General features: G+C 38.3%; 49 protein-coding genes, 1 tRNA gene and 1 pseudogene (1 of these 51 cut by a window edge). 36 read left to right on the top strand and 15 right to left on the bottom strand.

All coding sequences use genetic code 11. The features are described from left to right. The first annotated feature begins 55 nt into the window (after positions 1-55). The 9 genes from truD (at position 56) to mutS (ending at position 9,684) form a co-directional block, all read left to right on the top strand. Complete coding sequence (gene truD, locus ACPT8O_RS01165) at positions 56-1,075, top strand: tRNA pseudouridine(13) synthase TruD (protein WP_021034644.1); 1,020 nt, start codon at positions 56-58, stop codon at positions 1,073-1,075. 9 nt (positions 1,076-1,084) lie between these two features. Further along, positions 1,085-1,834 carry a 5'/3'-nucleotidase SurE gene (surE, locus tag ACPT8O_RS01170; protein ID WP_021034643.1) on the top strand — a complete coding sequence of 250 codons (750 nt, stop codon included), beginning with the start codon at positions 1,085-1,087 and terminating at the stop codon, positions 1,832-1,834. Positions 1,835-1,842: 8 nt separating this feature from the next. Then, positions 1,843-2,421 (top strand): YqaA family protein, encoded by a 579-nt coding sequence (locus ACPT8O_RS01175; RefSeq protein WP_041175269.1) that lies wholly within the window; start codon positions 1,843-1,845, stop codon positions 2,419-2,421. Positions 2,422-2,429: 8 nt separating this feature from the next. After that, positions 2,430-2,615 carry a hypothetical protein gene (locus tag ACPT8O_RS01180; protein ID WP_005654318.1) on the top strand — a complete coding sequence of 62 codons (186 nt, stop codon included), beginning with the start codon at positions 2,430-2,432 and terminating at the stop codon, positions 2,613-2,615. Positions 2,616-2,638: 23 nt separating this feature from the next. Then, entirely contained in the window at positions 2,639-3,856 is a 1,218-nt protein-coding gene (gene nlpD / locus ACPT8O_RS01185) for a murein hydrolase activator NlpD (protein ID WP_021034641.1), read from the top strand. A gap of 199 nt (positions 3,857-4,055) precedes the next feature. Further along, the gene (tnaC, locus tag ACPT8O_RS01190; protein ID WP_074031114.1) at positions 4,056-4,136 is read left to right on the top strand and encodes a tryptophanase leader peptide; all 81 of its coding nucleotides are present in this window, start codon (positions 4,056-4,058) and stop codon (positions 4,134-4,136) included. Between the two features lie 87 nt (positions 4,137-4,223). Further along, positions 4,224-5,642 (top strand): tryptophanase, encoded by a 1,419-nt coding sequence (tnaA, locus tag ACPT8O_RS01195; protein ID WP_021034640.1) that lies wholly within the window; start codon positions 4,224-4,226, stop codon positions 5,640-5,642. A gap of 83 nt (positions 5,643-5,725) precedes the next feature. After that, positions 5,726-6,958: an aromatic amino acid transporter gene (locus tag ACPT8O_RS01200; protein WP_005671879.1), complete on the top strand. Its 1,233-nt coding sequence runs from the start codon at positions 5,726-5,728 to the stop codon at positions 6,956-6,958. 140 nt (positions 6,959-7,098) lie between these two features. Continuing rightward, complete coding sequence (gene mutS, locus ACPT8O_RS01205; protein WP_021034639.1) at positions 7,099-9,684, top strand: DNA mismatch repair protein MutS; 2,586 nt, start codon at positions 7,099-7,101, stop codon at positions 9,682-9,684. Positions 9,685-10,073: 389 nt separating this feature from the next. Here mutS and ACPT8O_RS01210 read toward each other — a convergent pair whose 3' ends face one another. After that, positions 10,074-11,162, bottom strand: coding sequence for an ATP-binding protein (locus tag ACPT8O_RS01210; protein ID WP_021034638.1), 1,089 nt, complete (start codon positions 11,160-11,162; stop codon positions 10,074-10,076). Between the two features lie 245 nt (positions 11,163-11,407). Beyond that, a tRNA-Sec gene (locus ACPT8O_RS01215) sits at positions 11,408-11,502 on the bottom strand. A gap of 70 nt (positions 11,503-11,572) precedes the next feature. Between ACPT8O_RS01215 and selA the strand changes: the two genes are divergently transcribed. The 5 genes from selA (at position 11,573) to ACPT8O_RS01240 (ending at position 16,411) form a co-directional block, all read left to right on the top strand. Next, entirely contained in the window at positions 11,573-12,958 is a 1,386-nt protein-coding gene (gene selA / locus ACPT8O_RS01220; protein ID WP_021034637.1) for an L-seryl-tRNA(Sec) selenium transferase, read from the top strand. Beyond that, entirely contained in the window at positions 12,955-14,814 is a 1,860-nt protein-coding gene (gene selB / locus ACPT8O_RS01225; RefSeq protein ID WP_021034636.1) for a selenocysteine-specific translation elongation factor, read from the top strand. Before selA ends, selB begins: the two co-directional genes overlap by 4 nt. 18 nt (positions 14,815-14,832) lie before the next feature. Further along, positions 14,833-15,687 (top strand): DUF3298 domain-containing protein, encoded by an 855-nt coding sequence (locus ACPT8O_RS01230; protein ID WP_054249344.1) that lies wholly within the window; start codon positions 14,833-14,835, stop codon positions 15,685-15,687. Between the two features lie 119 nt (positions 15,688-15,806). After that, entirely contained in the window at positions 15,807-16,103 is a 297-nt protein-coding gene (locus ACPT8O_RS01235; protein ID WP_005692346.1) for a type II toxin-antitoxin system RelB/DinJ family antitoxin, read from the top strand. Beyond that, positions 16,103-16,411: a YafQ family addiction module toxin gene (locus tag ACPT8O_RS01240; RefSeq protein WP_094037805.1), complete on the top strand. Its 309-nt coding sequence runs from the start codon at positions 16,103-16,105 to the stop codon at positions 16,409-16,411. The genes ACPT8O_RS01235 and ACPT8O_RS01240 overlap by 1 nt, the downstream gene beginning before the upstream one ends. A gap of 56 nt (positions 16,412-16,467) precedes the next feature. Here the strand turns inward: ACPT8O_RS01240 and ACPT8O_RS01245 are convergent, their stop codons facing one another. After that, positions 16,468-19,680, bottom strand: a complete 3,213-nt coding sequence (locus ACPT8O_RS01245; protein ID WP_425613321.1) for a TonB-dependent hemoglobin/transferrin/lactoferrin family receptor — start codon at positions 19,678-19,680, stop codon at positions 16,468-16,470. Positions 19,681-19,980: 300 nt separating this feature from the next. Here ACPT8O_RS01245 and tig point away from each other — a divergent pair, with 300 nt between their 5' ends. From tig to htpX, 8 genes are all read left to right on the top strand, one after another. Further along, on the top strand, positions 19,981-21,279 hold the full coding sequence (tig, locus tag ACPT8O_RS01250; RefSeq protein WP_005661950.1) for a trigger factor: 1,299 nt from the start codon (positions 19,981-19,983) through the stop codon (positions 21,277-21,279). 92 nt (positions 21,280-21,371) lie between these two features. Continuing rightward, positions 21,372-21,983 (top strand): ATP-dependent Clp endopeptidase proteolytic subunit ClpP, encoded by a 612-nt coding sequence (gene clpP, locus ACPT8O_RS01255; RefSeq protein ID WP_257005503.1) that lies wholly within the window; start codon positions 21,372-21,374, stop codon positions 21,981-21,983. Between the two features lie 9 nt (positions 21,984-21,992). After that, positions 21,993-23,228, top strand: coding sequence for an ATP-dependent protease ATP-binding subunit ClpX (gene clpX / locus ACPT8O_RS01260; protein WP_032823723.1), 1,236 nt, complete (start codon positions 21,993-21,995; stop codon positions 23,226-23,228). Positions 23,229-23,371: 143 nt separating this feature from the next. Beyond that, on the top strand, positions 23,372-23,788 hold the full coding sequence (gene secE, locus ACPT8O_RS01265; RefSeq protein WP_005648602.1) for a preprotein translocase subunit SecE: 417 nt from the start codon (positions 23,372-23,374) through the stop codon (positions 23,786-23,788). Between the two features lies 1 nt (position 23,789). Then, complete coding sequence (nusG, locus tag ACPT8O_RS01270) at positions 23,790-24,347, top strand: transcription termination/antitermination protein NusG (protein ID WP_005648601.1); 558 nt, start codon at positions 23,790-23,792, stop codon at positions 24,345-24,347. A 150-nt stretch (positions 24,348-24,497) separates the two neighbouring features. Continuing rightward, on the top strand, positions 24,498-25,250 hold the full coding sequence (locus ACPT8O_RS01275; RefSeq protein ID WP_021034630.1) for an MlaA family lipoprotein: 753 nt from the start codon (positions 24,498-24,500) through the stop codon (positions 25,248-25,250). Between the two features lie 56 nt (positions 25,251-25,306). Further along, positions 25,307-25,696: a RidA family protein gene (locus tag ACPT8O_RS01280; RefSeq protein ID WP_005630808.1), complete on the top strand. Its 390-nt coding sequence runs from the start codon at positions 25,307-25,309 to the stop codon at positions 25,694-25,696. Between the two features lie 166 nt (positions 25,697-25,862). Further along, entirely contained in the window at positions 25,863-26,717 is an 855-nt protein-coding gene (gene htpX / locus ACPT8O_RS01285; protein ID WP_172454848.1) for a protease HtpX, read from the top strand. A gap of 123 nt (positions 26,718-26,840) precedes the next feature. Here the strand turns inward: htpX and ACPT8O_RS01290 are convergent, their stop codons facing one another. Both ACPT8O_RS01290 and ansB read right to left on the bottom strand, forming a co-directional pair. Further along, positions 26,841-28,163: an anaerobic C4-dicarboxylate transporter gene (locus tag ACPT8O_RS01290; protein ID WP_021034629.1), complete on the bottom strand. Its 1,323-nt coding sequence runs from the start codon at positions 28,161-28,163 to the stop codon at positions 26,841-26,843. Positions 28,164-28,315: 152 nt separating this feature from the next. Continuing rightward, complete coding sequence (gene ansB, locus ACPT8O_RS01295) at positions 28,316-29,365, bottom strand: L-asparaginase 2 (RefSeq protein WP_021034628.1); 1,050 nt, start codon at positions 29,363-29,365, stop codon at positions 28,316-28,318. A gap of 228 nt (positions 29,366-29,593) precedes the next feature. Between ansB and ACPT8O_RS01300 the strand changes: the two genes are divergently transcribed. Together ACPT8O_RS01300 and secB are read left to right on the top strand one after the other, a co-directional pair. Further along, on the top strand, positions 29,594-30,040 hold the full coding sequence (locus ACPT8O_RS01300) for a rhodanese-like domain-containing protein (protein WP_021034627.1): 447 nt from the start codon (positions 29,594-29,596) through the stop codon (positions 30,038-30,040). Positions 30,041-30,053: 13 nt separating this feature from the next. After that, positions 30,054-30,563: a protein-export chaperone SecB gene (secB, locus tag ACPT8O_RS01305; RefSeq protein WP_021034626.1), complete on the top strand. Its 510-nt coding sequence runs from the start codon at positions 30,054-30,056 to the stop codon at positions 30,561-30,563. 44 nt (positions 30,564-30,607) lie between these two features. Here secB and ACPT8O_RS01310 read toward each other — a convergent pair. Then, positions 30,608-30,862, bottom strand: a pseudogene (locus ACPT8O_RS01310) (acid phosphatase AphA); the annotation flags it as partial. Between the two features lie 220 nt (positions 30,863-31,082). On the opposite strand from ACPT8O_RS01310, the gene hslV reads away from it, so the two are divergent. Beyond that, positions 31,083-31,610 carry an ATP-dependent protease subunit HslV gene (gene hslV / locus ACPT8O_RS01315; protein ID WP_021034624.1) on the top strand — a complete coding sequence of 176 codons (528 nt, stop codon included), beginning with the start codon at positions 31,083-31,085 and terminating at the stop codon, positions 31,608-31,610. A gap of 10 nt (positions 31,611-31,620) precedes the next feature. Next, entirely contained in the window at positions 31,621-32,952 is a 1,332-nt protein-coding gene (gene hslU, locus ACPT8O_RS01320) for an HslU--HslV peptidase ATPase subunit (RefSeq protein WP_021034623.1), read from the top strand. 70 nt (positions 32,953-33,022) lie between these two features. Here the strand turns inward: hslU and ACPT8O_RS01325 are convergent, their stop codons facing one another. Continuing rightward, a complete protein-coding gene (locus ACPT8O_RS01325) occupies positions 33,023-34,075 on the bottom strand; it encodes an extracellular solute-binding protein (protein ID WP_041175267.1) in 1,053 nt (350 codons plus the stop codon). A 140-nt stretch (positions 34,076-34,215) separates the two neighbouring features. Here ACPT8O_RS01325 and ACPT8O_RS01330 point away from each other — a divergent pair, with 140 nt between their 5' ends. From ACPT8O_RS01330 to ACPT8O_RS01370, 9 genes are all read left to right on the top strand, one after another. Further along, positions 34,216-35,511 (top strand): NAD(P)/FAD-dependent oxidoreductase, encoded by a 1,296-nt coding sequence (locus ACPT8O_RS01330; RefSeq protein ID WP_021034621.1) that lies wholly within the window; start codon positions 34,216-34,218, stop codon positions 35,509-35,511. A 163-nt stretch (positions 35,512-35,674) separates the two neighbouring features. Further along, positions 35,675-37,117, top strand: a complete 1,443-nt coding sequence (gene rmuC / locus ACPT8O_RS01335) for a DNA recombination protein RmuC (protein WP_021034620.1) — start codon at positions 35,675-35,677, stop codon at positions 37,115-37,117. A gap of 162 nt (positions 37,118-37,279) precedes the next feature. After that, on the top strand, positions 37,280-37,699 hold the full coding sequence (gene rbsD, locus ACPT8O_RS01340; protein ID WP_021034619.1) for a D-ribose pyranase: 420 nt from the start codon (positions 37,280-37,282) through the stop codon (positions 37,697-37,699). Between the two features lie 13 nt (positions 37,700-37,712). After that, a complete protein-coding gene (gene rbsA, locus ACPT8O_RS01345; RefSeq protein WP_021034618.1) occupies positions 37,713-39,194 on the top strand; it encodes a ribose ABC transporter ATP-binding protein RbsA in 1,482 nt (493 codons plus the stop codon). Positions 39,195-39,209: 15 nt separating this feature from the next. Beyond that, positions 39,210-40,178, top strand: a complete 969-nt coding sequence (rbsC, locus tag ACPT8O_RS01350) for a ribose ABC transporter permease (protein WP_041175266.1) — start codon at positions 39,210-39,212, stop codon at positions 40,176-40,178. A gap of 19 nt (positions 40,179-40,197) precedes the next feature. Then, complete coding sequence (gene rbsB, locus ACPT8O_RS01355; protein ID WP_021034616.1) at positions 40,198-41,076, top strand: ribose ABC transporter substrate-binding protein RbsB; 879 nt, start codon at positions 40,198-40,200, stop codon at positions 41,074-41,076. A 97-nt stretch (positions 41,077-41,173) separates the two neighbouring features. Continuing rightward, positions 41,174-42,094, top strand: coding sequence for a ribokinase (gene rbsK, locus ACPT8O_RS01360; protein ID WP_021034615.1), 921 nt, complete (start codon positions 41,174-41,176; stop codon positions 42,092-42,094). A gap of 27 nt (positions 42,095-42,121) precedes the next feature. After that, positions 42,122-43,126: a substrate-binding domain-containing protein gene (locus ACPT8O_RS01365; RefSeq protein WP_005688661.1), complete on the top strand. Its 1,005-nt coding sequence runs from the start codon at positions 42,122-42,124 to the stop codon at positions 43,124-43,126. A gap of 109 nt (positions 43,127-43,235) precedes the next feature. After that, positions 43,236-43,787, top strand: a complete 552-nt coding sequence (locus ACPT8O_RS01370) for a TIGR00645 family protein (RefSeq protein ID WP_005632696.1) — start codon at positions 43,236-43,238, stop codon at positions 43,785-43,787. A 131-nt stretch (positions 43,788-43,918) separates the two neighbouring features. Here the strand turns inward: ACPT8O_RS01370 and rraA are convergent, their stop codons facing one another. Together rraA and menA are read right to left on the bottom strand one after the other, a co-directional pair. Beyond that, entirely contained in the window at positions 43,919-44,407 is a 489-nt protein-coding gene (gene rraA / locus ACPT8O_RS01375; protein WP_021034614.1) for a ribonuclease E activity regulator RraA, read from the bottom strand. 51 nt (positions 44,408-44,458) lie between these two features. Further along, positions 44,459-45,370 carry a 1,4-dihydroxy-2-naphthoate octaprenyltransferase gene (gene menA, locus ACPT8O_RS01380; protein ID WP_021034613.1) on the bottom strand — a complete coding sequence of 304 codons (912 nt, stop codon included), beginning with the start codon at positions 45,368-45,370 and terminating at the stop codon, positions 44,459-44,461. A 61-nt stretch (positions 45,371-45,431) separates the two neighbouring features. On the opposite strand from menA, the gene tsaA reads away from it, so the two are divergent. Continuing rightward, positions 45,432-46,151, top strand: coding sequence for a tRNA (N6-threonylcarbamoyladenosine(37)-N6)-methyltransferase TrmO (gene tsaA / locus ACPT8O_RS01385; protein ID WP_021034612.1), 720 nt, complete (start codon positions 45,432-45,434; stop codon positions 46,149-46,151). Positions 46,152-46,203: 52 nt separating this feature from the next. Here the strand turns inward: tsaA and tehA are convergent, their stop codons facing one another. The 6 genes from tehA to deoD form a co-directional block, all read right to left on the bottom strand. Beyond that, a complete protein-coding gene (gene tehA / locus ACPT8O_RS01390; protein ID WP_041175265.1) occupies positions 46,204-47,148 on the bottom strand; it encodes a dicarboxylate transporter/tellurite-resistance protein TehA in 945 nt (314 codons plus the stop codon). Between the two features lie 194 nt (positions 47,149-47,342). Next, on the bottom strand, positions 47,343-51,593 hold the full coding sequence (rpoC, locus tag ACPT8O_RS01395) for a DNA-directed RNA polymerase subunit beta' (RefSeq protein ID WP_021034610.1): 4,251 nt from the start codon (positions 51,591-51,593) through the stop codon (positions 47,343-47,345). A 207-nt stretch (positions 51,594-51,800) separates the two neighbouring features. Beyond that, entirely contained in the window at positions 51,801-55,832 is a 4,032-nt protein-coding gene (gene rpoB, locus ACPT8O_RS01400; RefSeq protein WP_005658026.1) for a DNA-directed RNA polymerase subunit beta, read from the bottom strand. A gap of 383 nt (positions 55,833-56,215) precedes the next feature. Continuing rightward, a complete protein-coding gene (gene rplA, locus ACPT8O_RS01405; protein ID WP_005649467.1) occupies positions 56,216-56,905 on the bottom strand; it encodes a 50S ribosomal protein L1 in 690 nt (229 codons plus the stop codon). A 4-nt stretch (positions 56,906-56,909) separates the two neighbouring features. Next, a complete protein-coding gene (gene rplK / locus ACPT8O_RS01410) occupies positions 56,910-57,338 on the bottom strand; it encodes a 50S ribosomal protein L11 (RefSeq protein WP_005627653.1) in 429 nt (142 codons plus the stop codon). Positions 57,339-57,510: 172 nt separating this feature from the next. Next, on the bottom strand, positions 57,511-57,671 hold the final stretch of the coding sequence (gene deoD, locus ACPT8O_RS01415; RefSeq protein ID WP_005651974.1) for a purine-nucleoside phosphorylase. Its footprint extends 556 nt past the window's final position; only the last 161 of its 717 coding nucleotides appear in the window; its start codon lies off the right edge, out of view — the gene reads right to left on this strand; it ends in the stop codon at positions 57,511-57,513.

Genomic DNA, 57,671 nt, shown 5'->3' on the forward strand with positions numbered 1-57,671 from the left:
GAAAAGTCGCATAAAATTTCGCACAATTATTTTCTATAAAAAAGACCCCTTAACTATGCTCGAACAACTCCCTTATTTGGCATTAAAAACACTGCCAAAAACCACCGCACTTTTAAAGGCTGAATGCGCGGATTTTATTGTAAAAGAGCATTTGGGCTATGAAATGTCAGGCGATGGAGAGTTTGTTGCGTTGTATGTACGCAAAACAGATTGCAACACCTTATTTGTTGGCGAAAAATTAGCTAAATTTGCCGGTGTTTCTGAACGCAATATGGGATATGCGGGGTTGAAAGATCGTCGAGCAGTAACAGAACAATGGTTTTGTTTACAAATGCCTGGAATGGAAACGCCCGATTTCAGTCAATTTGAATTAGAGGGCGTAGAGATTTTAACGGTTACTCGACATAACCGAAAAATTCGCACGGGTAGCCTTGAGGGAAATTATTTCGATATTTTATTACGCGGTGCGAAAGAATCTGATGAGCTTAAGGTGCGGTTAGATTTTGTGGCAAATTTTGGTTTCCCCAATTATTTTACGGAACAACGTTTTGGTCGAGATGGTCATAACCTCACGCAAGCATTGCGTTGGGCGCAAGGGGAAATCAAGGTAAAAGATCGCAAAAAACGCAGTTTTTATCTTTCCGCCGCGCGTAGTGAAATTTTTAATTTGGTTGTGGCTGCACGTATTGCAAAGGATGCAACAAATCAAGTTTTGCCAAACGATATTGTGCAATTAGCAGGTTCGCACAGTTGGTTCAAAGCGGATGAAAAAGAAGACTTAACTGCTTTGCAAGTGCGGTTAGAAAATCAAGATATTTTGCTTACTGCTCCTTTAATTGGCGAAGATGTGTTGGCGGCAAGTGATATTGAAAATGAAATTGTGAGCCAACATTCAGCTTTCGATCCTTTAATGAAACAAGAAAGAATGAAGGCAGCACGTCGCCCATTGTTAATGAAAGCAAAAGCGTTTTCTTGGGCATTTGAGCCAGAAGGCTTGCGTTTAAAATTTTATTTGCCTGCAGGCAGTTATGCCACGGCATTAGTTCGTGAGTTAGTAAATTATACAGAAGCATAAGGAAGTACAATGCGAATTTTAGTCAGTAATGATGACGGTTTTCACGCGGAAGGCATTCAAGTTTTAGCAACAGAATTAAGAAAAATTGCAAAAGTCATTGTTGTTGCCCCTGATCGTAATCGAAGTGCAGCATCAAGCTCGCTCACATTAGTGGAGCCACTTCGCCCACGCCATTTAGACAATGGCGATTATTGTGTGAACGGCACACCAGCAGATTGCGTACATTTAGCGTTAAACGGATTTTTATCTGGTCAAGTAGATCTAGTGGTGTCAGGCATTAATGCAGGTTGTAATATGGGCGATGATACGATTTATTCTGGCACTTTGGCTGCTGCCCTTGAGGGGCGTCATTTAGGTTTGCCCGCTATTGCGGTTTCGTTAGATGGTCGTCAGCATTATGAAACAGCAGCGCGAGTGGTATGTGATCTTATTCCTAAATTACAGCATCAATTATTAAACCCTCGTGAAGTGATTAACATCAATGTACCAGACTTACCTTTTGAAGAATTAAAAGGGTATAAAGTATGTCGATTAGGTTATCGTTCATCTTCCGTTGAAGTGATTAAACAAAGAGATCCGCGTGATGAAACCATTTATTGGATTGGTCCTTCAGCATTACCCGAAGATGAAAGCGAGGGAACAGATTTTTATGCCGTGAAGAATGGCTATGTGTCTATTACGCCAATTCAAGCGGATCTTACCGCGCATCATTCATTGCTTTCTTTACAAAATTGGTTAGATCAGGAATTTACCAAATAGAGAAAAATATGAAAATTTTCAGCACGATGTACGATAAAACGATGGAATGGTCAAAACATCGTTTTGCTGTTTTTTGGCTCTCTTTTGTCAGTTTTATCGAGGCTATATTTTTTCCTATTCCGCCCGATGTGATGTTGATCCCAATGTCTATGTCAAAGCCTAAAAGTGCAGTTAAATTTGCATTTTATACGGCAATTGCTTCTGTCATCGGTGGAGTTATTGGTTATGCAATTGGTTTTTATGCAACGGACTGGGTGGAAAACATTGTACAACAATGGGGATATGCTGCGCATTGGGCAAAAGCCGTCAGTTGGTTTAAGCAATGGGGCGTATTAGTTGTGTTTGTGGCAGGTTTTAGCCCAATTCCTTACAAGGTGTTTACGCTCTGCTCTGGCGTGATGCAAATGGCATTTTTCCCTTTTGTCATCACCGCATTTATTTCACGTTTAGCGCGTTTCTTGCTGGTGGCAAAATTAGCCGCGTGGGGCGGGGAGAAATTCGCAGCAAAATTGCGAAAATCTATTGAGATTATTGGCTGGTCAGTGGTTGTACTGGCTATAATCGCTTACTTTATACTGAAAAACTAGGATAGAAAATGAACAAATTAAGTCTTGTTTTAGTAGCTGGATTTCTTTTGGTTGGATGTGCATCAGAACCAGTTAAAGATCCAGATGCATTACCAAATGGCATTATGCAACCAGTAGAAGGCACAGGTGCTGTTGCTGGCGGTAGTTTTATGCCAGAAATTCAAAAAAATACGATACCAACACAAATGAAATAATAACGGAACAATAAGGAATAACTATGAACAAATCGTTTCTCTTACTCCCTTTAAGTCTTGTTGTATTATCGGCTTGTACCTCTAATTCTCCTGCACCTATTTCTGATGCAGATGGAAATCTTTCCCCTAGTGTAGTGCAATCTGTAAATGGCAGTAATGTAGGTGGTGCTTGGCAACCTGAAATTCAAAAAAATTCATTACCTACAATGGGAAATATGGCCACGCCACAACCAAATTTTCAACCGATTAATCAACAACCAGCAATGCCAACAGCACCTGCGCAACCTGCATTTCAACCCTCTCCGAAAACGGTAGTTAGCGCGCCGACAGTACAAACAAAAACAGTTACCAAAACAATTGCTGATTGTGTAGATGGACAGCATATTAATATCCCACGTAATCCAAATACCAATGCGCCAGATTACAGCAAAATTTCAAAAGGCTCTTACAAAGGCAATACCTATAAAGTAAACAAAGGCGATACAATGTTCTTGATTGCTTACTTAGCAGGAATTGATGTAAAAGAATTGGCAGCGTTGAATAACCTATCCGAACCTTATAATTTAAGTTTAGGGCAAGTTTTAAAGATTTCTAATTGTGGCACAAAAACGGTTACTACAACGGTTTCTGTAAAACAACCTGCAGTCACGGCATCAACAGCAATGCCAGCTAAACCAGCCGTCACTTATACTCCAGGCGCAAACGGTACTCAAATAGGATCTGACGGTACTATTATTGGCCCCATTAAATCAGAGGCTGGCATATCGTCTAGTGTATCTGTGGCAACTTCATCAACACAGGTTACATCATCTGTAAATAATGCGAATAGCACACCGATTAATGCAAATGTCGTTGCACCAATCGCCTCAAATGTTGCGTGGCAATGGCCGACTTCAGGTAATATTATTCAAGGTTTCTCAAGCACAGATGGCGGTAACAAAGGGATTGATATTAGCGGTTCACGAGGACAAGCTGTAAAAGCGGCTGCAGCAGGGCGAATAGTGTATGCTGGCAATGCTTTACGTGGTTACGGTAATTTAATCATCATCAAACATAATGATGATTTCTTAAGTGCTTATGCGCATAACGATAAAATTCTTGTCGCCGATCAACAAGAAGTCAAAGCAGGTCAAGACATCGCAAAAATGGGTAGCTCTGGTACAAATACCGTGAAACTCCACTTTGAAATTCGCTACAAAGGCAAATCAGTAGATCCAGTGCGTTATCTACCAAAACGTTAAGATCTCTGTAAAAAATGCGGTAAAAAATCTCAACAAATTTTTACCGCACTTTTTTATTAAAAATATTCTGTGAGGAGTATCACAAAATAAAAAAATAATAGATGACAATATTAAATTTTATATTATTCTGATAATGCTTCGTAGTTAGAAGTCAGTGTTAAGTTTTATTAAGTTTCTCTTCTCTTAAAAGGAGTTTAATATGCTCAACTTGCTCTCTCCTAACCAAACTTGGGTTCTTGTTGATCCAAGATTATCTTTTTATTTTCCCATAATTTATTAATCCTTTCTTATTAACCATCAAAGTGTTTTCATTTTAGAAAATCATTTTTTATTTAAGCTAAGCAAATTAATTTTTGGGGATTTTGCTATGGAAAATTTTAAACATTTACCTGAACCTTTCCGCATTCGTGTTATTGAACCAGTAAAAAGAACTACTCGTGAGTATCGTGAGCAAGCGATCTTAAAATCAGGCATGAATCCATTTTTATTGGATAGTGAAGATATTTTCATTGACTTACTCACAGATAGCGGTACTGGCGCTGTTACACAAGATATGCAAGCTGCAATGTTACGTGGCGATGAAGCCTATAGTGGCAGTCGCAGTTATTATGCGTTAGCTAAAGCAGTGAAAGATATTTTTGGTTATGAATATACAATTCCTACTCATCAAGGCCGCGGTGCTGAACAAATTTATATTCCAGTATTGATTGCTAAACGTGAACGTGAGAAAGGTTTAGATCGCAGCAAAATGGTGGTTTTCTCTAACTATTTCTTTGATACCACACAAGGACATAGCCAAATTAATGGAGCAACGGTTCGCAATGTTTATATAAAAGAGGCATTTGATACAACAGCAAAACATCCATTTAAGGGTAATTTCGATTTAGAAAAATTAGAAAAAGGCATTCAAGAAGTGGGAGCACATAATGTACCTTACATTGTATGTACCATTACTTGTAACTCTGCGGGTGGTCAGCCAGTTTCTATTGCAAACTTAAAAGGCATGTATGAAATTGCGCGTAAATACGATATTCCAGTCATCATGGATTCAGCTCGTTTTGCAGAAAACGCCTATTTTGTTCAACAACGTGAAGAAGCTTATAAAGACTGGACTATTGGACAAATTACTTACGAAAGCTATCGCTATGCTGATGGTTTAGCGATGTCCGCCAAAAAAGATGCTATGGTGCCAATGGGAGGTATTTTAGCGTTTAAAGATAAATCAATGGAGGAAGTCTATCACGAATGTAGAACGCTTTGTGTTGTGCAAGAAGGGTTCCCTACTTATGGGGGGTTAGAAGGGGGGGCAATGGAACGCTTGGCTGTTGGCTTGCATGATGGTATGCGCCAAGAATGGCTGGCTTATCGTATCGCGCAAATTGAATATTTGGTTGCAGGCTTAGAAAAAATTGGTGTGCCTTGCCAACAACCAGGTGGCCACGCAGCGTTCGTAGATGCAGGTAAATTATTACCACATATTCCAGCCGACCAATTCCCAGCACAAGCACTTTCTTGCGAACTTTATAAAGTTGCAGGTATAAGAGCGGTAGAAATTGGCTCATTTTTATTAGGACGAGATCCGAAGACGGGTAAACAACTACCATGTCCAGCGGAGCTTTTACGCTTAACTATACCACGTGCAACTTATACGCAAACGCATATGGATTTCATTATTGAGGCATTCCAAAAAGTGAAAGAAAATGCAGAGAATATTAAGGGCTTAACCTTTACTTATGAACCAAAAGTTCTCCGCCACTTTACGGCACGTTTAAAAGAAGTTGAATAATATCACGAAAAATGCAGTTCATTTTGAACTGCATTTTTTTATCAACAGCTAACTCAATAATTTGTTATTGATAAGGATGTTCTATGAAAAAACAACCTTCCATCTTTGGTGGTGCGTGTATTATTGCTAGTGTTTGTGTTGGGGCAGGAATGCTTGGTTTGCCGACATCTGGCGCGGGTGCTTGGACAATATGGTCAGTATTAGTAATTTGCTTAACAATGATAGTCATGACATTGTCAGGCTGGTTATTACTTGAGGCCTACTCTACTTATGATTTAAGAGCTTCATTTAGTACTGTAACTAAAGATATGCTCGGTTCAACTGTCAATTCTATTAATAATCTTGCGGTATATTTTGTCGGGGGTATTTTACTTTATGCTTATACCACTGCATCTGGCGGTATACTAGAAAACCTTATTAAACCGTGGATTGATTTTGGTTCATCTACATTGGCAATTTGTTCCACTGTATTTGTATTAGTCTTTTCCTTCTTTGTTTGGCACTCCACTCGCATTGTAGACAGAATATCTGTTTTATTGATTGTATGCATGGGTTTTACTTTTATTTTTAGTACTTATGGATTAGCAACTAATATTAGTTTAGACACTTTATTAGATATTGGTGGAAAGGAGACAAATTATGCAAAATATGCGGTAGGAATGTTTCCCGTTGCATTAACATCTTTTGGTTATCATCATTCTGTTTGTACGATGCGAGCTTACTATGGGGAAGAAAAAAAAGCAAAATACGCTATCTTAGGTGGAACAGCAATTGCTCTTACGCTTTATTTACTTTGGATTTTCTCTATTTTTGGCAACTTACCGCGAGATCAATTTGCTCCAGTAATTGCCAGTGATGGTAATTTAGATATTTTACTTAACACATTAGGTGGAGTAATCGAATCTAACACGGTTAAACAAATGATTAATGCCTTTTCTATCGCCGCAATTTTATCATCTTTTATTGGCGTAGGATTAGGCGTATTTGATTATTTGGCTGATTTCTTTAAATTTGATAATTGTAAAATTGGACGAACAAAGTCATGGGCTGTGACTTTCCTACCTCCACTAATTATGTCAATTTTATTTCCATTGGGTTTCTTAAAAGCTATTGGGTATGCTGGTGCGGTAGCTACGATTTGGACAAGTATAATTCCTGCTCTTCTTGCCTATAAATCCCGCAAAATAAATACAGCTGCAACATTCCGAGTGTGTGGTGGAAATGGCTTAATAATCTTTATTGCATTATTTGGTGTTTTTGTAGCTATTTTCCATTTTCTTGCAATGTTTGGCTGCTTACCTTTCTTTAAGTTCTAAGGGGAAAATATCAATTTTAAGTGCGGTAAAAAATCTCAACAAATTTTTACCGCACTTTTTTATCTGGCTTTTTCCCCTTTCGGCACCTAAAATAGCCGCCACAAAACCTATCTTTATTCAGTTTCAAAGCAGGTAATTAGATGATTTCCGAAGAAAATTTCCAACAGCACACGCCAATGATGCAACAATATCTAAAACTCAAAGCAGAGAATCCAGATATTTTGTTGTTTTATCGCATGGGGGATTTTTACGAGTTGTTTTATGACGATGCGAAAAAAGCGGCGGCATTGTTGGATATTTCTTTGACGAAACGAGGGCAATCTGCAGGACAGCCCATTCCAATGGCAGGAATGCCTTATCACGCGGTGGAAGGTTATTTAGCAAAATTAGTGCAGTTAGGCGAATCTGTGGCGATTTGTGAACAGATTGGTGATCCATCTACAAGCAAAGGACCTGTAGAACGTCAAATTGTGCGAATTGTTACGCCCGGTACGGTCAGTGATGAAGCACTGTTGCCTGAACGCCAAGACAATCTGATTGCTGCGGTATATCAAGAAAAAGAAAAATTTGGATTAGCCACTTTAGATATGACTTCTGGGCGTTTTCAGCTTTGTGAACCTGCAGATAAAGAAACATTGCGTGCGGAATTGCAACGTATTGTGCCTGTAGAATTGCTGTATTGTGAAGAATTTAATGAAATGGCAGCCATAGAACATTGTAAAGGATTACGCCGTCGCCCGATTTGGGAATTTGAACTTAGCACTGCCATTACGTTATTAAATCGTCAATTTGGCACAAAAGATTTACGCGCCTTTGGTGTAGAAAAATCCCCTCTCGGCTTAAGTGCGGCAGGTTGTTTATTGCAATATGCAAAAGAAACCCAACGTACCGCATTACCTCATATTCAAAGCATTAGCTTAATTCAAAACCAAGACTGCATTCAGTTAGATGCTGCCACTCGCAGAAATCTTGAATTGACGCAAAATCTTGCGGGTGGCACAGAAAATACGCTAGCGTCTGTCTTGGATAAATGCGTTACGCCAATGGGCAGTCGTTTGCTGAAACGTTGGATTCATCAGCCTATTCGTGATGTGGAAAAATTAAAACAACGCCAACAAGCGATTGCGGAAATTCTGAATTTTGATTTAGTCGATGAACTCCAACCTTATTTGCAATTAGTCGGCGATATGGAACGTATTTTAGCGCGTGTTGCTCTGCGTTCTGCTCGCCCTCGTGATCTTACTCGCTTACGCACAGCCTTAGAACAAATTCCTGCATTACGTACGATTGTGCAACAAAAAACACCGCTATTTTTAACCGCACTTTTCAGCCAAATTGCCGATTTCAGCGAGCAATGTGATTTATTGCAACGTGCATTGATTGAAACGCCTCCGCTTTTAATTCGCGATGGCGGTGTGATTGCTGAAGGTTACAATACTGAGTTAGATGAATGGCGTATGCTGTCTGATGGTGCAACGCAATATTTGGAAAATCTTGAAAAAAGAGAACGTGAAAACACTGGCATTGACACCTTAAAAATCGGTTTTAATGCAGTGCATGGTTATTACATTCAAATTAGCCAAGGCCAAGCACATAAAGCACCCATTCATTATGTACGTCGCCAAACCTTGAAAAATGCAGAGCGTTACATTATTCCTGAGCTCAAAGAATATGAAGACAAAGTACTGAAATCGAAAGGTGCAGCGTTAGCATTAGAAAAGCAGCTTTACGATGAATTATTTGATTTATTATTACCGCACTTAGGTGCGTTACAGCTGGCTAGCCTTGCACTTTCTGAATTGGATGTATTGGTCAATCTTGCGGAGCGGGCAGACACCCTCAATTACGTTATGCCAACATTCTGTGATGAAGTGAGTGTGAAAATTGAAAATGGTCGCCATCCTGTCGTGGAACAAGTATTGAAAGATCCTTTCATCGCCAACCCTGTGGAGTTAAATCACAATCGTCATTTGTTAGTTATTACCGGGCCAAATATGGGTGGTAAAAGTACTTATATGCGTCAAACCGCATTAATTACATTGCTTGCGTATATCGGCAGCTTTGTGCCAGCAGACAACGCACGAATTGGGCCGATTGATCGTATTTTTACTCGAATTGGTGCGTCTGATGATTTAGCCTCGGGGCGTTCAACCTTTATGGTGGAAATGACCGAAATGGCAAATATTCTTCATCAAGCTACAGCGCAAAGTCTCGTGCTTATTGATGAAATTGGTCGTGGCACATCCACTTATGATGGCTTATCCTTAGCTTGGGCTTGTGCAGAATGGTTAGCCAAAAAAATCCGCTCGCTTACATTATTTGCCACCCATTATTTTGAATTAACCGCATTGCCAGAACAGCTCGAAGGCATAGTCAATATTCATTTAGATGCCCTTGAGCATAACAACAGCATCGCCTTTATGCACGCTGTACAAGATGGCGCAGCAAGTAAAAGTTATGGTTTGGCGGTGGCAGCTTTGGCAGGCGTGCCACAATCTGTTATTAAACTAGCAAAACAGAAATTGACGCAATTAGAAAAAACATCAGGCCATTCAGCTGATCAGCAAATTCAGGCGTTGCGTGAAGCCAATCACAATCAGGGCGAATTATTGTTTGAACAAGAAACGGATGCACTAAGAGAGGCAATCGAAAAACTTGATCCTGATGATTTAAGCCCTAAACAAGCATTGGCATATTTGTATCAGTTAAAGAAAATGGTGGGGTAAATATTATATCCCAGCGATAAGTTCAAAGGCTTGCGGTGCTTTATCCACCATACGCAATGATAAAGAGGTGTGTACACTGGATTTTGCTGGTGGATTGTTTACGTGGATTTATGCAGGCTTATATGGATTGGCGTAGGGAATGGGAGTTGAATTTGAGCTGTAACTTTATGAAAAATAAGGATATTATTTTTTAGCATTAAAATTATGGTACAAAATATAGTACTAAAAATTTTTTTTCGTTGATTTTTGATTGTTTTTTAATCAAATTTAAAAGCAACCCTAAATGATGATTTGCCAGTGTCTAAAATCAAACTTTAAACATCTTAAAGCTACCAGCAAAAAATAAAAATGCGATCTATTTGACCGCACTTTATTGTTTGATATTTGCCTTAGCTATTTTCCTTAATCCACGTTTGAAAATATGGGCTGTTTATTTTTATTGTGCCGTTTGCGTTACGTGTAATAAGCTCTTTTCTTTCTAGCTTTCTCACTTTCCCTTGTATTGTGCTTGAGCTAATATCTTCTATCCCTAACGCTTTAGCAAAATAGGCGCGTTTTTCTTTGCTATATAGTGCATTTTCGCCATTTACAACGCTCTTTAATATTTCCCGTTCTATTGAGCTTAATTCTTGCCATATCTTCACGCTGTCGCCTAATTCACTCATTTGAGTAATCCTATATTCTGATGCTTGTTTAAGTGATAGATTAGGGTTGATAATCATATCTTGAGCAATTGAACGCATATAAAGAGGGGTAAAATTAAATCGTGCAAAGAGTTCATAAAATTGATGCTTGTCGATTTCTTGCCCTGTTCTGCTGTGATAAATATCGGCTAGAAAATCCGTAAAATCTTTGCCTAAATTTGGGAAGTCTAAAGGGTGCGCAAAATGAAAAAACGGTGCTTTGTTGTCATTAAACATTGCCCGCAATCCATTTGTGCTACTCCCTGTGAAAATCACTTTTATCTTTTGTTGATTTATATCTAAACCAGTACGCAATGAACGGATTAGCCCTATAGTATGGCTCACTCTTGCCAGTTCTTGAACTTCATCAAGTAACATTAAAACGGGTTTATCGCTAGATTCTGTAATGGCATTAATAATCTGAACAAGGCTTAATTCATCAAGTTTAGTTTGATTTTTATCTTGTAATTCAACGCTTACGCCCATTAAGTCAATGGCTTTTAGTTTATCAAACAAGTTATTGGTTTTGCCGTCCACCACATCAAGAAAGTGTATTAGCTCACGTGTAAAAACATTGCTCAACTCGTTACTAGTCCTATCCATAAAACTAAAATAGAACACATTAAACCCTAATTTCTCTGCTTTCGGCTTTACGTCATTAAGTAAAAATTGGGTTTTCCCCATTCTGCGTGGTGCAAAAAGGGTTATGGCGTGTAATATTCCATCTTTTAGGCTTGATAGTAATCGTTCTGCTAATTCAGAACGGGGGAAATAAAGGGGATCTACCTGTGTCATTTTTAGCCTCTTTATATTGTTTTATACTCTCTATGTATAATTATACGTTTAATGTATAAAAATGTATAAGCTTTTATTCTGTTTCTGTTGGCTGTCGTATGATCATGATGAAAGATGATTATCGCTAGTAGTTAGAAATTAAAAGGCTTGCGGTGCTTTATCCACCATACGCAATGATAAAGAGGTGTGTACACTAGGTTTTACTGGTGGATTGTTTACGTGGATTTATGTGGGTTTATATGGATTGGCGGAGGGGAATGGGAGTTGAACCCACCCAAGAACGCTGGCGTCCTCAACAGGATTTGAAATCCTGCCACCTCACCGGAGATGACGCCCCTCCGTGGTTGAAATTGCAGTTACTTTAGCGTAAATTAATCGGCAATTCAACGTTATTTTAAACGGATTCAAAAATGACCGCACTTTTTCAACAACTACCTTCCGTTGATAAAATTCTCAAAACATCTCAAGGCTCACAACTCATTACCGAATTTGGTCACACTGCAGTCGTGGCAACGTCTCGAGAATTATTAACGCAAGCTCGTCAATTTATTCAAAAAAATAATCAACTTCCTGAATATTTTTCTAATTTTGACCGCACTTTTGTAGAAATTCATTCTCGCCTACAAAAACAAAACCAAGTACAAATCAAAGCGGTGCATAATCTGACAGGTACGGTATTGCACACAAATCTTGGGCGGGCACTTTGGTCTGAAGCAGCACAACAAGCAGCGCTTTCTGTGATGCAAAAAAATGTTTCGCTTGAATATGATTTAGATGAAGGTAAGCGTAGTCATCGCGATAATTACATCAGTGAATTATTATGCAAACTCACAGGTGCTGAAGCAGCCTGTATTGTGAATAACAACGCCGCCGCAGTATTATTAATGTTAGCGACCTTTGCTCAAGGTAAAGAAGTAATTATTTCTCGTGGCGAATTAATTGAAATCGGCGGTGCATTTCGTATTCCAGATATTATGGAACAAGCTGGATGTCATTTAGTGGAAGTGGGCACCACTAATCGTACTCACCTTAAAGATTATCGTAATGCTATCACTGAAAATACGGCTTTTTTAATGAAAGTGCATAGTAGCAATTATCAAATTTGTGGTTTTACCTCTTCAGTTTCAGAAAAAGAGCTTGCGGAACTAGGGCGAGAAATGAATGTACCCGTAGTAACTGATTTAGGCAGCGGTGCATTAGTTGATTTAAGCCAATATGGCTTGCCAAAAGAACCAACCGTGCAAGAAAAAGTCGCCCAAGGTGTAGATTTGGTCTCTTTCTCTGGCGATAAATTGCTTGGAGGCGTGCAAGCAGGCATTATCGTGGGTAAAAAAGAATGGATCGAACAATTACAAGCACATCCTCTCAAGCGTGCATTACGTTGCGATAAAGTTATTTTATCAGGCTTAGAAGCCACATTACGTTTATATTTAAATCCTGAAAAATTAACTGAAAAATTACCAACTTTGCGATTACTCACGCAACCATTAGAACAACTCAAAATAAATGCTATGCGTCTCAAAGAGCGGTTAGAATCTCGCTTAAATTCACAATTTGAGATTCAAATTGAAGTTAGCCAAGCACAAATCGGTAGCGGCTCACAACCAATGGAAAGAATCCCTTCTGTGGCTGTCACTATTGCAGAAAAAACAAACGTAAAACTTTCCGCACTTTCAGCTCGCTTTAAACAACTTTCTCAACCTATTATTGGGCGAATGGAAAACGGAAAAATTTGGCTAGATTTACGTAGCCTTGCGGATATTGAAACATTATTAAATACATTGGATGAACTATGATTATTGTTACTTCAGGTCACGTTGATCACGGCAAAACAGCATTATTAAAAGCATTAACTGGCAAAAGCACCGCCCATTTACCAGAAGAAAAAAAACGCGGCATGACCATTGATTTAGGGTATGCCTATCTGCCGTTAGAAAACAAAGTGCTTGGCTTTATTGATGTACCGGGACACGAAAAATTCTTGTCAAATATGCAGGCAGGCTTAGGTGGTGTGCATTATGCAATGTTAATTGTCGCTGCCGATGAAGGCGTTGCAACGCAAACAAAAGAACATTTAGCAATCTTACGCCAACTTCAATTCCACGAAATTATTGTTGTCATCACAAAAGCAGATCGTACAAATCTAGAGCAAATAGAATCGTTAATCCAAGAAATTAAACAAAATTATAGTTTTTTACGTGGTGCTAATTACTTCGTTACCTCAGCAGAAACGGGACAAGGTATCAATGAATTACGTCATTACTTAGCTAATCTACCTGAATTAGCTGATACCCAGAAACCTTTCCGTTACGCAATAGACCGAGTATTCAACGTAAAAGGGGCGGGTACCGTCGTGACAGGCACAGCCTTTTCAGGAACAGTGAAAGTAAACGATGAAATTTACCTTTCCACTGGACAGAAAGTTCGTATAAAAGCGATTCACGCACAAAATACATCAAGCGAACAAGGTATTGCGGGGCAACGTTTAGCGTTAAATTTAAATGCTGATTTAGACCGCACGCCAATGAAACGAGGCGATTGGTTATTGCAGAATGAGCCACTTCCACCAACAGATCGCATCAGTGTACAAATTTTGGCTGAAGTACCATTAAATGAAAGCCAACCTGTGCATATTTATCACGGAGCAAGTCGCACTACGGGTAAACTCACCTTATTACAGGGAAAAAATACCGCAAAAAATGACCGCACTTTAGCTGAAATCATATTAGATTCGCCATTATTCTTGGCTTTTGGAGACAAACTTATTTTACGCAGTGGCGATACAAAAACCTTAATTGCCGGCGCACGAGTATTGGAAATAAACTCGCCAAAACGTCATAAACGCACTGAAGTGCGGTTAAATTTCCTAGCAAATTTAGCATTGGCAGAGAACGCTTCGCAACGTATTGCGCTTACCCTTCAACATAATGCGACAACAGCACGCCAATTAATGTGGACGGAACAACTAACAGAAACGCAACTCGACCAAGCTCTTTCCGAACGTGACGCGGTACGTTATCAAGATTGGTGTTTTAATACTAATTACATACAAGAAAAAACACAGCAAATTTTAACCACACTTAATACTTACCACGAGCAACATAATGATCAACTTGGTGTAAGCAAAGCCAGATTATATCGAATGACCGCCTTAAACCAGCCTGAAAACTTGATCAATCATTTTATTGATGAAATGTTAGAAGAGGGAAGATTACAGCAAACTCGAGGTTGGCTTCACTTACCCGAACATAAAATCCAATTTAGCCAAGAAGAACAAAAACGTTGGGTGGATGTGTTGAATGAATTTGAAAAAGCCCAAGGTCAAGCCATTTGGGTACGTGATATGGCAAATGCTCTCGCTATTGATGAATCAATTATGCGTAATTTTATGTATAAAGCAGGGAAATTGGGTTACCTCACGCCAATCGTGAAAGATAGATTTTTCTTAACTGAAACTATCTATGCTTATGCAAGACTTATTAAACAAATCGCAGAAGAAAAAGGCAAAGTTTCAGTAAATGAAGTACGTGATAAATTGAATTTCGGGCGCAAACTTACCGTTCAACTGATGGAATATTTCGACCGAATGGGGTTTTTACGTCGCAAAGGTAATAGCCATATTCTACGCGATAAGAATGTTTTTGATTTATGATTTAAAAAGGAAAAAAGTATGAAAAAAACGCTCGTTGCTGCATTAATTAGTTCTGTCATCTTACTCACAGGCTGCCAAGATAAAGATACTGAAGCAAAAATAAAACAACTAAATCAAACGGTAGCACAACTCAGTGCTGAAAATACTAAATTAAAAGAGCAAATAGAAAAAACAGTTCCAGCAATTTTTGTGGAAAATGATGAAATATTTAATCAATCTGAAATTATTAAACATCCTAAATCGAAAGAAGATTACCAGCCTGAAGAAACCAAAATTGAGTATTCAATTTCAACAATAAAAACCAATATTGATTGGCTTAATGATCTATTGTGGAAAAAATTGACTGAAAACGAAGAAATGAAAAATATTTCTCGTGAACAATTTGTAGCACGTTATCAAACCGCTTTTGAGGAAGACAAAAAAGAGGCGAAAGAAACACCATCTTTTGGAATTTCTCATTCTATATGGACAAATTTTATCGGGCAAAAAGAAAAACTTGCAACCTTTGCGATTAGTTTTTATGACTATGAAGGTGGAGCACACGGTATTGAAGGTAATCGCTATTTCACAATTGATCTAACTACACGCCATATTTTGACATTAAATGATTTATTTAATGAAAAAGATTTACCGAAAGTAAAAACGCTTTTATGGGAACAATATAATAATAGCAATAAGGAATATGAACCTATTATTGAAGCCGATAGTTTTAGTTTATCGAACAATATTTACTTAGATTCAAAAGGTGTACATTTTATTTATGATGTTTATGAAATTGCCCCTTACGCAGCAGGAGAGCAAGATTTAATGCTCCATTTTGGGCAACTAGAAGAATTATTTAAACCAGAATTTAGACAGGGTAATGATATTTAAATCCTTTAACTTTTGAATAGCAATCAAAATCCCTAATTACATTAAAAATGAGAGACTATAGATTTTGCACTTCATCTTTATTATAATAGTCTTTCAATGTAATACTAAGGAGAAAAATTATGGCACTTACGAATTCCTCTATCAGCTTTAGAACAGTTGAGCAAACAAAATCAGAAGCTTATCAAGTTATTGAACAATATGGACTTACCCCATCACAAGTATTCAATATGTTTTTGGCTCAAATTGCCAAGACTCGCTCTATCCCTATTGATTTGAATTATCTTCGCCCAAATAAAGAAACCCTAGCAGCTATTGATGAATTAGATAGTGGTAACGCAGAGAGCTTTTTTATTGAAGCTAGTGAAAATTATTCTGCCGAAGAATTTACAAAACGCATTCTTAATGGTGGTCAATAATGTCTGAAGGGAAGCCATTAAAAGTGAGCTATTCAAAACAATTTGTAAGAGATTTAACTGATTTAGCTAAACGCTCCCCCAATGTGTTAATTGGCTCAAAATACATTACTGCAATATACTGTTTATTAAATCGTTTACCTTTACCCGAAAACTACCAAGATCACGCATTAATAGGAGAGTGGAAAGGTTATCGAGATTGCCATATTCAAGGCAATTTGGTACTGATTTACCAATACGTTATACAGGATGAATTTGATGAATTGAAATTTTCTCGTTTAAATACACACTCACAAACCGCTTTAAAATAGAAATAATCTTAAACAATAATCCGCACGTAAAATGTGCGGATTATTTTTACATAGTATTAAAACTCAAACTGAACAGACATTCTGTAATTTCTGCCTGGTGCATAAAAGCGGTTTAAGCCTTCACCAGTTTCTGTTTTTACTCGGTTAATGGTGCCAAGATGTCGAATAGAGCGAGCAGAGTCCCAAGTGAGATATTTTTTATTGGTTAAATTATACACACCAGCGGTAAATGTAAGATTTTTAATTGGTTTCCAATAGGCAATCGTATCGATCACTGTATAGCGATTATTACGCCATAATCCGCGAGAATCTTTTACTTCTTTGCCGTTTGCTTTTGATGCATTTATATCTTTTTCCTCGCCGGTATATTGCTTTTCTTTTCTGGCGACCATACTTGTCCATTGAGAATTAAAGCTATCTTTTGCTTTTTTGGCTGCAACATTAGTGATATACATATCCACGCCCCATTTTTGGCTTGGTGCATCATAGCCAATATTGTATACCGATGTGGTTGGTTGTAAGGCATTCATTGGTTGAGGTTTACGAGCAATGGCTTCGTATTCTGGATATTTATCTTTATTCAATTTCAAAAATTCTTCATATTTTGGATGTAATCCATTGTCTTTGATTCTGCCTTTTTGATAGGTAAATTTATAGCCTAAATGGAATCCTTGTAGTTTTTCAAACAAATCGCCCATTTCAAGACGTGAAGCAATTTCGATACCTCTGACTCTTGCTCGATCTCGATTTTGGTTTTGATGGAACGGATAAGTGATAGTAGAGCCTTCTTCAATAGGACGTTCGCCCACTTCTACTAAGTCAATAAAATTACGGTAATCGTTTTGGAATGCATTTAACGTAATATAACTGCTGTTTTTATAAAAAGTGAACGCGACTTCTTTTGTTTTGGAGGTTTCTGCTTTTAAATCTGTGTTAGGCTGAATGGAAAATTGTGGATGTTTAAATGTCATATAAATTTCATCAGAGGTTGGCGCACGAAAACCATTGGCATATTTAAGCTGCACGCGAAGCCAATTTGTGGGATCAAGATTTAATCCTAAATTGTAAGAATGATGTTTATAGTCAGTTTTGCGTAATAACAGGGCAAGATTGTCTTTAAAATTTTGTTTATAACACGGTGTGTCGTAAGCGCAATAAGTATATCCTTTATCTTTAGGCATTGAATATTTACTACCATAAACATAGTCTGTTGACTTAAATTTCTTAAATAGCCCAGTAATTAATCCATTCGGAACTGGAATGTTTTCGTCATAACTAGGCAAATATTTCACATGGTCATAGCGATAATTTAAATCTAGCCCTAGCCAAGAGGTAAGTTGCACATTATCTCCAAAATACAACACATTATTTTTAGTGGTAACAGGGATTAAATAGGTATCTTTGCCTATGTCGGAATTCATTAATTTACATCTGTGAGCACTATGATCAGGTGCAGGAGTATGTTTGCCATTTGCAAATTTGTTACAGAAAAAGTAGTCAGCCCACCATTGCACATTGGCTGCGGTGTTGTATTGATGATTCACCATACTTTTTAGTGTTTTTTCATAAAGACCACCATATTTTAGTTGGTGTTGGGTATGCCATAGGTGAAATTCTTTGTCTAAATCAAGTTTAATTTGTTGGGTATGGGTGTTTAAATCACGGTCATTAACGAAGTCTGTGCTGTAGCCATAGCTTTTTGGAAAGAGAAAACGAGCTTCTTCTTGTTGTTTAACTGTCCAAGTGTCGCTGTATTTTTTATCCATTGATTTTAGTGGAATTTCCCCATATTTTTTGCCATTTAAAGTTTTAGTTTTAATCTCTCGGTCTTCATACTTATATTTGTCCTCCCCATCTTCATCTTTTCCAACAAAAACCCGAAATTTTTTATTACAATCTAATTTTTCGCAATCAATTAAGACCGAATCAAGTGAGCCTCCAGTGGAATCAATATCGTTATCAACATTTTCACCATTCTTATTCTGAAATTGACCATACCAGCCAACGTTTTTGTTGTATGTAAGTTCATCCCCATTTTTATCCACAATTTTATAAACTCCATCTTTTTCTTCTAAATGTAGCCCTTGCGGATTAAGTACACCAGGACAAGTGGATTGATGACAATATTCATCAGAACGTGCTTTATTGGTAATTTTTTGTGAGGAATAACTTAGTTTAATATGATCCCAAAAAGGGGTTTGACTGAAATTTTCATAACTAAATTGGATATTTTTTCTTTTAGATTGATCGTTAATAATACGCTCACCGTGTGTTTCCGCGCATGATGTAACCTTGCATGGCCTAAAAACATAAGACAAATCCATTCCTTTAGTTTCTAAAGTAGAATCATCTAATGCTACGCTCAAGCGATGGTTTTCATTAGGCTGAAAGCCCAGTTTTATTAATGTGCTTTGGCGGGTAATTTGATAAGGATCAGCTTTTTCACGGGTAGGACCAACCGCACTTAAATCCGCCTGTTTATTGGGATAAATTTTATAATCGTAGTTTTCTATTTCGTGCCCATCACGTTTTGTATCAACGACTAAAATATCAAATTTTTTAGAACGTCCTGCTAATGTAAGTGTCTTAAGGTTTTGATTATTCATTGTTTGATAACCACGTTTATAGGAAAGATAATAATCTTTATCTAGCAGATAATCTCGAGCATCTTTAGTTTCAAATATAACAGAGCCACCCAATGCACCACTACCAGATTTTAAGGAGTCAGCACCTTTGGTAATAGTTGCTGTTTTAACATTTTCAATTTCAATGCTATTACGAGTATTATTAAAATTGCCATAGCCTTCAAATAGTTCTTTAAATCCTTGAGAGCTTAAGGTTTCAGCTTGACGAAGCCCATCAACCATAATACCCACACGGTTTTCATCAACCCCTCGAACTGCATAACCACTTGCGCCCGTTCTACCTGTTTCAACCACCGTAATACCTGTTTCATAGCGAACGAGATCACGAGAATCTGACGCCTGCTGTTTCGCTAATTTTTTGGCAGAAATTTGGGTTTCACCTACCTTTTTCTCTTTCACATTAATTGTTTCTGTGCTTCCTGAAACATTAATTTGTTCTAGTTGTTCAGAAACATTACTATTTTGGTTGGTTGGTTGGTTGGTTGGTTGGTTGGTTGGTTGGTTGGTTGGTTGGTTGGTTGGTTGGTTGGTTGGTTGGTTGGTTGGTTGGGCAGCATAGGCTGTGCTTGCATTTAATGCAAATGCAATAGAGCAAGCAAGCAGGCTGAATTTAAAGTTGGTCATAGGTTTCCTTATTTTTTAATGATAATAATTATTATACATATTAAATAATTGAATTTATTTAATCAATATCAAAAAAAAGTATAATAAGTACAAAATCCTAATTGCTTTGTATGAGCAGAAAAGAAAATCATTTTTGACCGCACTTTTGTTTGTAAGTCATATTTTAAAATCATCAAAATTTAATTTTTAATCACTCTTTTATCGACTGCGTAGATTTCTTTCGTTATAATTGAGTGTCTTTTTATTTAACAAACGTGTTCGGTGTGGATTTGACCGAGTGCAAATTAATTGAGGTAACAAATGTCATTAAATATTGAAACAACTCAAGGTTTAGAACGCCGCGTAGCGATTACCGTTCCAACTGAAATTGTCTCTAAAGCCGTTCGTGAAGAATTTAAACGTGCTGCAAAAAATGTGCGCGTAGATGGTTTCCGTAAAGGCCATGTGCCTGCCCATATCATTGAACAACGTTTTGGTGCGTCAATTCGTCAAGATGTATTAAACGATTTATTACCACGTCATTTTTTTGATGCTGTTATTGCAGAAAAAATTAATATTGCAGGTCGTCCAACTTTTGCTATTGAAACTTTTGAAGAAGGTAAAGACTTAGTTTTCACTGCAACTTTCGAGGTTTATCCAGAAGTTAAATTACAAGGTTTAGAAAATATTAAAGTTGAAAAACCAACTGTTGAAATCACGGAAGCTGACATTGATAAAATGATTGATGTGTTACGTAAACAACAAGCTACTTGGGCTGAAAGTCAAGATGTTGTAAAAGCAGATGATCGTGTCACTATTGATTTTGTTGGCTCTGTAGATGGCGAAGAATTTGAAGGTGGTAAAGCTACTGACTTCGTATTATTTATGGGTCAAGGTCGTATGATTCCGGGTTTTGAAGAAGGAATTATTGGTCATAAAGCAGGTGAGCAATTTGATATTGATGTGACTTTCCCAGCGGAATACCACGCAGAAAACTTGAAAGGTAAAGCAGCAAAATTTGCGATTACTTTGAAAAAAATCGAAAATATGGTGTTGCCTGAATTAACAGATGAATTTGTTGCTAAATTTGGCCCTAATACTAAGTCTGTTGCTGATTTGCGTGCAGAAATCCGTAAAAATATGGAACGTGAATTGAAAAATGCGTTAGTTTCTCGTGTTAAACAACAAGTAATCAATGGTTTAATTGAACAAAATCCGATTGATGTGCCAGCTTCTGCAGTAGAAGAAGAAATTAATGTATTACGCAATCAAGCAGCTCAACGTTTTGGCGGTAATGCACAACAAACTGCACAGTTACCACGTGAATTATTTGAAGCGGAAGCAACTCGTCGTGTGCAAGTGGGTTTATTATTCTCTGAAGTGATTAAATCTAATGAATTAAAAGCTGATGAAGAACGCGCTAAAGCAATGATTGCAGATATTGCATCAGCTTACGAGCAGCCAGCAGAAGTTGTGGAATATTACAGTAAAAACGAAGAGTTAATGAATAATATTCGCAATGTAGTATTGGAAGAACAAGCTGTTGATGCAGTACTTGCAAAAGCACAAGTAACAGAAAAAGTTTCTTCATTCGATGAAATTATGAATCCACAAGCATAATAAGTAATATTATTATGATTGAATAAAAGTGCGGTCGCTCTTTTTAATAAAAGCGATCGCATTTTTATTTGTGGGTTATTTACGATAAAATAATTAGCAGTTTTAATGAAAAAGGTAAGAAAATGAGTGTAATTCCTATGGTCGTTGAACAGACTTCGCGTGGCGAACGTTCGTACGACATTTATTCCCGTTTACTAAAAGAACGTGTGATTTTCCTAAGTGGAGAAGTGGAAGATCGTATGGCAAATTTAATTGTGGCACAGCTTCTTTTTTTAGAATCGGAAGATCCAACTAAAGATATTAATATTTATATTAACTCTCCAGGCGGTTCTGTGACCGCAGGTATGGCAATTTACGACACAATGCAATTTATTAAGCCAGATATTCGCACTCTTTGTATTGGTCAGGCTTGTTCAATGGGCGCATTCTTACTTGCTGGCGGAACCGCTGGCAAACGAGCTGCGTTACCCAATGCGCGAGTGATGATCCATCAACCTTTGGGTGGTTTCCGTGGTCAAGCATCGGATATTCAAATTCACGCACAAGAAATTTTGAAAATTAAACACACCTTAAATGATCGTTTAGCATTCCATACAGGACAAAGTATTGAGCGTATTGAGAAAGATACTGACCGCGATAATTTTATGTCAGCTGAAGAAGCACAAGTGTATGGTTTGGTGGATGAAGTCTTGGTTAAACGTTAAGGGTATATAATGACAGACAAAGATAAAGATTTGCACTGCTCTTTTTGCGGAAAGGAAAAAGGCGAAGTAGATAAATTAATTTCTGGCACAGACGGTTATATTTGTAATGAATGTATTGAACTTTGTCACTCAATGCTTGAAGAAAGTCATGATAAAAATTTAGAGGAAAGTGCGGTAGAAAATGAAGAAAAATTACCAACGCCTCACGAAATTCGCGCTCATCTAGATGATTATGTTATTGGTCAAGATTATGCGAAAAAAGTGCTTTCTGTGGCAGTTTATAATCATTATAAACGCTTGCGAACTAACTATGAAAGCAATGATGTAGAGCTTGGTAAAAGTAATATTTTACTTATAGGCCCTACAGGTAGCGGAAAAACGTTACTTGCGCAAACATTAGCTCGTCGTTTAAATGTACCCTTTGCGATGGCGGATGCAACCACATTAACGGAAGCTGGTTATGTGGGGGAAGATGTGGAGAATGTGTTACAGAAACTTTTGCAAAATTGTGAATACGATACTGAAAAAGCAGAGAAAGGCATTATTTATATTGATGAAATTGATAAAATTAGCCGTAAATCGGAAGGCGCATCAATTACTCGAGATGTTTCAGGGGAGGGGGTGCAACAGGCTTTATTAAAACTTATTGAAGGCACAATCGCTTCCATTCCACCTCAAGGCGGTCGTAAACATCCACAACAAGAAATGGTAAAATTGGATACGTCTAAAATTCTCTTTATTTGCGGCGGTGCATTTGCAGGATTAGATAAAATTATTGATAAACGCACTCAAACCAGTACGAGTATTGGTTTTAATGCCAAAGTTGAAAAAGATGAAAAACAACAATCTCTTTCTGAATTATTCCGTCAAGTTGAACCTGATGATTTGATGAAATTTGGTTTAATTCCAGAATTTATTGGACGCTTGCCAATGATTGCCCCATTAAGTGAATTAGACGAAGATGCACTGATACAAATTCTCACAAAACCAAAAAACGCATTAATTAAACAATATCAAGCCTTATTTGGATTGGAAAAAGTAGAATTGGATTTCACACCAGAAGCATTAAAAGCAATGGCGAAAAAAGCACTTGAAAGAAAAACGGGTGCGCGTGGCTTACGTTCTATCGTAGAAGCAGTGTTGTTAGATACTATGTATGATCTACCGTCTCTTGAGAATTTACAAAAAGTTATCGTTGATGAATCGACAATTGTAGATAATCTTGCGCCCAAATTAGAATATTAGATTTAATCGCAAAAGTGCGGTTGTTTTCGCCAGATTTTCTATGTTGATGCTTATTTTCAATAGGCAAGGCGAAAAGAAAATGCTACAATCGCACGTTCTTATGGCATTATTCTTACATTTCCATTTAAAACGGATTCAATTCTATGGCAACCGAAATTGTTGATAAAAAGAAAAATACGCAAGAAGTGATCGTTGAAGGCAAGTCTAAAGGTTTAAATACATTCCTTTGGGTTTTAGCTGTGATCTTTTTTGCTGCTGCGGCAATTGGGAATATTTATTTCCAACAAATCTATTCTTTACCGATTCGTGTTATTGGTATGGCTATTGCATTAGTCATTGCATTTATTTTAGCGGCAATTACTAATCAAGGAACAAAAGCACGCGCATTCTTTAATGACTCTCGCACAGAAGCGCGTAAAGTCGTGTGGCCAACCCGTGCTGAAGCGCGTCAGACAACATTGATCGTTATCGGGGTAACAATGATTGCTTCTCTCTTCTTTTGGGCAGTAGATTCGATTATTGTGACAGTGATTAATTTCTTAACTGATTTGAGATTCTAAAATGACTGAAGAAACAACAGTATCAAAAAAACGTTGGTATGTATTACAAGCGTTTTCTGGCTTTGAAAGTCGTGTAGCTCTAACTTTACGTGAATACATCAAACAACAACAAATGGAAGATCAATTTGGTGAAGTTTTAGTGCCAACTGAAGAAGTAGTGGAAAATGTAGCAGGAAAACGTCGCAAAAGTGAACGTAAATTTTTTCCAGGTTATGTACTTGTAGAAATGGAAATGAATGATGAAACCTGGCATCTAGTAAAAAGCGTGCCAAGAGTGATGGGTTTTATCGGTGGTACACCAGATAAACCTGCGCCTATTTCTAAACGTGAAGCAGATACTATTTTAAATCGCCTTGAACAAAATACTGATAAACCTCGTCATCGAAATGAATATCATCCAGGCGAGGAAGTTCGTGTGACTGAAGGTCCATTTGCTGATTTTAATGGTACAGTAGAAGAAGTAGATTATGAAAAAGGTCGCTTAAAAGTATCTGTATCAATTTTTGGTCGTGCAACACCAGTTGAGCTTGAATTTGGTCAAGTTGAAAAAATACACTAAGAAATAATTAAAAGATAACCGCACTTTTGTAGTGCGGTTTTTTATTTTTAATGTTTGTTGAAACAGCATAAAAGAGTGTTTTTATACGCAAAATTTGTTGTTATTTAACAAATTAGGTAGAATAATCCCATATTTATGTAAGGATCAAAAATGAAAACAAAGGCAATTTTGACCGCACTTTTGGGTGCAATTGCACTAACAGGTTGTGCAAATAACAACGACACGAAACAAGCGAGTGAGCGTAATGATTCCCTTGAAGGCTTCAATCGAGCTATGTGGAAGTTTAACTATAATGTGCTAGATCGCTATGTATTAGAACCTGTTGCAAAAGGTTGGAACAACTATGTGCCTAAGCCGATTTCTTCTGGTCTTGCTGGCATCGCAAATAATCTTGATGAGCCAGTCAGTTTCATAAACCGCTTAATTGAAGGCGAACCGAAAAAAGCATTTGTTCACTTTAATCGTTTTTGGATTAACACTGTATTTGGTCTAGGTGGTTTTATTGATTTTGCAAGTGCAAGCAAAGAATTACGCGTAGATAATCAACGTGGATTTGGGGAAACTTTAGGTAGCTACGGCGTAGATGCTGGCACTTATATTGTGCTACCGATTTATAATGCAACAACGCCACGTCAATTAACGGGTGCTGTGGTTGATGCTGCTTATATGTATCCATTTTGGCAATGGGTTGGCGGTCCGTGGTCGTTAGTGAAATATGGTGTACAAGCAGTGGATACCCGTGCGAAAAATATCAATAATGCAGAATTGTTACGTCAAGCTCAAGATCCATATATCACTTTCCGAGAAGCTTATTATCAAAATTTACAATTTAAAGTAAACGATGGGAAATTAGTCGAAAGCAAAGAATCACTTCCCGATGATATACTAAAAGAAATTGATTAATAAACAGAAAAGTGCGGTAAAAATTACCCAATTTTTTATCAACTAAGGAGAAAATGATGACTCAAATTATTCATACTGAAAAAGCACCAGCAGCCATTGGCCCTTATGTTCAAGCGGTTGATCTTGGCAATTTAGTTTTAACCTCAGGGCAAATTCCAGTGAATCCTGCAACAGGCGAAGTGCCAGCTGACATCGTTGCACAAGCACGCCAATCTTTAGAAAACGTGAAAGCGATTATCGAGAAAGCAGGTTTAACCGCAGCCGATATTGTAAAAACAACGGTTTTCGTGAAAGATCTTAATGATTTTGCTGCGGTTAATGCAGAATACGAACGTTTCTTTAAAGAAAATAATCATCCTAACTTCCCTGCTCGTTCTTGCGTAGAAGTTGCGCGTTTACCAAAAGATGTGGGATTAGAAATTGAAGCGATTGCTGTAAGAAAATAATTTTCTGTTTGGTAATTTCTGCTTAAAAAAGTGCGGTCATAAACTCGCATGTTTTTGACCGTGCTTTTTGTTTGTATGCTGATAACAAAAATTTTACATTACACCTTGAATTTTTTGTGAATTTTCCTCACTAAGGAAATACTTAACCCTAACTTTGAGAGAACACATTATGATGCGTATTCTTCTTTTCTTGGCAACCAATATGGCTGTAATGCTGGTATTAGGTATTATTTTAAATGTGACTGGTATTGCAGGAAATAGCACCGGCGGTATTTTAATTATGGCTTTGCTATTTGGTTTTGCTGGTTCATTAATTTCCTTATTCCTGTCTAAAACGATGGCATTACGTTCTGTGGATGGAGAGGTGATTACTCAACCTCGTAATCAAACTGAACGTTGGTTAATTGATACCGTTAGTCGCCAAGCGCAGAAAGCGGGTATTCCCATGCCAGACGTGGCGATTTATCATTCACCCGATGTGAATGCTTTTGCGACAGGCGCAACGAAAAGCAATTCTTTGGTGGCAGTGAGTACGGGATTATTAAACAACATGACGGAGGCTGAAGCTGAAGCTGTTTTAGCACACGAAATTTCCCATATTTCCAATGGGGATATGGTGACGATGGCGTTATTGCAAGGCGTATTAAATACTTTCGTGATTTTCTTATCTCGCGTTATTGCAACGGCAGTAGCAAGTTCGCGTAACAATAATGGAGAAGAAACGCGCAGTTCAGGTATTTATTTCTTGGTTTCGATGGTATTGGAAATGCTCTTTGGTGTACTTGCAAGTATTATCGCAATGTGGTTCTCGCGCTACCGCGAATTTCGTGCAGATGCTGGTTCCGCAAGTTTAGTAGGCAAAGAAAAGATGATTATGGCATTGCAACGTTTGCAACAACTTCACGAACCCCAAAATCTCGAAGGTTCTTTAAATGCCTTTATGATTAATGGTAAACGCAGTGAACTCTTTATGAGCCATCCACCACTCGAAAAGCGTATTGAAGCCTTACGCAATCTTTAAAAATTATAAAAAATAACCGCACTTATAATCAAAGTGCGGTTATTTTTTGAGTTATTTTCAGTTGATATTAGAACAATAAAAACGGTGCTATTTCAGCACCGTTCTTTGTTATTGCATCACATTTTAAAGAATAATGTGAGAAAGACCCAAACCGATTAACAAACAGAAAAGCATACTTAATAAACCCGGAAGCATAAAGCTGTGGTTTAAAATGTATTTACCGATTTTGGTTGTTCCAGTGGTATCGAAGTCAAGAGATGCGATGATTGGACCGTAGTTAGGAATAAAGAAGTAACCATTTACAGCAACAAATACACCGATTAATACTGGCGCAGGAATACCTAACGCGATACCAAGTGGGAACAATGTTGCTACTGTTGCGCCTTGGCTGTTTACTAATACAGAAAGTACAAATAGCGCAAAAGCAAATGCCCATGGTGCAGTTTCAACTAAGCCTTTTACCATTTCTTTTACTTCAGTAATGTGTGCCTGCATTAAGGTGTCGCCTAACCAAGCAATACCGAAGATTGCGATTACTGCACGCATACCTGCATGGAATACAGAACCTTTGGTAATCGCTGTGCCATCTGGTTTACAAGTTAAGATAATCAATGCACCAATTGAAAGCATAATAATTTCAATGGTATGTGCCATTCCCATTGGTTTTCCATCAAAAACAGGTCGAATAGAAGGAACTGCCCCCATTAACACAACAAGTAAAGCTCCAAATAAGAATAAAGAAACAGAAACTTTAGCTGTTTTGCTGACTTCGATTTCTTCGTTTGATGTGCTACTTGAAAAAGCATCTTCGTATTTTGGATCATTTAAACGACGTTGATATTCTGGATCATCTTTTAACTCTTTTCCCATTTTATTAACAAATAAACAAGTAAGGAAAAGTCCTAGAATAGTTGAAGGAATGGTTACCATTAAAACATCGCCAAGATGAATGCCTTGTGGCTCAAGATAAGCAACCACCGCTACCACTGCCGCAGCGATTGGGCTTGCTACGATAGCAAATTGTGATGCAATTACCGCCATTGACATTGGACGTTCTGGACGAATCCCATTTTGACGGCTTACTTCAGCAATAACGGGTAATACAGAATATGCTACGTGGCCTGTACCCGCTAAGAAAGTGAATAACCAAGTTACTGCTGGCGCAATAAACGTAATGTGTTTAGGATTACGGCGTAAGATTTTGGTTGCGATTTTGATCATGTAGTCTAAACCGCCAGCTGCTTGCATTGCTGCCGCAGCTGCCACAGTAGCCATAATCATAAACATAACATCAATAGGTAAACCTGCTGGTTTCAAGCCAAAGCCAAAAGAAAGAATGGCAAGACCTAAACCACCAAATACACCTAAACCGATACCACCGACACGCGCACCCACAAAGATACACAATAATACGATGGCAAATTGTAGTAAAAACATTGCAGACATACTGCCCCCTAAGTTAATAAAAAAACACTTTGTTTTATTTGTTGAAACGGCGTTTAATATAGCAACAAATAGGTAGCGATTCCATAACTTGGATCAATAAATTATGGTCAAAAGTGCGGTTATTTCGAGCCGCACTACCGTTACTATTAATCTTAAAAGTCTTCGAAATATTGTTGAATTACGTTTGGATCTTTAGTTTGAGTTAAAGCTAATTGTAAGAGAACTCGTGCTTTTTGTGGATTTAAAGTACCTGATGCTACAAAGCCATATTTACTATCATCAACTTCAGCGTCACGAGTTGTATAGCCAGTTGGTACACGAGAAGAACGAACTACAACGACGCCATCTTTCGCAGCTTTTTCTAAGCGATCTAAGTGTGCAGCATTAACATTTCCATTGCCAACTCCAGCTGATACAATCCCTTGATAGCCAGCATCTAGCAATGCGTTTAATGGTTCAACTGGTGCATTTGAATAAGCATAAATAATCCCCACTTTTGGTAGGTGGTCTAATTTTTCTATGTTAAATGGAGTGTTGATGGTATGTTTGCTTTCTGGGGAACGTTCATAGTCCACTTTGCTGTTATGAATATAGCCTAGAGAACCATAATTTGGCGAATGGAAAGTTTGCACTGCGGTAGTACTGGTTTTTGTGACATCACGAGCACCTAGTACTTCATTATTCATTGCGACTAAGACACCACGACCACTCGATTTTTTGTCTGCCGCGACGACGACAGCATTGTAAAGATTTAATGGGCCATCAGCGCTTTTTTCTGTCGCAGGACGCATAGCCCCTACGAGAACAACCGGTTTTTCACATTTTACGGTTAAATCTAAGAAATAAGCCGTCTCTTCCATGGTATCTGTACCATGGGTAATGACAAATCCATCAGTACTTTTACATTGAGCATTGATGGCTTTTGCCAGTTTTAGCCAGACTTCGTCATTCATGTCTTGTGAACCTATTTTTACAATTTGCTCACCTTTAATGTTGGCAATATTTTTTATTTCTGGTACGGCTTCAATTAAAGTATCAATACTTAATTGTCCAGCTTTATACGCAGAATTTACTGAACTTTGCCCGCTTCCTGCAATGGTACCACCCGTTGCCAAGATTGTAATATTTGGCAAGTCTGCTGCATTTGCTATTGAAATACCTAGACCAAATAAAGTACATAAGGCTAATTTAGTTAATTTCATAGATTTCTCCTCAGATGAATAAAAATTCTCCAAAAAGTAATCTAACTAAATTAAGTTATTTATCAACAATGGAAAAACAAATTTATGATCTCGATCACATAATTTTTTGTTGATTGTATAACCTTTCTTTATGCAAGTACGGAATTTAAGCATAATTTTTTTGAAAGATAACCCAAGTGCGGTTATACTTGGGAACTATTTTTTTATACGGTATTAATAGAGAACACAATGCAAGAATTTATCTCAATGGCAACAGAGTTTGCTCAAAAACATACTCTTTTAGCAGTTTCTTGGTTTGCGATTTTCGTAATGGTAATTTATACATTCTACAAAGGCGCAACGAGTAAATTTAAAGTAATTACGCACAATGAAGTTATTCGGTTAATAAATTCCGATGAAGCCATTGTGGTAGATTTACGTAGTCTTGAAGAATTTCAACGTGGACATATCATTAATAGTATTAATGTGCTTCCAAGCGAAATTAAAAATCAAAACATCGGAAAATTGGAGACCCATAAAGAAAAAGCTCTTATATTAGTCGATACAAATGGTACTTCAGCCTCTGCTTCTGCAGTATTTTTAACCAAACAAGGTTTTAATTCTGTATTTGTGTTGAAAGAAGGCCTTTCCGCGTGGGTAGCAGCAAATTTACCTTTAGTTAAAAAACATAAATAATAAGGAATAGAAAATGTCAGAACAAAAACAAGACGTTGCAGCAACAGAAGAACAACAACCGGTTCTTCAAATTCAACGTATTTATGTGAAAGATGTGTCTTTTGAAGCACCAAATCTTCCGCATATTTTCCAACAAGAATGGAAACCAAAACTTGGTTTTGATTTAAGCACTGAAACGACTCAAGTTGGTGATGACTTATATGAAGTGGTATTAAACATTTCTGTTGAAACTACACTTGAAGATAGTGGCGATGTAGCATTTATTTGCGAAGTTAAACAAGCAGGCGTGTTCACTATTAGTGGTTTAGAAGATGTTCAAATGGCACATTGTTTAACTTCTCAATGCCCGAATATGCTTTTCCCTTATGCGCGCGAATTAGTCTCTAACTTAGTAAATCGTGGTACGTTCCCTGCATTAAACTTATCTCCAGTAAACTTTGATGCATTGTTTGTTGAATATATGAATCGCCAACAAGCAGAAAATGCAGAAGAAAAACCTGAAGAAAGTCAGACTAAACATTAATTAAATAGCAAAACAAAAGGCAAGTTAGAAATCCTAGCTTGCCTTTTTTGTTGTCCGTGGTAGAAGCAAGGGCTGCTGAAAAGCACAGTATCATCAATATCAAAGCTTACATTAATTGGTGCTTTACCTTCTAAACTTTGCTTGATTTGATCAACACTAATCCAATGAATTGCTTGCTCTTGTAACATTTCACGAGCATTAGTGCCAGATTGAGTATAAGGTTCAGTTTTGCCTGCCATCGCTGGAACTGCAGCTGCAGTTAAAAGTGCGATTACAGATAATTTCATGATGTTTTTCATTGTGTTTCCTCACAAATGTTGATTTAAAAATCGTCCACATCATACACTTTTTTAATATGCATTCAATGACTAGCAATCGTTTGCTAGTTCAAAGTATGATCCAGTTCACATTTTTATTTATGAGTGAAGAATAAATCGTCAATATAAATTTTCCTCTTGAATTTAATCAATTTGTCGCCATATAACGAACAACTTTTCACTTTATAAAAAGGACTGAATAATGACAACGATTGTAAGCGTACGTCGCAATGGACAAGTCGTCGTGGGTGGTGATGGACAAGTTTCTTTAGGCAATACCGTAATGAAAGGTAATGCCCGTAAAGTACGCCGTTTATATAATGGCAAAGTGCTTGCTGGTTTTGCAGGTGGCACGGCTGATGCATTTACGCTTTTTGAATTATTTGAACGTAAACTTGAAATGCACCAAGGGCATTTGCTAAAAAGTGCGGTGGAATTAGCGAAAGATTGGCGTACAGATCGCGCACTTCGTAAGTTAGAAGCGATGTTAATTGTGGCGGATGAAAAAGAAAGCTTAATCATCACGGGTATTGGCGATGTAGTTCAACCAGAAGAAGATCAAATTTTAGCCATTGGGTCTGGTGGTAACTATGCGTTATCTGCGGCACGTGCGTTAGTGGAAAATACTGAACTTTCTGCACGTGAAATTGTTGAAAAATCTTTGAAAATTGCTGGCGATATTTGCGTGTTCACAAATACCCATTTCACTATTGAAGAATTACCAAATTAAGGAAAAAGCTATGTCTGAAATGACTCCTCGTGAAATAGTTTCTGAATTAGATCAACATATTATTGGTCAAGCCGATGCAAAACGTGCTGTGGCGATTGCGTTGCGTAACCGTTGGCGTCGTATGCAGCTTCAAGAACCTTTGCGTCACGAAGTAACGCCAAAAAATATTTTAATGATTGGCCCAACTGGCGTGGGTAAAACTGAAATTGCGCGCCGTTTAGCCAAATTAGCTAACGCACCATTTATCAAAGTGGAAGCAACAAAATTTACCGAAGTGGGCTATGTGGGGAAAGAGGTGGATTCCATTATTCGTGATTTAACGGATAGTGCGATGAAGCTTGTTCGCCAGCAGGAAATTGCGAAGAACAGAGCAAGAGCTGAAGATGCGGCTGAAGAGCGTATTTTGGATGCTTTACTTCCTCCAGCTAAAAATCAATGGGGCGAAGTTGAAAGCAATGATAACAATAGCACACGCCAAACATTCCGTAAAAAATTACGTGAAGGTCAATTAGATGATAAAGAAATTGAAATTGATGTGTCTGCAGGCGTGTCTATGGGCGTTGAAATTATGGCTCCTCCAGGCATGGAAGAAATGACAAATCAGCTGCAATCATTGTTCCAAAATTTAGGTTCAGATAAAACGAAAAAACGCAAAATGAAAATTAAAGATGCGTTAAAAGCGTTGATTGATGATGAAGCAGCGAAATTAATTAACCCTGAAGAACTTAAACAAAAAGCCATTGATGCTGTAGAACAAAACGGTATCGTCTTCATCGATGAAATCGACAAAATTTGTAAGAAAGGCGAATACAGTGGGGCTGATGTATCGCGTGAAGGCGTGCAACGTGATTTACTTCCGTTAGTGGAAGGTTCGACAGTTAGCACCAAACACGGAATGGTAAAAACCGATCACATTTTATTTATTGCATCTGGTGCATTCCAAGTTGCCCGTCCTTCAGATTTGATTCCAGAGTTGCAGGGACGTTTGCCGATTCGTGTTGAACTTACCGCATTAAGTGCGGCAGATTTTGAGCGTATTTTAACAGAACCTCACGCCTCTTTAACCGAACAATATAAAGCGTTGATGGCAACAGAAGGCGTGAATATTGAATTTACAACAGAGGCGGTTAAGAAAATTGCTGAGGCTGCATTCCGTGTGAATGAAAAAACGGAAAATATCGGTGCACGCCGTTTGCATACGGTAATGGAACGTTTAATGGATAAAATTTCTTTCAGCGCAAGCGACATGAATGGTCAAACCGTCAATATTGATGCGGCTTATGTAGCGGATGCTCTTGGCGAAGTGGTTGAAAATGAAGATTTGAGCCGTTTTATTCTTTAAGAATAAAAATTTTACATATAAAAAGTGCGGTAAATTTTCACCGCACTTTTTTGTTTTCTGCATAGAGAAATTAATTAGTTTTTAATTTGCTCCAATATTTTTCATAAATATCAACAGCTTCTCCTACATCGCCTTGCATAATTCCTTTTTCCACTTCTTCCGCTGGTGGGAATAATTTTGGATCATTAGCAACTTCCGCACTTAGCAGTGTTTTCGCCCCATTATTTGGCATAGAAAAGCCCATTCGTTCGATAACAATTTTTGCATTTTCAGGGCGAAGTAAGAAGTCAATAAACTTATGCGCGCCTTCAACATTTTTTGCCGAACTTGGAATAGCGTAGTTATCCATCCAGAAAATAGCCCCTTCTTTTGGATAAACAAATTGCAAAGATGGATTTTCTTTCTGAGCTAAGTAAGCTGAACCATTCCAAATCATACCAATTGCAGCTTCGCCTTGTACGTAAGGAACTTCTGGCGAGTCAGAGTTAAAGGTCGCTACATTTGGTAAAAGTTTTTCTAAACGCTCATAAGCTGTTTTGATGTCTTCTTCATTGGTGGTATTTGGCGATTTACCATCAAGTAATAATGCTACGTGGAACACTTCACGCGCATCACTGGTCATAAGAACTTTACCTTTAAATTCAGGTTTCCATAAATCCGCCCAGCTCGTGATGGTTTTAGGATCAATTTCATCTGTATTAACTTCAATACCTGTTAAGCCGTAAACATAGGGTAATGAATATTTATTTTCTGGGTCGAATTCTTTATGTAATAAATGTTTAGGAATTTGATGAATATTGGTCAATTTACTTTGATCAATCGTTTGAAGCATCTTTTCCTTAATCATTTTATTTACGTAGTAACTTGATGGAAACACCAAATCATAGCCAGAGCCAGTATTTTGAGTAAGTTTGAGTTTCGCGTACATTTCTTCGTTGCTTTCAAAGGTAGAATAAATTACCTCGATGCCAGTTTCTTTAGAGAACTGTGCGACTAAATCAGAAGGGACATAGTCTGTCCAGTTATAGACGTAAAGTTTGTTGTTGGCAAAGGCTGAAACCGCGAAAAGTGCGGTGGTGGAAAGGAAAAGATTTTTGAGTGAGTGAGCAAAGAATTTTTTCAATTTATTGACCTCCAAGGGTTATGATTCATTATTCAACGCACAAATTTTGTGCGTGCACAGTATAGCATTTTTTCCTAAAAGGTTTGACATATTTCCCTTTAGGGGTAAGATTTTGCCAGTTTTTTCCTAAGAGATTTTTTATGCTTAATTTTGCCTATCAAGAACACGTTCGCTCTTATTATTTCGATTCTCGTAACCAAGATTTTCAATTTCCCCCACTTACTCAAATTGAACATACTGATGTATGTGTGATCGGGGCTGGATTTTTTGGTTTATCTGCGGCATTAGAACTGGCTGAAAAAGGGAAAAAAGTCATTGTATTAGAGGGTGCTAGAGTAGGCTTTGGGGCTTCTGGTCGCAGTGGTGGGCAGGCAATTAATGGCTTTGAAGAAGGCATTGATGAATACGTTAAACAAGTTGGCGAAGATAAAGCACATAAACTTTGGAATATGTCATTAGAGGCCATTGATATTATTGATGAACGTATTGAAAAATATGGCATTCAATGCGATTGGAAAAAAGGCTACGCCACATTGGCATTAAATGAACGCCGAATGGATGACTTAATCGAAATGGAAAAAGAAAGTCATAAAAATTTTGGCTATCAGAATATGCAACTTTGGGATAAGGCTAAATTAAAACAGCACTTAGGCAGTGATATTTATGTGGGCGGCTTATTTGATAGTAACTCTGGGCATTTGCATCCACTAAATTATTGCTTAGGTTTAGCGAAAGCTTGTGTTGATCTTGGTGTTCAGATTTTTGAACAATCTCCTGTAGTGGATATGGTTGAGAAAAATGGTTGCGTTGAGGTTAAAACAGCTAAAAGTGCGGTTATTTCTCAAGACGTTATTTTAGCCACCAATGCTTATATTGATGCACTCCCGAAATCTATTCATCACGGCATTAATCGTAAAATATTACCTGTAGAAAGTTTTATTATCGCCACAGAGCCGTTAAGCCAAGCAGTTGCTGATTCTATTATTAATAATGGTATGTCGGTGTGCGATAACAATTTATTATTAGACTATTATCGTTTAAGTGCGGACAATCGTCTGCTTTTTGGTAGTGATTCTAGATCAGAAAAAGATATGGTCGCGATTATGCGGAAAAATATGTTGCGCGTATTTCCGCAACTTGAAAATGTCAAAATCGATTATGGCTGGGCAGGCCCCATTGATATGACATTAAATTCAACGCCACATTTTGGTCGTATTTCTCCGCACATTTATTTTGCTCATGGTTATTCTGGTCACGGTGTTGCTTTGACTGGTCTTGCAGGACGAATTGTAGCGGAGGCGATTTTGGGAGACGATGAACGTTTATCTATTTTTGAAGGCCTGAAAGTCCCCTCTGTTTATGGTGGTCGAATTATCAAAGATCTTGCGACAAAGATTGGTGTGCAGTATTACAAGTTTTTAGATAAATACCGTTAAAATACAACAATGTTTTTCTAAAGCATTGCCATCAAAATTGACTAGAATAATTAATTTTTGTATGGGCATAAATTCTAAATCAGTTAAAAAATTTACCGCACTTTAAAGCAGAATTAAAATAATATTTTTCACTACAATTTGTGTTTTCCATTAAGAGAGAGATATGTCAGAAAATTTCTTACTTTTCAGCTTGTTAGCTGTTGTTATTATATTGATTTTATTACTTATTCTACGCCAGCAAAAATATACACATCTTCATCAAGAATTATCGAAAACGACTCAAGATTATAATCAACTTGCTAGTAAATTTGATGAACTTAGTGGCATTAAAAACCAGTTTGAACAACAAACAATTAAAGTACAGACTGAAAATCAAGGGCTGCAATATCGTTTAACTGAACGTGATGAACAAATACATCATCTCACGCAAGAACGACAAAATTTGACTGAAAAATTGACCGCACTTTCTCAAGAATTAACAGGATTAAAAACAACGTTAGCAGAGAAAGAAAAACATTTTTCGGAACAACAACAGAACTTTGAACAATCCAAGCAGCAGTTGGGCGTGGAATTTCAAAATCTAGCCAATCGGATTTTGGATGAAAAAAGTCGATCATTTAGTCAATCAAATCAAACCGCCTTGGAAACCTTGCTCAAGCCTTTCCGTGAGCAAATTGAAGGTTTCCAAAAACGGGTCAATGAAATTCACTCTGAATCCCTGAAAGGCAATGCAGGCTTGGAAGCTGAAATCAAAAAAGTGCTGGAAATTGGTCTGAATATGTCGCAAGAGGCGAGTAATTTAACTTCAGCGCTGAAAGGCGAAAAGAAAACTTTAGGCAACTGGGGCGAAGTGCAATTAGAACGAGCGTTGCAACTGACAGGGCTTGAAGAAAATGTGCATTACCGTGCTCAAGCGCATTTTAAAGATGAACAAGGTGGACGCAATTACCCTGATTTTGTGTTGAATTTACCCGATGAGAAACATTTAATTATCGATAGCAAAATGTCGTTGGTGGCTTATGAAAGTGCGGTAAATTCTGACGATGATTTTGAACGTGAGCGTTTACTCAAAGAGCATATTTCCGCATTGAAAAGTCATATTAACGATCTGCATAAAAAAGATTACAGCAATCTGATTGGCATGCGTAGCCCAAATTTTGTTCTTATGTTTATTGCAGTGGAACCTGCGTATATTGAGGCTTTAAAAGCTGATCCTGCTTTATTTAATTATGGTTATGAACGTAATGTCATTATGGTTTCTCACACTACATTAATGCCGATTTTACGCACCGTGGCAAACCTCTGGCGTATCGAACGTGGTAATGCTGAGGCAAAAGAAATCGCCGAAAAAGCGGGCGAAATTTATAACCAAATTTGCTTGGTGGCAGAACGTTTGAGTAAGCTCGGCAATACGCTTTCTACCGTCAGCAACCAATACAACAGCACAGTAACCGCACTTGTTGGCCAACAAGGCTTAGTTGGCAAAGTAGAACGATTTAAAACCCTTTCCGCAAAAGCCAATAAAACGATGCCCGATGTGGAGTTGTTAAATAATCAGGTGGATTTGGCGAGGTTGAATGTCTTAAATCAAGAAAATCTTCAATAATTTATTCTCCGATTGAATGCAAATTTGGTCGGAGAATTTTTTGTCCTATCTAGAAATTTTGTGATCAATATCCCAAATTTGAAATTTCTTAGTTGTTTTTCTATTTTTGTTATCTATATTTGTCTTATCGAAACGTTTCGATAACAAAAAAGGAGCTTTTAGATGAAAAAAACAGCTTTATTGAATGCGCAACTTTCGCATTGCATTGCTACACTTGGTCATACGGAAAGTTTGACGATTTGCGATGCGGGACTTCCAATTCCGTTAAGTGTGGAACGTATCGATCTCGCATTAACTGCAGGTGTACCAAGTTTTCTACAAACGTTGAATGTAGTAACGAATGAAATGTATGTTGAATGCGTTGTTATTGCAGAAGAAATTAAAGAAAAAAATCCAGAAATATTGACCGCACTTTTAACACAACTTCAACAACTTGAAAGTCATCAGGGTAATCAAATACAAGTGGAATTTGTATCGCACGAAACTTTTAAAAAATTTACCCTCGAAAGTAAAGCTATTGTTCGTACTGGCGAATGTTCACCTTATGCCAATGTCATTTTATATTCTGGTGTACCATTTTAATTAGGGTGAAATTATGGAAACTTTACTCAAAATTAGTGGTGTTGATAAGTCATTTCCGGGTGTGAAAGCCTTGAATAATGCCTGTTTATCTGTTTACGCTGGACGCGTAATGGCATTGATGGGGGAAAATGGGGCAGGTAAATCAACTTTGATGAAAGTGCTTACTGGTATTTATTCCAAAGATGCAGGTACGATTGAGTATCTTAATCGATCAGTTAATTTCAATGGACCTAAAGCATCACAGGAAGCTGGTATTAGCATCATTCATCAAGAACTTAATTTAGTTGGCAATCTCACTATTGCGGAAAATATTTTTCTTGGTCGTGAATTTAAAACCCCTTGGGGAGCGATTAACTGGCAGAAAATGCACCAAGAAGCAGACAAGCTGCTTGCGCGTTTGGGGGTAACTCACAGCAGTAAACAGCTTTGCGCTGAACTTTCTATTGGTGAGCAACAAATGGTGGAGATAGCCAAAGCCTTAAGTTTTGAATCCAAAGTTATCATTATGGATGAACCAACCGATGCGCTCACAGATACGGAAACTGAAGCCCTATTCAATGTGATTCGTGAACTCAAAGCAGAAAATCGTGGCATTGTTTATATCTCTCATCGTTTAAAAGAAATTTTCAAAATTTGTGATGATGTGACGGTTTTACGCGATGGTCAATTTATCGGTGAACGCGTTGTGGCAGAGATTACAGAAGATGATTTAATTGAAATGATGGTTGGTCGTCGTCTTGATGAACAATATCCGCATTTATCACAAGAAAAAGGCGAATGTGTATTGGATGTGAAACATGTGAGCGGAAGCGGCATTGATGATGTTTCCTTCAAATTGCATGCCGGTGAAATTGTCGGCGTATCAGGCTTAATGGGTGCGGGTAGAACGGAACTCGGCAAGCTACTTTACGGTGCTTTGCCAAAAACAGTGGGAAAAGTGCGGTTAAAAAATCAAGAGATTGAGAATCGTAGTCCGCAAGATGGTTTGGATAATGGCATTGTATATATTTCTGAAGATCGTAAAGGTGATGGCTTGGTTTTAGGCATGTCGGTGAAAGAAAATATGTCGCTCACATCGCTCGATCATTTTTCACAAAAAGGCAGTATTCGCCATCAAGCGGAAAAAATGGCAGTAGATAACTTTATTTTGATGTTTAACATTAAAACACCTAACCGTGATCAACAAGTAGGTTTGCTATCTGGTGGAAATCAACAAAAAGTGGCAATCGCTCGTGGATTAATGACTCGCCCAAATGTGTTGATTTTAGATGAACCAACTCGTGGCGTAGATGTTGGCGCGAAGAAAGAAATTTATCAGCTGATTAACGAATTTAAGAAAGAGGGGTTGAGTATTTTAATGATCTCATCTGATATGCCAGAAGTGCTTGGTATGAGTGACCGCATTTTGGTTATGCGAGAAGGCAGAATCAGTGCAGAATTTTCTCGCAAAGACGCAACTCAAGAAAAATTATTAGCAGCAGCTATCGGTAAATAAGCGTAGGTAAATATGATGAAAACTGAAACATCTTCTATCCAAATAGGCAAATTTTTGATTGAACAACGATCTTTTATTGCATTGATTATTCTTATCGCAATTGTATCGGTAATAAATCCCGATTTTTTCAGTGTAGATAATATTTTGAATATTTTACGTCAAACTTCGGTTAATGCGATTATTGCAGTTGGGATGACTTTCGTTATTTTAATTGCAGGTATAGATCTTTCTGTGGGGTCTGTATTGGCATTGACTGGCGCTATTGCAGCCTCAATGGTAAGCCTTGAATTGCCTATTTTTTTAGTAATTCCTGTGGTTTTATTGATTGGAACACTTCTTGGTAGCATAAGTGGCGTAATTGTGGCGAAAGGGAAAGTTCAGGCGTTTATTGCTACCCTTGTTACGATGACATTATTACGTGGGGTGACAATGGTTTATACAGATGGTCGTCCTATTACGACAGGTTTTTCGGATAATGCTGATCTATTTGCCAGTATTGGTACAGGCTATTTTTTAGGTATCCCAGTACCAATTTGGATTATGAGTATCGTGTTTGCTGTCGCTTGGTATATTTTAAAACACACGCCTATTGGTCGTTATATCTACGCGCTCGGTGGTAATGAATCAGCAACTCAACTTTCTGGTATTAATGTCAATAAAATCAAAGTATTTGTTTTTGCTGCCAGTGGATTTCTTTCTGCATTAGCAGGTTTAATTGTTACTTCACGTTTATCTTCTGCTCAACCCACTGCTGGCGTATCTTATGAATTAGATGCAATTGCCGCCGTGGTAGTCGGTGGAACCAGTTTGATGGGGGGAAAAGGTCGTGTAATGGGAACTCTCATCGGTGCATTAATCATTGGATTTTTAAACAATGCATTAAATTTATTAGATATTTCATCTTACTATCAAATGATAGCAAAAGCGTTGGTTATTTTGGTTGCTGTTTTAGCCGATAACTATCTTGGTACAAAAAAACTGTAACTCACTTTAAGGAGAAACTATGAAAAAACTAACCGCACTTACTTCTGCTGTATTATTAGGTTTGGCTGTTTCTGGCTCTGCTTCTGCACAAGACACAATCGCTTTGGCAGTATCTACATTAGATAACCCATTTTTTGTAACGTTAAAAGATGGCGCACAGAAAAAAGCGGATGAATTAGGTTATAAGTTAGTGGTACTTGATTCACAAAATGACCCTGCTAAAGAATTAGCTAATGTCGAAGATTTAACTGTGCGTGGTGCAAAAATATTATTGATCAATCCAACTGATTCTGAAGCAGTTGGCAACGCAGTGGCGATTGCAAACCGTAAGCATATTCCAGTAATTACATTAGATCGTGGCGCAGCTAAAGGAAACGTAGTGAGCCATATTGCATCTGACAATATCGCAGGTGGTAAAATGGCAGGTGATTTTATCGCACAGAAATTAGGCGATAATGCCAAGGTGATTCAACTTGAAGGTATTGCGGGAACATCTGCAGCACGCGAACGAGGCGAGGGTTTCAAACAAGCTATTGATGCTCATAAATTCAATGTGCTTGCCAGTCAGCCAGCAGATTTTGATCGAACAAAAGGTTTGAATGTAACGGAAAATTTGTTGGCATCTAAAGGTGATGTTCAAGCAATTTTTGCGCAAAATGATGAAATGGCATTAGGTGCATTGCGTGCGGTGAAAGCAGCAAATAAAAAAGTCCTTATCGTAGGTTTTGATGGTACCGATGATGGTGTTAAAGCGGTGAAAGGTGGAAAAATGGCGGCAACTATCGCACAACAACCCGAGCTTATTGGTTCATTAGGTGTTGTTACCGCTGATAAAATCTTAAAGGGTGAAAAAGTTGAAGCGAAAATTCCAGTAGATTTGAAAGTAATAAGCGAATAATCTATCTACTGAATAAGCTCGTTATATCACATTATGGGGCAAATTATATTTGTCCCATTGTGTAGAAAGAAAAAATATAACAATACAGGATAAAATAATGAGAAAAACCCTCACGGTTCTCGGTAGTATCAATGCTGATCACGTTATTTCTGTGCCTTACTTTGCTAAACCTGGTGAAACGCTAACAGGTCAAAATTATCAAATTGCCTATGGTGGCAAAGGTGCCAATCAAGCAGTGGCGGCTGCTCGCTTAGGGGCAAAGGTAGCGTTCATTAGTTGTATTGGATCAGATAACATTGGCGAAACAATGAAAAATGCGTTTGCCAAGGAAAGGATTGATACAACCCATATTAGTACCGTTCCACAGGAAATGACGGGAATGGCATTTATTCAAGTTGCCCAATCGGGCGAGAACAGTATTGTACTGGCTAGCGGTGCAAATGCACATTTGGGTGAGATAGTTGTTCGTCAAAGTGAGGCACAAATTGCACAATCGGATTGCTTGTTAATGCAATTAGAAACCCCACTTTCTGGTGTGGATCTGGCTGCTCAAATCGCTAAGAAAAATGGTGTTAAGGTTATGCTAAATCCTGCTCCAGCGCAGATTTTATCGGACGAATTATTGAGTTTGATTGATATTATTACACCAAATGAAACAGAAGCTGAAATCCTGACGGGGGTAGCGGTAACCGACGAGCAAAGTGCGGTGAAAGCTGCGAGTGTTTTTCACGATAAAGGTATTGAAACCGTGATGATTACCCTTGGTGCGAAAGGCGTGTTTGTCAGTCGAAAAGGTAAAAGCCGCATCATTAAGGGCTTTTGTGTGCAAGCAATAGATACTACCGCAGCTGGTGATACATTTAATGGCGGTTTTGTTACGGCTTTATTGGAAGAAAAATCCTTTGATGAAGCCATTCGTTTTGGGCAAGCTGCCGCTGCGATTAGTGTGACGAAAAAAGGGGCTCAATCCTCTATTCCAATGCGTCAAGAAACTTTAGATTTTCTTGAACACGCTTAAAGTGCGGTGAATTTTTAGGGTGTTTTTATGGCGACAATGAAAGATATTGCACGACTGGCGCAAGTTTCGACTTCCACAGTTTCACATGTCATTAATGGATCGCGTTTTGTTAGCGATGAAATTCGTGAGAAAGTGATGCGTATTGTCGCTGAACTGAATTACACCCCCTCAGCTGTTGCACGAAGTCTTAAGGTGCGAGAAACCAAAACTATCGGGCTACTTGTCACCGCAACAAATAATCCATTCTTTGCGGAAGTGATGGCTGGCGTGGAGCAATATTGTCAGCAGCATCAATATAATCTTATTATTGCCACCACTGGTGGCGATGCCAAACGCCTACAACAAAATCTGCAAACTCTAATGCACAAACAAGTGGATGGTTTGCTGTTGATGTGTGGTGATAGCCGTTTTCAGGCTGATATAGAGTTAACCATTTCGCTGCCACTCGTTGTGATGGACTGGTGGTTTACTGAATTAAATGCAGATAAAATACTCGAAAATTCAGCACTTGGTGGCTATTTGGCGACAAAAGCATTAATTGATGCAGGACATCGTAAAATTGGCATTATTACGGGAAATCTCAAAAAATCTGTCGCACAAAATCGTTTGCAAGGTTATAAAAATGCGCTGTCGGAAGCAAAAATTGCGTTAAATCCTCATTGGATTGTCGAAAGTCATTTTGACTTTGAAGGCGGTGTCCTTGGTATACAATCTTTACTTACTCAATCTTCACGTCCAACAGCAGTTTTTTGTTGTAGTGACACCATTGCTGTTGGTGCATACCAAGCTATTCAGCAACAAGGCTTACGTATTCCGCAAGATCTTTCAATTATGGGCTATGATGACATTGAATTGGCTCGTTATCTCTCACCTCCCCTTTCCACCATTTGCCAACCGAAAGCTGAACTTGGCAAACTTGCTGTAGAAGCACTATTGCAACGAATTAAAAATCCTAATGAAAATTACCGCACTTTAGTGTTAGAGCCGACCTGTATTTTGAGAGGATCAATTTCTACCCCTTCAAACATATAAATAAAATAAGAATAGCTCAATTTCCTTATTGCTATTTTCAAAAAAACTGCTATTTTCTTGCGGTTTTTTTGTTTATTTAACCCACTGTTTAATTTAGGAATAAAATCTTATGGAAGAAAACAAACCTGTTGATCCTTATGCGAAATATAACGAACAATCGAATATTATCGCGAAAATAATTTTTGCTAGTCGCTGGTTGCAAGTGCCGATTTATTTGGGCTTGATTGTAACCCTTGCAATCTACTCTTATAAGTTTATCAAAGGCTTATGGGAGTTAGTGATTAATGTAAATGATATGGATTCCAACACAATTATGTTAGGCGTGTTGAATTTAATTGATGTTGTGATGATCGCAAACTTGCTTGTGATGGTAACTATCGGTGGCTATGAAATTTTTGTATCCAAATTGCGTACGCGTAATCACCCCGATCAGCCTGAATGGATGAGCCATGTAAATGCGACTGTATTGAAGGTTAAACTTTCTATGTCTATTATCGGCATTTCATCTATCCATATGTTGCAAACTTTTGTGAATGCAAGCAATATGCCAGAGAAAACGATGATGTGGCAGTTATTGTTGCACTTGGGCTTTTTAGTATCGGCAATTGCTTTGGCTTATACGGACAAAATTTTGTATAGCACGAGCCATAAAACGCATTAAAAATTTACCGCACTTTTAACCCCGTTCAAATTGAACGGGGTTTTATATATCATATAGTTATAATTTAATTTTTTAGTATGATATACAGTCTAGAATGGGAAAGCTTAAATAAGATGCTAATCAAATAGAAATTAATCTTCTAAATCTAGAGGCTCTTGCGAAAGTATAATTCCTGTCAGATCTGCGTAAATATAATCTTCTGGGAAAAAGGTTACGCCACCAAAATTCACAGGGATATCACTTTCTCCAATACTGCTTTCATCTGCACTAACTGGAATTGGCGCAAGGGCATGAATACCAATATCGAGGTTTTCTAATTGCTGAATTTGGCGTACTGCACCATATACAATAATTCCTTCCCAACCATTATCAACGGCAAGTTGAGCCAATTCCGCATCAATCAAACCACGGCGTACCGCACCACCGCCATCAACGACAAGCACTCGACCTTCGCCGTTTTCTTCTAATACTTCAGCAATTAATCCATTACTTTCAAAGCATTTTACCGTAGTGACTTTACCGTAAAAATGACTTACGCCACCAAAGCTTGAAAAAATTGGCTCCACGACATCCACTTGTTCTGCATAAAGATCGCAAAGTTCTGAAGTATCAATAAACATAACTTTCCCCTATAGATTGTTGAAATTTTGTTTGCTTTAGTATATGCCGATTTAGCCGATAAGCAAGCCTAAACTAAACAAGATATTGATTAATAACGAAATCATAGACATTTGAGCCAACATTGGACGCAATTCACTTGGCTGCTGACTGCGATACACAAAGATCGCGTGTTTAGCTAACAATGGCATTGCTAATACAAATAAATAATTTATCCAAGAAATGGCCGTTGCCACCGCAAATGCTAAATAACATAGGGCCGCCACACTTAATAAAATACAATGATGAACACGCCCTTTATACGCACCTAAACGGACGGCTAGGGTATTTTTGCCAGCTTTTGCATCCTGTTCAATATCGCGTAAATTATTGATATTTAATACCGCACTTGCCAATAAACCGGAGCCAATAGCAGGCAAAATAATGTGGCTATCAATACTGTGAGTTTGCAAATAATAAGTGCCGCCAACGCCAAGCAAACCAAAAAATACCAATACAGAAATATCGCCCAATCCCATATAGCCATAAGGTTTTGCGCCAACAGTGTAAGTAATGGCTGCAACAATAGCTAAAATGCCAAGCCCAGCGAAAGCGAATAAATCGGAGAGGCTTTGATAAGCGGTTCCAATCAAGAAACTTCCTGAAAGAAAACTTGCCACCACCATTAAAATTAATCCCCATTTCAGTTCTTTTGCTGAAATGGCGCCTTTTTGAATGCCACGTAATGGCCCAATACGTTCTTCAGTATCTGAACCTTTTTGATGATCCCCATAATCATTGGCAAAATTAGAAAGTACCTGTAATAAAATTGTCGTGAGTAAACAAAGCACCATTACAAGCCCATTAAAACCTTGAGGATTCGCCCAATAACCTAATGCCGAACCTGTAAAAATCGATGCCAACGCTAAGGGCAAAGTTTTTGGTCGAGCCGTTTCCCACCACATTTTCAATTTTTCATTTGTCATTTTTTTTGACCGCACTTTTGATTACAATAGACCGCGTATTCTACACTAAGACACCCAATTTATGAATGATTTAACCTTATCGCCCATCGCCATTATCCACACGCCTTATAAAGAAAAATTCTCCGTACCACGCCAACCTAATTTAGTTGAAGACGGAGTAGGCATTATAGAACTCTTACCGCCGTATAATTCGCCTGAAGCTGTGAGAGGATTGGAACAATTCAGTCACCTTTGGTTAATTTTTCAGTTCGACCAAATCCAACAAGGAAAATGGCAACCCACCGTACGCCCTCCGCGCTTAGGCGGTAATCAACGCGTTGGCGTGTTTGCTTCACGCGCAACTCATCGCTCAAATCCTCTCGGTTTATCCAAAGTCGAATTACGTCAAGTAGAATGCATCAACGGTAACGTATTTCTCCATTTAGGTGCGGTGGATTTAGTGGATGGCACGCCGATTTTCGATATCAAACCCTATATTGCCTATGCGGATAGTGAGCCAAATGCGCAATCGAGCTTTGCCCAAGAAAAACCACCAGCAAAACTGACAGTTGAATTTACCGAACAAGCCAAAAGTGCGGTAAAAAAACGAGAAGAAAAACGACCGCACTTAAGTCGTTTCATTCGCCAAGTGCTAGAGCAAGATCCGCGTCCAGCCTATCAACAAGGTAAACCGAGTAATCGTATTTATGGAATGAGTTTGTATGAATTTAATGTGAAATGGCGAATTAAAGCGGGTACGCTTGATTGTGTAGAAGTAATTGAAATAGAAAAAGACAAATAGATGGAATATATAATTAAGGCAGGTAATCCCTGCCTTAGTTAATTTAAATGTCTTATTTTAGGAAAAATTGCCCTTTAGCTAATTTAATAATTGTCATTAGAACTAATAAGCCAATCATTACATTTGAGAAAACAAAGGCAAAAATAGACACACCTTGTAAAACATTGCCATGATAGAAAGCGGTAGCACTGTTTGCCATAGACGCTAATCCGAATGAGAATCCCCATAAGCCAATGTTAAGTCCTTTTTCCACAATCCAAGGGAATAATCGCAATAAGAAAAATAATTGCAAAAATCCATATCCCCAAAGGATTTTAACTAAAGTATCCACTTCGCCATGATTGAGTGACAAATAAGCGGATACACATACAAACGAAGGCGCTAAAACAATCCCTATGGTGGCTCTAAATTGTGACTCAAGAGATGAAATACGTAAATGTTGTAATAATACAGGTTCAAAAATAATCCAAGCAATCATTCCTGCGCCAAAGAATAAGTAGCCTAAATCGTTGTAGCCAAGTAATGCTAATGAACTTGCACTGGTAAAATTAGCAGCTACCGCAGGCAAATAAAACGGAGGACGAGTAGATTTTTGCTCAAATACACCACCTTGCCATAATTCACTGACACGTAATGTTGAGAAAAGTAATTGACCAATCGTTCCAATCCAAATTAAAACTTCAGCAATTAAAGGATTCCAACGATAAAGAATATCGCCTACCAACATAGTTGTAATAGGAATCAATGCAATAAAGGAAAAACGAACTGGGCTATGATACTCTGCACGAACTTCCTCAAAGTAATAACGAAGTTTATACGCATACATTAAAATAAATAAAATCCAGACCGCACTTGCTACAATGCCGAGAACATCACTTACCATTCGCACAGCAGGAAATAAGTTTTCTAAATGAAGCCAAGCTAAAGATAAGGCTGCCAAACCAAGAGGAATACCGAAATATCCCGTTGGAATAGGGAAAGGTTTAGTTGTATTCATAATATGATCCTTATTTTGAAAAATCTGAGCAAAGTGTAACATAACTATCAACAACAGACTTTTCTAAAAGTCTCAAATGTTTGTGAAATTTCTATGGAGAAACATACTTGTTGTTCTGGAATAAAACCTCTACCCATTTTCATAAAAATAAAAAACCCGAACTTTCATTCGGGTTTTCTTATACAGGGAATTAATTATTCCGCATCATCTGCCATATTAAGCATTTCAGCTAAGCTTGCACTTGCATCATCTGCAGTCATGACAAATTCATCAGCGATAGCAGCTTCATCTTCTTCAGATAATTTTGCTACGACATCATCAACTAAACGATGTTTGTGACGATTTTGATGATACGCAAAACCTGTACCTGCTGGGATTAAACGACCTACGATTACGTTCTCTTTCAAGCCACGTAATTCATCGCGTTTACCAGCTACTGCTGCTTCGGTAAGAACACGCGTGGTTTCTTGGAACGATGCTGCGGAGATAAAGGATTCAGTCGCAAGTGACGCTTTAGTAATACCCAATAATTCGCGTTCAAATTCAACTGGTGGTTTACCTTCTGCTTCACGTTGGCGATTAACAATTTTCACGCGAGCCACTTCTACTTGTTCCCCTTCTAGGAATTCAGAGTCGTAAGCTTTGGTAATTACTGCTTTACGTAACATTTGACGAACGATAACTTCAATATGTTTATCGTTGATTTTTACCCCTTGTAAGCGGTAAACATCTTGTACTTCGTTCACGATGTATTCAGTTACTGCACGCACGCCACGTAAACGTAAAATATCGTGCGGTGTTTCAGCACCATCAGAAATTACATCGCCACGTTGTACCATTTCGCCTTCAAATACGTTGAGCTGACGCCATTTTGGAATCATTTCTTCGTAAGTTTCGCCTTCCACAGGAGTAATTAATAAACGGCGTTTACCTTTGGTTTCTTTACCGAAAGATACGATACCAGAAATTTCAGCCAAGATAGCGGGTTCTTTTGGTTTACGTGCTTCAAATAAATCCGCAACGCGTGGTAGACCACCAGTAATATCTTTAGTACCCACAGATTCTTGTGGAATACGTGCTAATGGTTCCCCTACTTTCACTGCTGCGCCATCGTCTAAACTTACGATTGCTTTACCCGGTAAGAAGTATTGTGCAAGAACATCAGTTTCAGGTAAGAAAATATCGTTGCCATTTGCATCAACTAATTTAATGGTTGGACGTAAATCTTTACCCGCAGTTGCACGTTCCCCTACATCTTGAACGACGATTGATGATAAACCTGTTAATTCATCAGTTTGACGAGTCACAGTTAATCCATCAATAATGTCTACAAATTTCACAAAACCAGATACTTCAGAGACAACTGGCATTGTGTGTGGATCCCAATTTGCGATAGTTTCGCCAGCCGTTACATCTTGACCGTCACCTTTGCTTAACACCGCACCGTAAGGCACTTTATAGTGTTCTTTAGTACGACCAAATGCATCGGTAATAGTTAATTCCGTGTTACGAGAAGTTAATACTAGTTTTCCTTCATCGTTAGTGACGAATTTTGCATTCATTAAATGCACCGTACCAGTGTTTTTAATTTGCACACTAGATTCTTTCGCTGCCGCAGATGCCGCACCACCAATATGGAACGTACGCATTGTTAGCTGTGTACCCGGCTCACCGATAGATTGAGCGGCAATAACGCCCACCGCTTCGCCTTGGTTAATTAAATGACCACGAGCAAGATCACGACCGTAACATTTCGCACACACGCCAAAGTTAGTATTACAAGTTACAACAGAACGTACTTTTACGCTGTCCACAGAGTTTGCATCCAACACATCACAGAGTTTTTCATCTAATAACGTGTTACGAGGAATTAATACTTCTTCTGTACCTGGTTTTAAAATATCTTCTGCAGCAACACGACCTAATACTAATTCACGAAGTGGCACTTTTTCATCTCCACCTTCGATTAATGGGGTCATTACTAAGCCTTCGTGCGTACCACAGTCATCTTCTACAATCACTAAATCTTGTGCTACATCAACTAAACGACGAGTTAAGTAACCAGAGTTCGCTGTTTTTAATGCGGTATCCGCCAAACCTTTACGCGCACCGTGGGTTGAAATAAAGTACTGTAATACGTTCAAACCTTCACGGAAGTTCGCTGTAATTGGGGTTTCGATGATCGAGCCATCTGGACGTGCCATCAAACCACGCATACCAGCTAACTGACGAATCTGCGCTGCAGAACCACGCGCACCAGAATCCGCCATCATAAAGATACTGTTAAAGGATGCTTGTTTTTCAGGATTACCTTCGCAATTGATGACTTCTTCTTGAGATAAGTTTTCCATCATCGCTTTCGCTACGCGCTCATTCGCCGCAGCCCAAATATCGATTACTTTATTATAGCGTTCGCCTGCAGTCACAAGACCTGATTGGAATTGTTCTTGGATCTCTGCCACTTCTTCTTCCGCTGCAGAAATAATTTCATATTTCTTCGCTGGAATTTCCATATCATCAATACCAACTGATGAACCAGAACGTGCCGCATACGCAAAACCGGTATACATAATTTGGTCAGCAAACATTACCGCTTCTTTTAAGCCTAAACGACGATATGCTTCGTTAATCAGTTTAGAAATAGCTTTTTTACCTAATGTTTGGTTAAACAATGAATAAGGCATACCTTTTGGTGCAATCATCCATAAAATCGCACGACCAATAGTTGTATCGGTTAGCGTGATTTTCGCATCAAATTCGCCCGCTTCATTTTTCACATATTCAGTAATACGCACTTTCACGCGAGAATGTAATTCTGCTTCGCCTGTACGATATGCTTTTTCAGCTTCGCGAGGATCTTGCAATAACATACCTTCGCCTTTACCGTTCACTTTTTCGCGAGTCATATAATAAAGACCTAATACCACGTCTTGTGATGGAACGATAATTGGATCACCGTTTGCTGGTGAAAGCACGTTGTTAGTGGACATCATCAACGCACGAGCTTCTAATTGCGCTTCAAGGGTTAATGGAACATGTACCGCCATTTGGTCACCATCGAAGTCCGCGTTAAACGCTGCACAAACAAGTGGGTGTAATTGAATCGCTTTACCTTCGATTAAGATTGGTTCAAAGGCTTGGATACCCAAACGGTGAAGTGTTGGCGCACGGTTCAATAGAATTGGGTGTTCACGAATAACTTCTGCAAGAATATCCCAAACGATCGCATCTTCACGCTCAACCATTTTCTTCGCCGCTTTGATTGTCGTTGCATAACCACGGCTTTCTAATTTCGCATAGATAAACGGACGGAATAATTCCAAGGCCATTTTCTTCGGTAAACCACATTGGTGTAAGTGCAAGTATGGACCTACAGTGATTACAGAACGACCAGAGTAATCAACACGTTTACCTAATAAATTTTGACGGAAACGACCTTGTTTACCTTTGATCATATCCGCTAATGATTTTAATGGACGACGGTTAGAGCCCGTAATTGCACGACCACGACGACCATTATCTAATAAGGCATCAACAGATTCTTGTAACATACGTTTTTCGTTACGCACAATAATATCTGGTGCAATTAAATCTAATAAACGTTTTAAACGGTTGTTACGGTTGATCACACGACGATATAAATCGTTCAGATCTGAAGTCGCAAAACGACCACCATCAAGTGGTACTAATGGACGTAAATCTGGTGGAAGAACTGGCAATACCGTCATAACCATCCATTCTGGCTTATTACCAGATTGAACAAATGCTTCTAATAATTTCAAGCGTTTAGTGATTTTTTTACGTTTAGTTTCAGAGTTAGTTTCTTGTAATTCTTCACGTAATTTTTCACATTCAGCTTCAAGATCCATACCTTTTAATAGATCTTGGATGGCTTCAGCACCCATTTTCGCTTCAAATTCATCTTGCCAACGATCTTCAGCGTCAAGATATTGTTCTTCAGTTAATAATTGACCGCGCTCTAAATCCGTCATACCTGGTTCGGTCACGATGTACATTTCAAAGTAAAGTACACGTTCGATATCACGCAATGGCATATCTAAAAGTAAACCGATACGAGATGGTAACGATTTTAAGAACCAAATATGCGCAACTGGCGATGCAAGTTCAATGTGACCCATACGTTCACGACGAACTTTAGTTTGGGTAACTTCAACACCACATTTTTCACAAATCACACCACGGTGTTTTAAACGTTTATATTTACCACATAAACATTCGTAATCTTTTACAGGCCCGAAGATACGTGCACAGAAAAGGCCATCACGTTCAGGTTTGAACGTACGGTAGTTAATGGTTTCAGGTTTTTTCACTTCACCAAATGACCAAGAACGGATCATATCTGGGGAAGCTAACCCAATTTTAATCACATCAAAATCTTCACTGGTTTTTGACTGTGCTTTTAAAAACTTAACTAAGTCTTTCACAAATGTTCTCCTGTCGGAGTTAAAGGTTTAAAGTGCGGTTAAAAAATCTCGGAGAATTTTGACCGCACTTCGGCGATTTATTGTTTCGTCATTCTTTCTCTTCGCTCCCCCTGTTTACGGGGGGAGCTGCCGCAGGCTGAGGGGGGAATTGCCCCCTTCCGCCCTTTGGGCACCTTCCCCCGCAAGCAGGGGAAGGCAAGAATGAAATTACTCTTCATCTAACTCGATATTTAAACCAAGTGAGCGGATTTCTTTCATAATTACGTTGAAAGATTCTGGTGTGCCTGGGTCCATATGTTGGTTGCCACTTACGATATTTTTATACATCTTCGTACGACCATTCACATCATCGGATTTCACAGTTAGCATTTCTTGTAAGGTGTAGGCTGCACCATATGCTTCAAGAGCCCATACCTCCATCTCACCGAAACGCTGACCACCAAATTGCGCTTTACCACCCAATGGTTGTTGTGTAACAAGGCTATAAGAACCTGTTGAACGAGCGTGCATTTTATCATCAACTAAGTGGTTCAATTTGAGCATGTACATATAACCCACGGTTACTGGACGTTCAAATTTCTCGCCAGTACGACCATCGTAAAGGGTAATTTGACCTGAAGTTGGTAATCCACCAAGTTTTAATAGCTCTTTAATTTCCGCTTCGTCTGCACCATCGAACACTGGCGTTGCAACTGGTAAGCCCTTACGTAAATTTCCCGCTAAACGCAATACTTCTTCATCAGTAAAGGTGCTTAAATCCACTTTTTGTGAACCATTACCTAATAAATCGTATGCTTTTTGGATATAGCTACGTAATTTTTCCACTTCTTGTTTTTGTTTAAGCATTGCATTGATTTGATCACCAATACCTTTTGCTGCTAAACCTAAGTGAGTTTCAAGGATCTGACCGATGTTCATACGAGACGGTACGCCCAGTGGGTTTAATACGATTTCAACTGGCTGACCATTTTCATCGTATGGCATATCTTCAACTGGGTTAATTTTCGAGATAACACCTTTGTTACCGTGACGACCCGCCATTTTATCGCCTGGTTGGATTTGACGTTTCACTGCAAGGTAAACTTTAACCACTTTTAATACGCCCGGTGCAAGATCATCGCCTTTAATGATTTTCTTACGTTTCACTTCAAGTTTATGTTCAAACTCTTTACGAAGTTCTTCGTATTGCTCAGCAAGCTGTTCTAATTGATTTTGTTTTTCTTCATCTGCAATGGTTTGTTCTAACCATTTAGTACGCTCTACTTTATCTAATTGCGCTGCATCAGCACCACTAGAAATAAGAAGATTACGCACACGAGCAAATAAACCAGCTTCTAAAATCTCTAACTCTTCAGTTAAATCTTTTTTCGCTTCACGAAGTTGCATTTCTTCGATTTCTAATGCACGTTTATCTTTTTCTACGCCATCACGAGTGAAGACTTGAACATCAATAACCGTACCTGATGTACCATTTGGCACGCGTAATGAAGAATCTTTCACATCGGAAGCTTTTTCCCCAAAGATTGCACGTAACAATTTTTCTTCTGGGGTTAATTGCGTTTCGCCTTTAGGGGTTACTTTACCTACTAAGATGTCGCCACCTTTAACCTCAGCACCGACATAAACGATACCAGATTCATCAAGTTTACTTAATGCAGACTCCCCTACGTTTGGAATATCTGCCGTAATTTCTTCTGAACCTAATTTAGTATCACGCGCAACACAAGATAACTCTTGAATGTGGATGGTAGTAAAACGGTCTTGTTGAACAACACGTTCAGAAACCAACATTGAGTCTTCAAAGTTATAACCATTCCAAGGCATAAACGCCACACGAATGTTTTGACCCAATGCAAGTTCGCCCAAATCAGTTGAAGGGCCATCTGCTAATACTTCGCCACGATTAATTGGATCGCCTAAATTCACACAAGGAATTTGGTTAATACAAGTATTTTGGTTAGAGCGGGTGTATTTAATTAAGTTATAAATATCAATACCTGCTTCGCCTGCAATGGTTTCATCTTCATTTACTTTAATCACGATACGAGACGCATCGACGTACTGAACGGTACCACCACGTTTTGCAACAACCGCAACACCTGAGTCAAGTGCAATTGGTTTTTCCATACCTGTACCAACTAATGGTTTATCCGCACGTAATGTTGGAACTGCTTGACGTTGCATGTTCGCCCCCATCAACGCACGGTTCGCATCGTCATGCTCAAGGAATGGAATTAATGCAGCCGCAACAGATACCACTTGTTGTGTGGAAACGTCCATATAGTGAATATCTTCAGGTTTATATAAACCAGATTCGCCACGTTCGCCACGAGCAGTAACAAATGCATCTGTAAAGCGGTTATTTTCGTCTAAGTTTGAGTTTGCCTGTGCGATGATATAGTTTGCTTCATCAATTGCAGATAAATATTCAATTTCTTCAGTAACTTGACCATCAACCACTTTACGATATGGTGTTTCTAAGAAACCATAATCATTAGTACGTGCAAACGCAGAAAGTGAGTTGATCAAACCGATGTTTGGACCTTCAGGGGTTTCAATCGGACATAAACGACCATAGTGAGTATTATGTACGTCACGCACTTCAAAGCCTGCGCGCTCACGCGTTAAACCACCCGGACCTAATGCAGAAATACGACGTTTGTGTGTCACTTCTGACAATGGGTTGTTTTGATCCATAAATTGCGAAAGCTGTGAAGAACCAAAGAATTCTTTTACTGCCGCAGAAATCGGTTTCGGGTTAATTAAGTCTTGTGGCGTGATTGCATCTAAATCGCCTAAAGATAGACGTTCTTTGACCGCTCTTTCAACACGCACTAAACCGATACGGAATTGGTTTTCAGCCATTTCGCCCACGCTACGGATACGACGGTTACCTAAATGGTCAATATCGTCTACTTCGCCACGACCATTACGGATGTCAATCAATTTACGCATTACCGCGATAATATCTTCATTGCTTAAAATACCCGTACCTTCCCCTTCTGGAAAAGCTAAAGAACGGTTAAATTTCATACGACCTACTGCAGATAAATCATAACGCTCTGCAGAGAAGAATAAATTATTGAATAACGCTTCTGAAGATTCTGGTGTTGGTGGCTCGCCAGGGCGCATCATACGATAGATTTCATAAAGCGCACTGGTTTTATCATAAGTTGGATCAACACGTAGCGTTTCAGAAATATATGGACCGTAATCTAAATCGTTAGTAAATAGAGTTTCGATTGTGGTGTAACCAGCTTGTGCTAATTTTGCGAGGGTTTCTAACGAAATTTCGCCATTTGCAGGACAAATAATTTCGCCAGACTCTAAATCAACATAATCTTTAGATGCAACTTTACCTAAAATATATTCAGAAGGCACAACCACTTGTGAGATATTATCTTTTTCTAATGCTTTGATATGACGTGCGGTAATACGACGACCACGTTCAACATAAACTTTGCCATTTGCTTCAATATCAAAAGAAGCTGTTTCACCACGTAAACGTTCTGGCACTAAAGTCATTAACAATTTATCGCCAGCGATTTCAAAGGTAATTTTATCAAAGAATAAGTTTAAGATTTCTTCAGTGGTGTAACCTAATGCACGAAGAATGATTGTTGCCGGTAATTTACGGCGACGGTCAATACGTGCAAATAAGTTATCTTTTGGATCAAATTCAAAATCTAACCAAGAACCACGGTAAGGAATAATACGTGCGTTATAAAGCACTTTACCTGAAGAATGGGTTTTACCTTTGTCAGAATCGAAGAATACGCCTGGACTACGGTGTAATTGTGAAACGATAACACGCTCGGTACCATTAATTACGAAAGTACCGTTATCAGTCATTAATGGGATTTCGCCCATATAAACTTCATTTTCTTTAATATCTTTAACTGCGCGTGAAGAAGATTCTTTATCGTAGCTCACTAAACGTAATTTTACACGTAAGCCTGCTGCATAAGTTGAGCCACGAATTTGGCACTCACGTACATCAAATTCAGGTTCTTCTAAACGATAATCTACATATTGTAATTCTGTATAGCCATTATTGCTTACAATCGGGAATACAGAACGAAATGCCGCTTCTAAACCTTGCTGACCTTCAGGATCTTTTTGAATAAATTTATCAAAAGAATCTAACTGAATGGTTAATAAATAAGGAACATTTAAAACTTGCGGACGTTTACCGAAATCTTTACGAATTCGTTTTTTTTCAGAATAGGAGTAACCCATTGGTTTTCCTCTGCTAACTGTTCAGTGACCTAGCCACAAACTAACTGTGACGTGAATGACCGTTAAAATGACCGCACTCTGAACCTTACTTCTATAGTGGGGTGACAACTCAAATTACATAGGACGACAACTTGAGCAAAACAACGACAAATAACGGTGAATTTGTCATTGTATGGATGTGCTTTCTATCAAAAACACGGTTAAATTAAACAATAAAAGGTCAAAATTGATTAAAAATCAATCTAAATCTTTGCTAATTTTAAGGCGGTAAATTCTAAATGAATGTAGCTTTCTCGTCAAGTTTAAAACGTATGGATAAATTTTATGAAATAAAAAAACCGCACTTTCAAAAAGTGCGGTTTAAAATCTATCAATTCTTTAAATTATAAAGAAGCTTGATCAACAGCAACACCTGCACCCATAGTGGTAGAAATGCTTACTTTCTTGATGAAAATACCTTTAGCAGTAGTTGGTTTTGCTTTATTTAAAGCAGCCAATAATGCTTGAAGATTTTCTTTTAATTGAACTTCAGAGAAGTTTGCTTTACCGATAGTGGTGTGGATGATACCGTTTTTATCATTACGATAACGGATCTGACCAGATTTAGCATTTTTAACTGCTTCAGCAACGTTTGGAGTTACAGTACCAACTTTAGGGTTTGGCATTAAACCACGTGGGCCTAATACTTGACCTAATTGACCAACAACACGCATTGCATCAGGAGAAGCGATAACAACGTCAAAGTTCATTTCGCCTTTTTTGATTTGCTCTGCTAAATCTTCCATACCGACTAAATCAGCACCAGCTTCTTTAGCTGCATCTGCGTTAGCACCTTGAGTGAACACAGCCACGCGTACTTCACGACCAGTACCGTGTGGTAATACAGTTGCACCACGAACGTTTTGGTCTGATTTACGAGGATCGATACCTAAGTTTACTGCAACATCAACGCTTTCTACGAATTTAGCCGTTGCGAATTGTTTTAATACCGCAATCGCTTCGTTAATTTCGTATGCTTTAGTAGAATCTACGCCAGCTTTGATTGCTTTCATTTTTTTAGTCAATTTAGCCATCGTATTATTCCTCCACCACTAAGCCCATTGAACGAGCAGTACCAGCGATTGATTTCATTTTGGTTTCGATAGACGCGCCAGTCATATCTGCTGCTTTAGTTTCAGCGATTTGACGAACTTGATCTAAAGTTACTTTACCCACTTTATCTTTGTTCGGTTTACCAGAACCAGATTTGATACCTGCAGCTTTTTTCAATAATACTGCTGCTGGTGGAGTTTTAGTGACGAAAGTAAATGAACGGTCTGCATATACAGTGATAACAACTGGAATTGGTAAACCTTTTTCTAAGCTCTCAGTACGAGCGTTGAATGCTTTACAGAATTCCATGATGTTCACACCTTGTTGACCTAATGCAGGACCAACTGGTGGTGATGGGTTTGCCATACCAGCTGCAACTTGCAACTTAACGTAGGCTTGGACTTTTTTTGCCATTTTAGTTTTCCTCTAATTGGGTAATAACGCTATTAAATAGCTCCCCGATAATTTTTAGTGCAAAATTCATTGCACCACACAAAAATATGAGCCGCGAACGGCTCACAATGGGCGCGGATTATATAAAAAGTGCGGTTGTTTTTCAAGCACTTCTTAAATCTGCTAGAAGATATTATTGTGCATCACCAATTAATACTGAATCCAATGCAATTTCAATCATATCATTGAATGTTAATTGACGTTCTTCTGCTGTGGTTTGTTCATGTGTACGAATATGGTCAGACACAGTACAAATCGTTAATGCTTTCACACCATATTCTGCAGCCACACCAT

It is taken from the genome of Haemophilus sp. HN_Hi08 (assembly GCF_049824455.1).
GTDB lineage: Bacteria > Pseudomonadota > Gammaproteobacteria > Enterobacterales > Pasteurellaceae > Haemophilus > Haemophilus influenzae_D.

Coding starts and splice junctions, on each gene's coding strand:
- truD (WP_021034644.1), top strand. CDS start 56: ATGCTCGAACAACTCCCTTATTTGGCATTAAAAACACTGCCAAAAACC.
- surE (WP_021034643.1), top strand. CDS start 1,085: ATGCGAATTTTAGTCAGTAATGATGACGGTTTTCACGCGGAAGGCATT.
- ACPT8O_RS01175 (WP_041175269.1), top strand. CDS start 1,843: ATGAAAATTTTCAGCACGATGTACGATAAAACGATGGAATGGTCAAAA.
- ACPT8O_RS01180 (WP_005654318.1), top strand. CDS start 2,430: ATGAACAAATTAAGTCTTGTTTTAGTAGCTGGATTTCTTTTGGTTGGA.
- nlpD (WP_021034641.1), top strand. CDS start 2,639: ATGAACAAATCGTTTCTCTTACTCCCTTTAAGTCTTGTTGTATTATCG.
- tnaC (WP_074031114.1), top strand. CDS start 4,056: ATGCTCAACTTGCTCTCTCCTAACCAAACTTGGGTTCTTGTTGATCCA.
- tnaA (WP_021034640.1), top strand. CDS start 4,224: ATGGAAAATTTTAAACATTTACCTGAACCTTTCCGCATTCGTGTTATT.
- ACPT8O_RS01200 (WP_005671879.1), top strand. CDS start 5,726: ATGAAAAAACAACCTTCCATCTTTGGTGGTGCGTGTATTATTGCTAGT.
- mutS (WP_021034639.1), top strand. CDS start 7,099: ATGATTTCCGAAGAAAATTTCCAACAGCACACGCCAATGATGCAACAA.
- ACPT8O_RS01210 (WP_021034638.1), bottom strand. CDS start 11,162: ATGACACAGGTAGATCCCCTTTATTTCCCCCGTTCTGAATTAGCAGAA.
- selA (WP_021034637.1), top strand. CDS start 11,573: ATGACCGCACTTTTTCAACAACTACCTTCCGTTGATAAAATTCTCAAA.
- selB (WP_021034636.1), top strand. CDS start 12,955: ATGATTATTGTTACTTCAGGTCACGTTGATCACGGCAAAACAGCATTA.
- ACPT8O_RS01230 (WP_054249344.1), top strand. CDS start 14,833: ATGAAAAAAACGCTCGTTGCTGCATTAATTAGTTCTGTCATCTTACTC.
- ACPT8O_RS01235 (WP_005692346.1), top strand. CDS start 15,807: ATGGCACTTACGAATTCCTCTATCAGCTTTAGAACAGTTGAGCAAACA.
- ACPT8O_RS01240 (WP_094037805.1), top strand. CDS start 16,103: ATGTCTGAAGGGAAGCCATTAAAAGTGAGCTATTCAAAACAATTTGTA.
- ACPT8O_RS01245 (WP_425613321.1), bottom strand. CDS start 19,680: ATGACCAACTTTAAATTCAGCCTGCTTGCTTGCTCTATTGCATTTGCA.
- tig (WP_005661950.1), top strand. CDS start 19,981: ATGTCATTAAATATTGAAACAACTCAAGGTTTAGAACGCCGCGTAGCG.
- clpX (WP_032823723.1), top strand. CDS start 21,993: ATGACAGACAAAGATAAAGATTTGCACTGCTCTTTTTGCGGAAAGGAA.
- secE (WP_005648602.1), top strand. CDS start 23,372: ATGGCAACCGAAATTGTTGATAAAAAGAAAAATACGCAAGAAGTGATC.
- nusG (WP_005648601.1), top strand. CDS start 23,790: ATGACTGAAGAAACAACAGTATCAAAAAAACGTTGGTATGTATTACAA.
- ACPT8O_RS01275 (WP_021034630.1), top strand. CDS start 24,498: ATGAAAACAAAGGCAATTTTGACCGCACTTTTGGGTGCAATTGCACTA.
- ACPT8O_RS01280 (WP_005630808.1), top strand. CDS start 25,307: ATGACTCAAATTATTCATACTGAAAAAGCACCAGCAGCCATTGGCCCT.
- ACPT8O_RS01290 (WP_021034629.1), bottom strand. CDS start 28,163: ATGTCTGCAATGTTTTTACTACAATTTGCCATCGTATTATTGTGTATC.
- ansB (WP_021034628.1), bottom strand. CDS start 29,365: ATGAAATTAACTAAATTAGCCTTATGTACTTTATTTGGTCTAGGTATT.
- ACPT8O_RS01300 (WP_021034627.1), top strand. CDS start 29,594: ATGCAAGAATTTATCTCAATGGCAACAGAGTTTGCTCAAAAACATACT.
- secB (WP_021034626.1), top strand. CDS start 30,054: ATGTCAGAACAAAAACAAGACGTTGCAGCAACAGAAGAACAACAACCG.
- hslV (WP_021034624.1), top strand. CDS start 31,083: ATGACAACGATTGTAAGCGTACGTCGCAATGGACAAGTCGTCGTGGGT.
- hslU (WP_021034623.1), top strand. CDS start 31,621: ATGTCTGAAATGACTCCTCGTGAAATAGTTTCTGAATTAGATCAACAT.
- ACPT8O_RS01330 (WP_021034621.1), top strand. CDS start 34,216: ATGCTTAATTTTGCCTATCAAGAACACGTTCGCTCTTATTATTTCGAT.
- rmuC (WP_021034620.1), top strand. CDS start 35,675: ATGTCAGAAAATTTCTTACTTTTCAGCTTGTTAGCTGTTGTTATTATA.
- rbsD (WP_021034619.1), top strand. CDS start 37,280: ATGAAAAAAACAGCTTTATTGAATGCGCAACTTTCGCATTGCATTGCT.
- rbsA (WP_021034618.1), top strand. CDS start 37,713: ATGGAAACTTTACTCAAAATTAGTGGTGTTGATAAGTCATTTCCGGGT.
- rbsC (WP_041175266.1), top strand. CDS start 39,210: ATGAAAACTGAAACATCTTCTATCCAAATAGGCAAATTTTTGATTGAA.
- rbsB (WP_021034616.1), top strand. CDS start 40,198: ATGAAAAAACTAACCGCACTTACTTCTGCTGTATTATTAGGTTTGGCT.
- rbsK (WP_021034615.1), top strand. CDS start 41,174: ATGAGAAAAACCCTCACGGTTCTCGGTAGTATCAATGCTGATCACGTT.
- ACPT8O_RS01365 (WP_005688661.1), top strand. CDS start 42,122: ATGGCGACAATGAAAGATATTGCACGACTGGCGCAAGTTTCGACTTCC.
- ACPT8O_RS01370 (WP_005632696.1), top strand. CDS start 43,236: ATGGAAGAAAACAAACCTGTTGATCCTTATGCGAAATATAACGAACAA.
- rraA (WP_021034614.1), bottom strand. CDS start 44,407: ATGTTTATTGATACTTCAGAACTTTGCGATCTTTATGCAGAACAAGTG.
- menA (WP_021034613.1), bottom strand. CDS start 45,370: ATGACAAATGAAAAATTGAAAATGTGGTGGGAAACGGCTCGACCAAAA.
- tsaA (WP_021034612.1), top strand. CDS start 45,432: ATGAATGATTTAACCTTATCGCCCATCGCCATTATCCACACGCCTTAT.
- tehA (WP_041175265.1), bottom strand. CDS start 47,148: ATGAATACAACTAAACCTTTCCCTATTCCAACGGGATATTTCGGTATT.
- rpoB (WP_005658026.1), bottom strand. CDS start 55,832: ATGGGTTACTCCTATTCTGAAAAAAAACGAATTCGTAAAGATTTCGGT.
- rplA (WP_005649467.1), bottom strand. CDS start 56,905: ATGGCTAAATTGACTAAAAAAATGAAAGCAATCAAAGCTGGCGTAGAT.
- rplK (WP_005627653.1), bottom strand. CDS start 57,338: ATGGCAAAAAAAGTCCAAGCCTACGTTAAGTTGCAAGTTGCAGCTGGT.